The sequence below is a fragment of the Asanoa sp. NPDC049475 genome, from assembly GCF_040676915.1.
Taxonomy (GTDB): Bacteria; Actinomycetota; Actinomycetes; order Mycobacteriales; family Micromonosporaceae; genus Asanoa.
Map to the genome: position 1 here is coordinate 168314 of NZ_JBFAPY010000002.1, position 53629 is coordinate 221942.

A 53629-nucleotide genomic window follows, 5' to 3' on the forward strand; every position below is an offset into this window, starting at 1 on the left:
GGCACCTGCGTCACCGAGCACCCCGGGATGGTCGTCGCGCGGACGGCGCTCGGGGGCACGCGGGTGATCAGCCTGCCGATCGGCGAGCAGCTGCCGCGGATCTGCTGAGGTGTCGGCCGAGGGCGCCTTGATGTTCGCGCGGTACGCGTACCCACCGAACGCGCTGGGCTACTGCGGTCCGGCAGGCGCCGAGGCGATGCTGCGCGGCGACGCGACGGCCGACATCGAACGGCGGGCGCGGCGGTTCGAGGGCGCGTGGTCCTATCTGGAGTTCCTCGCGTCCTCGGCCGGCATCGCCGACCCGCTCGACGAACGCGTGGTGGAGGCCTACTGGGTCGGCGGCGACCTGCTGGCCGGCGTCTCGTCCGCCGCGCTGGTGTCGTTCCTGACGACGCGGTTCGCCGGCCAGTCGGGCGGGAGCTGGCGGGACGCGGCCGACCGGGCGCTGCCGCACCACACGTTCCAGGTGTTCGAGGTCTACCCGTGGGCCGAGCTGCTGGCCCGGACCGGTCACCCGCAGGCGCTGTCGGTGCTCGACCAGTGCCGGATCCGCACGGGCACGGTGACGGCGGTGTCGGGCGAGACGGCGACCGTCGAGTCCCGGCCGCTGGTGGTGGCGTCCGGCGGTGGGCTGGTGCCGGGAGAGCCGCGGCGGGAGACGGTGCGCTGGTCGGTCGACGGCTGGTCGCTGCTGCCGGGACTGGCGGCCGGTGACCGGGTGGCGCTGCACTGGAACTGGGTCTGCGACACGCTCACCGCCGACCAGGCCGGGCGGATCGAGGTCATGGAGTCGCGCTACCGCGGCTAGCGGCGAGGGCGCTGCGGGCGACAGCGGCGTCCCGGGTCGCACCGATGGCATCGGCCGCCGCCAGCGCCGCGCGGTGCTTCTGCTCGGCGTCGGCCAGGTCGCCCCGGCTGCTGGCGACGTGACCCAGCTCCGTCAGCACGCTCGGCAGGTACAGCGGTCGACCGCCCTCGGCCTCGGCGCGGGCCGCCGCGTCGAGCAGCCATCGCAGGTGTGCCTCGGCGGCATCGAGGTCGCCCGCGCGCCGTTCGGCGAATGCCAGGCCCATGGTGGCGAACACGGCCAGCAGGGGTGCGCCCTGCTCCTCGGCCATCGTCAGTGCCTGCGCGCACCGGTCGCGGGCCGCCGGGTGGTCGCCGCGCTCCATCGCGATCCAGCCGAGCCAGGCGAGCCGGCCGGCCGCGTCGGCCCAGAGCCCGAGCTCCCGCGCGACCTCGAGTCCCTCGGTGTGCAGCCGCACGGCGGTGTCGTGGTCGCCGGTCATACCGGCGTGCGCGCCGAGCCACTCGGTCGCCTGGAGGAGGCCCCAGCGGTCGCCGAGCTCGCGGAACAGGGCCGCGCTGCGCTCGCCGTCGCGAGCGAGAACCGCGACGTCACCGCGGATGTGCGCGAGCTTGGCGGTCAGGCTGAGCGCGGCGGCCTCGACCCAGCGGTCGCCGGTCGCCATGACCTCCGCCAGCAGCTTCTCGGTGGTGCCGACGTCGCCGAGGTCGATTTCGGCGTACGCCAGGAACCAGCTCGCGATCGGGTCGTCGAGGCCGGCCAGCGCCTCGGCGTGCCGGGTCGGCCAGTCGGCCACGTCGCCGAGCAGGAGCTCGAAACCGGTGAGCCACGCGCGGGTACGGCCGCTGGTCGGCGCGACGGCTCGCAGGGCGCGGCGGGCCTCGCCGAGGCGGCCGCGCAGGAACCAGTACCAGGCCAGCGCGTCGACCAGCCGGCTCGCCAGCGCGGGATCGTGGGCAGGGTCGAGGGCGGCGCGCAGGTTGGCCGACTCGGCGTCCAGGACGCGCAGCCAGTGCGCCTGGTCAGGTCCCCGCAGTCTCGGGTCGGCCCGCTCGGCTAGCGCCGTGTAGTAGGCGCGGTGCCGCTGCCGGGTCGCGTCCAGGTCGCCGGCCTCGCGCATCCGCTCGACACAGAAGGCGGTGACGGACTCCAGCAGCCGGTAACGCCCTCTGGACCTGGTCACCAGCGACCGGTCGAGCAGCCGGGCCAGCAGGTCGGGGACGTCCTCGCCGGCGATGTCCTGGGCGGCGCACACCGCCTCGGCGGCCTCGGCCGTGCACCCGTCCGCGTGCACGGCGAGGCGGCGGAGCACGATCCGCTCGGGGACGGTGAGCAGCCGCCAGCTCCAGTCGATCGTGGCCAGCAGGGTCTGCTGGCGCGGTGGGACGCCGCGCTGCCCGGCGGCGAGCAGGCGGAACCGGTCGTCGAGGCCGGCGACGAGGCGGTCCAGGCCGAGCCCGCGCGCCCGCGTCGCCGCCAGCTCCAGCGCCAGCGGCAGGCCGTCGAGGCGCCGGCAGAGCAGGGCGACCTGGCCGGCGTTGTCCGCGCCCAGCGCGAAGGCCCGGTCGGCGGCCGCGGCCCGGCTCGCGAAGAGCGCGACGGCGCTGTCCGGGTCCAGCGGTGGCACCGGCCAGACGACCTCGCCGGCCAGCCCGAGCGGCTCCCGACTGGTGGCCAGCACCCGCAGGTCCGGAGCGGCCCGCAGCAACCCGGCGACCAGGTCGGCGACGGCGTCCACGAGGTGCTCGCAGTTGTCCAGCACGAGCAGCGTCCGCCTGGCCCGCAGCGCGGTGGCGAGCCGGTCCGGCGCGCCGGTGGTGTCCCGCAGTCCGAGTGCGGCCATCACCGCGTCGGCGACCGCGTCGCCGGGGACGGCGGCCAGCTCGACCAGCCGCACCCCGTCCGAAAAGGACGGTGCCGCCCTCCGGGCCGCCTCGACCGCGAGCCGGGTCTTGCCGACCCCACCCGAGCCGGTCAGACAGAGCAGCCTGTGGTGGCCGAGCAGGCTGGCCAGCTCGGCGACGGCGTCCGCCCGGCCGAACAGCTCGCCGATCGCCACGGGCAGGTCGTCGGCCGGCGCGTCGAGCCCGGGATCCTGCGCGAGGATCGCCCGGTGCAGGGCGGTCAGCTCGGGACCGGGGTCGAGACCGAGCTCGTCGGCGAGCCGCTGACGCAGGTCGGTGTAGCTGTCGAGGGCCTCCGCCTGCCGTCCCGACCGGTAGAGGGCCAGCATCCGCAGGCCGCGGGTGCGCTCCCGCAGCGGCTCACGGGCGACGAGGTCCGCGAGCGCGGTCGCCACCTCGGCGTGCCGGCCCAGAGCGAGGTGGGCCTCCGCACGGTCGTCGAGAGCGGTGAGCCGCAGCTCGTCGAGCCGGGCGACGGCCACGCGCGCGAACTCGGCGTCGCGGAAGTCGGCATAGGCCGGCCCGCGCCAGAGCGCGAGAGCCTCGTCGAGCCGGGCCGCCCGCTCGTACGGCGGGCCGTCCCGCCCGGCGAGCTCGTCGAACTCGAACGCGTCTACGGCCCGACTGCGCAGCCGATAGCCGGCGGGGCCGGACTCCACCAGCGCGCGGGCGCCGGGCTCGGCGTCGTCGAGCGCCCGGCGCAGCTGCGACACCTTCACCGCGAGCGCGGCGGCCGGGTTGCCGGGCGGGTCGTCGCCCCAGATCTCGTCGACGAGCCGGTCCGCGGGCACGGGCTGGCCCTCGCGGGCGAGCAGCGCGGCGAGCAGGGCCCGCACCTTGGTGCCGGGCACGGGCACGACGGCGCCGTCCGCCGCCCACACCGTGATCGGCCCCAGCACCCCGAACCGCATGCCCGCCACCCTAGGCCGTCAGGCGACCGTAAGGATTCCGTAATCGCCGTTCGCAGGATGGTTCGCATGAGTGAGCTGGAGAAGCGGGTGGCGGAGATCGTCGAGCGGTTGGTCGGCGACGGGGTCGAGCGCGGCGTGCAGGTCGCGGTCTATCGGCACGGCGAGCAGGTCGTCGACGTGGTCGCGGGGGAGGCGGACACCGGGCGGCCGGTCACGGCCGACACGCTGTTCCACGTGACCTCGACCGGAAAGGGAGTCACCTCGACCGTCGTGCACACGTTGGTCGAGGACGGTGTCCTGCGGTACGACATGCCGATCGTGGAGCTGTGGCCGGAGTTCGGCGCCAACGGCAAGGACCGGGCGACGCTGCGGGACGCGCTCACCCACTCCGTCGGTGTCCCGGCCGTGCCCGCCGGCACGACGCCGGCCGATCTGTGCGACTGGGCGCGGATGTGCGACCTGATCGCGGGAGCCACGCCGTGGTGGGAGCCCGGCACGCGAACCGGCTATCACCCGCAGACCTTCGGGTACGTCGTCGGCGAGGTCGTGCGGCGGGCCACCGGGAAGCCGATCTCCACGGTGCTCCGGGAGCGGGTGGCCGAGCCGCTGGGCGTCGGTGGCGAGCTCTTCTTCGGCGTACCCGATGAGCGGTTGGGTCGGGTCGCCCGGCACGAGGACGCCGCCGCCATGGCGATCACGCCCGAGCTCGTCAGCGGCGTGCCGTTCTTCCGGGTGCTCGACGGGTGGACCGCCGCGCCGCTGGGTGCGTTGCCGGACGCCGCGTACTGCAACCGGAAGGACGTGCTCTCCGCGGACATCCCGGCGGGCGGCGTCATGTCGGCGCGCGCGGTGGCCCGGATGTACGCCGCCCTGCTCGGACCCGTCGACGGTGTCCGGCTGGTGTCACCGGAGCGGCTCCGGGAGGTCACCGCCGTCGCGGCCGAGGGCACGGACGCCGTGCTCGGCTTCCCGGTGCGGCGTGGGCTCGGGTTCGACCTGGGGTTCCACGGCGCCCTGGACAGCCCGACGCTGTTCGGCATGGCGGGCAGCGGCGGCACCGCCGCCTACGCCGACCCCGCCACCGGGGTGGCACTGGCCGTCGCGAAGAACCGGGTCAGCGCGGGGGACTACAGCACCTTCGAGGCGGTCAGCGCCGTCGTGAGCGCGGGGGAGTGAGCATGAGGGACATCGACGAGTACGTGGCGACCCACCTGACCGGCACGCACGCCGACATCGTGCGGGAGGTGCGGGCGCTGATGGGCCGGCACGCCCCGACGGCCCGCGAGGTGATCAGTCGAGGGTCACCCGCGTGGCAGGGCAACAAGGTGATCGCCATCATCAGCCGCAGCAAGACGCACATCACGCTCGCGTTCGCGCGGGGCGCCGAGTTCGACGACCCGCACGGGCTGCTCGCCGGGGCCGGCACGACGACCCGGCACGTCAAGCTCAAGCGACCGTCCGATGTAGATGACGCCCGGCTGGCCGACTACGTGCGCCAGGCCGTGGCGCTCGACCAGTAGGGTGATCGGCATGGACCCGGACGCCTACGCACGCGAGCTGGCCAGCGAATCCATCGCGGAGGGCGACCCGACGGGCTGGTTCGAGCGGCTCTACACGGCGGCGGCCAGCGGTGCGGCCTCGGTGCCGTGGGACCGCGAGGCGCCGCACAGCCTGCTCGCCGAGTGGGCCGCCCGGTCCGGGGTGTCCGGGGCCGGCCGGCGCGCCCTGGTCGTCGGCGCCGGGCTGGGCCGCGACGCCGAGTTCGTCGCCGGGCTGGGCTTCGACGTGGTCGCGTTCGACATCTCCGCGACGGCGATCGCGTCGGCGAAGGAGCGGCACCCCGATACGTCCGTCGACTACGTCGTGGCCGACCTCTTCGACCTGCCGCGGGAGTGGCGCGGTGCGTTCGACCTGGTCGTGGAGAGCATGACCGTGCAGTCGCTGCCCGATCCACCCCGGCGGACGGCGATCGCGCAGGTCGGCCCGCTGGTCGCTCCGGGCGGGATGCTGCTCGTGATCGCGGCGGGCCGCGACCCGGAGACGGAGTTCGACGGCCCACCCTGGCCACTGACCCGCGACGAGATCGACGCGTTCGCGGTCGACGGGCTGACCATCGACGGCGTCGAGGAGATCCGCCGCCCGAACGACCCGATCTTCGGGTGGCGGGTGGAGCTGCGCCGCTGACGATCCGGACATCCGGGCACGATTCCCCGTGCGACCCGCGGAGTCTGCCACCATGGAAGGCATGGGGGATGTCCTGACGCCGCCCATGATGGACAGGTGGCGCGGCTGGTTGCACCGGCACAGCACCCCCTTCTACGGGCCGAGCAAGCGCAACTCCTGGCTCAGCTGGATCGGTGACGAGCGCATCGCGGTCGGCAGCGTGCCCACCGGCGCCACGCTGCCGCTGCTGCGGCAAGAGGGCATCACCCATGTGATCAACTGCCGGTCGACGACGCAGACCTGGCTCTCGCAGGACCTGGCTGCCGAGCGGGCGCTGTTCGGGCCGACCCGGGTCGTGCACGCGCCGATGTGGGACTTCGGGCAGCCGCAGCATCCCCGGTTGTGGTCGGCGGCGGCGCAGTACGTGTCGCTGGTGCTCACCGACGAGCCCGAGGCCCGCGTCCTCATCCACTGCCACCAGGGGCGCCGGCGGTCGATCCTGCTGACGTACGCCGTGCTGCGGCTGCGTGGGCACGACCCGGACGAGGCGGCGGCGCTGATCGCCACCCACCGGACCGAGGCGGTGCTGGTCCGGGCGTACGCCCGCAGTGTCGAGCGCTGGCTCGCCGACGGCGCCGTCCCGATCGGCCGCCTGCGCGTCCACTGAACCGCGGGAAAGAAAGGGGCCCTTGTGTCAACAAAGGCCCCTTTCTTCGGCTCAGCGGGTTGCCAGTCGGCCTCTGCCGCGGTTCAGCATGGACATCCGGTTACGTGTCGTCCTGCGGCGCATGAGCTGGCCGCTGGCGCCGAGCAGGCCGAACAGGATGATCGCGCCACCGACGATGATGTCGCTCCAGCCAGGCCGCCCTCCGGTCCCGAAGTGCGGGTACCCGAAAGCCCACGGCGACGCCATCATCCAGCCGCCGGCCACCACCGTGACCACGTTGATCAGCGGGTTCGAGCGGTACGCGGACATCCGGACCAGGGCCATGACCGCCACCGCGATGCCGATGACGACACCGTTGAGCACCCCGCCCGCGGTCGATCCGGCCAGCGGGTAGTCGAAGACGAAGCGCGAGATGATCAGCCAGACGCCGGCGATCAAGAGCAGCGCGTTCGGCAGCGAGATCGCTGTCCCCTGTACGCGGTCGGACATGCCCGGTGCGTTCGCCGCGGCGGGCGCGGCCGCGTAGCCGCTATCGGCCATGCGTGGAGTCGAGCCGCCGTCGTCATAGGCGCCGGCGCCGGACTCCATCCGGGCCTGGCCGCCCTGGGTCGCCATCGGCTCGGAGGCATGCCGGCCAGACATCCCGTTGCTGCCGGTCATTCCGTTACCCGACATGCCGTTGCCGGAGGTGCCGTTGCGGTCCGTGACCCCGTCACGAACCGGGTCGTCCGGCCGTGCTCTGCGTGGGTTGGACATTGTTCCTCCAGGTGCGCGTAGTAACTTCTCGCACCCGGCCGACTACCCCCAGCAACGGTCGCAAAACACTGCTAGGTCGGCAGAAAACGGACTTAGTGCTCTGTATCACGTGCTGGGCTGGTCGGCCCAGCGCATGACCGCCCCGATGCCGTGCTCCAAGGGCACTTCATCGGGCCCCACCAGGACCAACGCGGCGTCCGTGCCCGTGATCGCCCGCAGCAGCGCCTGGTCCGCGCGTACCCGGAGCGGGTCCTCGACCCCCACGGCCCGCAGGGTGTCCGCGTCGACCGCGACCAGCGACGGGTCGTCGAGCCCGATGAACAGCGTGTCGGTGGAGGACATGTCGTTGACCAGCAGCACGGTCTCGACCTGCCGGCGCTGGAGCGCCGAGACCACGTCGGCCAGCCCGCTCGCGGCCACGTGCTCGCCGTTCTGGGTGCCGAAGCGGTCGATCGCCTCCTGGGTGTGCCGGTCGGCCACGTCGGCGATCGCCTGGATGGTCACGTCGTCCAGGGCCGCCTCGTCGGCACCCGGTGCCCGCGACCCGGCGTCGGTGCGGACGACCCGCTCCTGCCAGCGCTTGGGCAGTTTCTCGACGAACATCGGCACGGTACGCACGTCGCCGCCGACCACCACGACCTCGGCGCCGACGGCTTCGGCGAGCTCCGCCGTCGCCGCGGCGACGTCACCGGCGTTGCGCTTCCAGATCTCGTCGACGGTGTCGCGGTCGCCGACCCGCGCCTCGCCGCCGGAGTGGGCCTTGTGCAGCGGATACTGCTCGCGGCCGCGCACCTCGCGATCGACCTCGCGCAGCCGGGGCGTGGTGGCCACCGCCATGCCCTCGAGGTCGGCGCCCGAGCGGTCCGCGACGACCCGGACATACGGGATGTCCTCCCCACGGAAGGCGACCAGGGGCATCGCGTGCGGAAGCTCCGTGTACGTGGCCTCCTCGACCGCCGGCGGCGCGTTCATCGGCTCGACCAGCGCGACCCGCCCGGCCCGGGCGAACGCGGCCAGCCCGTACCGGCCCTGCTGGGTGGGGTAGCTGGTCAGCGTGTCACCGATGACGTCGATCGTCGGCTGGTCGGCACCCTGTGCCGCGAGCTTGTCGGCGAGCGCTTGCCAACGCAGCGCGACCTCGTGCTCGGCGTTCTCGTCGCTGCGCGAGGCATCGAGATAGACCGACGCCCAGGGCCCCGGTTGTGCGTAGATCGGCCGCAGGTAGGAGAGATCCATGCCCGGCATCTACCCCCGATGCCCCGGTTCTCACCGCCGGACGAAGGAAGGGCCCCTTGTCAACGCCTGGGAGCGGTGTGAACAAGAGGCCCTTCGCCCGCCGGTCAGTCGGCGGCGGGGGCCGGTTCGGCGTCCACAGTGGTCGGCTTGGTGCCGCCAGAGCCGATCGCCGCGTACACGTCGGGCTGGCTCGTGCGAAGGCGCAGGCCGTAGGCGGCGCCGGCCAGGCCGATCACCACGAACGCCAGCGGGATCGCCCAGGCCAGGGCGCTGTCCGGGGCCACGCCGAGCAGCGCGTCGAAGTTGGCCACCGCTAGGACCACCACGACGGCCAGGGCCACCAGGGCCACGGCCGGTGCGATCAGGCGGGACCAGGTCGACTCGCCGTGGGCGTCGCGGCGGAAGAACAGCAGCACCGCGAGCGCGGTCAGGGTGATCAGGAACAGCACGCCGAGGCCGCCCGAGGTGCCGGCCCAGAAGAACAGGTGCACGGTCGGCTCCCAGCCGCCGATCGCGTACACGACGATGACGACCAGGCCGATCACCGACTGCACGATCGACGCGTTGCGCGGCGCCTGGGTGGCGGCGCTGGTGCGGCCGAGCGCGGCCGGCAGCACCCGCTCGCGGCCCAGGGCGAACATGTAGCGCGCGATCGTATTGTGGAACGAGATCATCGCCGCGGCGACCGAGGTGGCGAACAGCACCTCGCCGATCGTCACCCACGCGTCGCCGAGGTTGGCGCCGGCCAGGCCGAAGATGAGCCCGACACTTTCCTGCTGCGACCGCTCGACGATGGTGTCCGGCCCGGTCGCGACGGTCATCGCCCACGACGCGAACGTGTAGAGCACGGCGGTGGCCGCGACCGCGACGTACGTGGCCGTGCGTACCGTCCGCTTCGGGTCCTTGGCCTCCTCGGAGAACACCACCGACGCCTCGAAGCCGACGAAGCCCAGCAGCGCCAGCACCAGGATCGCGCCGACCCCGTCACCGAACAGGTTGCCCGGGTCGAGCGTCGCGGTGCTGATCGCGCCGCCGGCCGGGCTGCCCAGGTCGGCGAACGAGTACACCAGGATGATCAGCACCTCGGCGCACAGCAGCACGGCGAGCACGATGCCGTTGACGTCGATGCGCAGCACGCCGAGCACCGCGACCACCGCCCAGCAGACCAGCGCGACGACCCACCAGTCGGGGTTGATGCCGAACCACTCGTCGAGCAGCGGGCCGGCGGCCGACCCGATCGCGCCGTAGAGGCCGACCTGGAGCGCGTTGTAGGCGACCAGGGCCACCCACGAGGCGCCGACGCCGGCCGGGCGGCCGACGCCGCGGGCCACGAACGTGTAGAAGGCGCCCGCGTTGGCCAGGTTCCGCGCCATCGCGACGTAGCCGACCGAGAACACCGCCAGCACGAGCCCGACGACCACGAACGCGACCGGGATGCCGGTCAGGCCGGTCGTGGCGAAGCCGGTGGTCACCACGCCGGCGACCACGGTCAGCGGGGTGGCCGCCGACATCACGAAGAAGAGCACGGCGGGTACGCCGAGCCGGCCGGCGGCCAGCGTCCCGGTGGTCTGAGGGGGAGCGGACATGGCAAGGGCCTTCCAGAGTGGACAGCGATCGAGTGGATATTGATCGCCTTCTCGGGCGGCGTCAAGGACAATGATCGGCGTGATGTCCACCGAGGTCGCGGCCATGGTCACCGCCCGTTACGGCCTCGGCGAGGTGCTCGGTCCACCGGTGTACGCGGCGCGGGGCGAGCTCGGTCACATCTGGCGGCTCGAGACGGCGCGTGGCTCGTGGGCGGTCAAGGAGGCGCTGGTCCCGGTGGCCGAGGCCGACGCGGCAGCCGACGTGGCCTACCAGCTCGCCGCCGCCGAGGCCGGGGTGCCGTTGCCGCTGCCCGTGCGCACCACCGACGGCCAGGTGACGGTGAGTGGTCCCGGCGCGGTGTTGCGGGTCTACGAATGGGTCGACCTCGACCTGGCCGCGGGCGAGCCGACGCCGGCCGAGCTCGGCGCGATGCTGGCCCGGCTGCACCAGGTCGCGCACCCGGCCCGCGGCCCGGTCGTGCCGTGGTTCGCCGACCCGTTGGGCGCACCGGCGTGGCACGAGCTGGCGGCGACCGCCGACCACACGCCCTGGGGGGCCGCGCTGGCCGCGCACCTAGGTGACCTGATCGCCCTCGACGCGCTGGTCCGCCCGCCCGACCCCGCCCGCGTGACCACCTGCCACCGCGACTTCCACGGCGAGAACGTGCGGCGCACCGTCCACGGCAAGCCGGTCGTGCTCGACTGGGAGAACAGCGGCCCGGCGCAGCCCGAGCGGGAGCTGGCGGGGCTGCTCTGGGACCTGGGAGACGGTGCGGCGGAGGCGGCGAAGGCCTATGGCGGCGCCGCACTGGAGCCCGCGGACTTCTCGATGGCGATCGTCGTGCAGGCGCACCTGCTCCAGTTCTACGGCCGGCGCGCGCTCGACCCCGCCGAGTCGGCGGACAACCGGTCGCGGGCGGAGGCGCGTCTGGCGACCATGCTCGCGCGGCCGCTGACCCCGGCCGCCGTCGACGCCCTCGTGAACTGAGCCGCGGCCGCCCGGGACCCCGATGTCCCGAGCGGCCGCGACTGGCACTGGAGAGATCAGCCGATCGAGAGCCGCAGGTCGACGTCGGCCTTGTCGACGAACGCCACCCGCTGGCCGAACTGGATCTCGACGTACGTCTTGTCGCCCTGGATCACCGTCCAGTCGCCCGGTGAGGTGCCCGCGAACGTCGTCGCCCGGTAGTACTGGCCCGGCAGCACCGCGCCGACCGCGTAGCGCTGTCCGGCCGAGAACGTGTACTGCAGCGGCGAGATCGCCTGGACCGGCACGCCGGCCGGGTACGCCTCCGCCTCCGGGTAGGCCCGCCCGTACACCGGGATCGTGGCCTTGCCCTTCTTCGGCACCGCGACGAGGCCGAGCTGCCAGTTGGCGGTCGGCGCCGAGCGCGGGTTGAGGAACCAGCCCTTCTGGCCGAGGTACCAGACCGCCGTCCAGTCACCCTGCCGGTCGGCCAGCGCGAACGTCTGGCCCGCCGAGGCGCGCGCACCGTGGTCGGAGATGTGCATCGTGGACGGTGAGCCGTCCGGGTGCAGCCCGAGGTCGGTGAGCAGCGGCGCGTCGACCGACGGCTCGGTGCGCAGGACCACCGCGGACGAGCCGTGCGGGGTGCACGGCACGCCGGCCGTGACGCAGCCGGTGAACGCGGGCTGGTTGGCGGCGTAGTCCGGGTCGATCTGCACCAGCCCGGTCAGCGAGGTGCCGGTGGACCACAACGGCGCGCCGAGCAGGTCGAAGTAGTGCGACCAGTCCCAGTACGGACCCGGGTCCCAGTGCATGCCGCGGACCGTCGCGGCGGTCGTGCCTGGCACGGTGTCGTGGCCGAGGATGTGCTGGCGGTTGAGCGGCACGTCGAAGCGCTTGGCCAGGTAGCGGACCAGCTTGGCCGAGGAGCGGTAGAGCGCCTCGGTGTACCAGCTTCCGTCGGCGGCGAAGCCCTCGTGCTCGAGGCCGACCGAACGCGCGTTGACGTCCCAGTTGCCGGCGTGCCAGGCGACGTCCTTGGTCTTGACGTGCTGGGCGATCTGGCCGTCGACCGAGCGCAGCGTGTAGTGCCAGCTCACGTACGTCGGGTCCTGCACCAGGTTGAGCGTCGTGGCGTAGGAGCCCTCGGTGTCGTGGATGACGATGTACTCGATCTTCTGCCGCTTCGGCCGCTCGGACAGGTCGTGGTTGCCGTAGGCGCCGGGTGTCGACCCGTACTGCTCGTACGGTGCCGGGATCCACTCGCAGGCCACGGTCACCGGGCACTCCAGCCCGTCGGGCCGTGCCGTCTCGCGCAGGCCGAGCCGGTCGGCCTGGGCTCGCTGGGGCGCCACCGACCGCCCCTCGAGCTTCACCGCCTGGCCGTCGTCGGTGGTGCGCGCGGCACCGTCGCGGATGGTCGCGTAGACCTCGTCGGCGAATGCCGTCGCCGCCTCCGTGGTCTCGGCGCCGGAGTAGCGGGCCACGGCGCCGTACCAGGCGGCCGGGTCGCTGCCCGCACCGGCCGGCGCGCCGAGCGCCCGCTGGTAGTCGGCGAGCAGGGCGGCCCCGCCGCGGATGTTGGCGGCCGGGTCGGTGCGCAGCGTGTCCTTCGCGGCGCCGGTCAGCGCGGCCGCCTGGTCGAGGGTCTGCAACGCTTCGGCCGCCGGTGCCGGGTCGGCGGCCTGCGCGGTGGCGGGTGGGAGCGGCCGGCTCTCGTCGCCGCGCGGGTCGTCGGACGCGCCGTCGTGGGAGTGCGGCAGCGCCTTGACTGCCGCCGCGTCCGTGAGGTGCATCGGGCCGAAGCCGCCGCTGGTGCTCGGCCGGCCGGCGTTGTCGTTCCAGAGGGACTCCAGATAGGACACGCCGAGCAGGACGCTCTCGGGCACGCCGAACTCGGCCGCCGCGGCCGCGTACACCTGCTGGCGGTCGACCGGTGCGGCGCTGGCCGGCGGCGGACCGATTAGGGTGAGTCCCGCGGCCGTGAGGGTCGCCGCGGTCAGATAGCTGAGGGTTCGTCGCATCCTGCGCCTCCCGGGATTGCCTCGGGTCACCTTCCTCCATCGATGAAGACCGCGTCAATAGGCGCCACGTCGTACGCGCGTTTCGTAAGTAAGTTTCATCGCTAGGCTGCGTACGTGCACCCACTGCCCCCGGAACCGCTGACCGTCGCCGCCGGCCAGGCCACCTGTGTCTCCCTCGACGTGACCGCCAACGTGGCCACCGCCGCCGCGCTCGTCCGGCAGGCCGCCGGCGCAGCCGTGCTCGTGCTTCCGGAGCTCTTCCTGACCGGGTACGAACTGGCGGCGCTGCGCTCGCACGCGCTGGAGCCCGACGACGACCGCCTCGATCCCCTGGCCAAGGCGTGCGCCGAGACCGGCACGGCGGTCGTGGTCGGCGCGCCGGTTGTCGACGCGGGCCGCGCGCACATCTCGGCCCTGGTGTTCGACCGGTCCGGCGGTCTCGTGGGCCGCTATGACAAGCAGCGCCCGACCGCCACGGAACGAGTCGCGGGCGCCACGGCCGGCGCGCACGGCTGCACTGTGGAGGTCGACGGCTGGCGGCTCGGCCTCGGCATCTGCGCCGACACGGGATTCCCCGAGCATGCCCGCGCCGCCGCCCTCGACGGCTGCCACGCGTACGTCGTCGGCGCGCTGTTCAGCCCGGGCCGCAGCGCGCACCGGCGAGCCACCCAACTGCCGGCGCGGGCACAGGACAACACCGTCTACACCGTGCTGGCCAACCACAGCGGCCGCAGCGGGCCGCTGGTCGGCTGTGGTGGCAGCGCGATCTGGAACCCGGACGGCACCCTGCTCACGGACGCCGGCGCCACCGAGCCGGCGCTGGCGATCGGTCGCCTCGACCCGGAGGTGCTGGCCCTGGCGCGCGCCGACCACCCGGTCCTCAACGAGGACGGCATCGGCACGCCGGAACGCGAACGGCGCACTTTGGTCGTCTAGGCACCGGCCGTCGCGGCACCGTCCGCCGTTCGGTCCTGCTCAGGCTGGGAGCCGGTTGACCAGGGTGAGCATGGCTTCGACGACGCGTTCGGGGTTGTAGCAGGTGCCGGCATACAGCGTGTCGCCGGACCGGCGGGCGAAGGCCGCGCTGCCGTAGCGGCTGCCGACGAACAGGACGGCGCGCTCCGAGATCAGCGGGTCGTCGTCGGTCAGGGGGATGCCGCGGATCCGGTTGCCGAGGTTGCGCGCGGCGCCGGTGCCGAGGACGAAGACGTCGATGCCCCTGCTGGTGAGGTACGTGTGGCGGATGCGGGACTCGTCGTCGTAGTCGCCGTCGCCGAGGTTGACCGCGAGGATCGCCGGGCTCGTCGTCTGGGTGGCCTGGTTCTCGATGTGGCTGACCATCGACGCGAACAGGTCCTCGGTGGTCGCGTGCACGTCGACGGTCGGGGCGAGCAGGTCGAACGGGGTGCTGTGGGCGACCGTACGCGGCGTGACCCGGGCAAGCGCCAGGTCCGAGCGGTGGACGTGGTCGGGCAGCGGCCCGGGACGCCCGAACAGGTAGCCCTGGCCCAGGGTGGCGCCCATCGAGCGCGCGACCGCGACGTGCTCGGGGCGTTCGATCCCTTCGGCGAGGATCTGCGCGTCGCGGCGGTGCGCCTCGTCCAACACCGCGGTGACGACCTGGGAGACGGCCCACGAGCTCGAACGCGACTGGATGATCGACCGGTCGAGCTTGATGATGTCCGGATTGATCAGTGGCATCGCGGCCAGGCTCCCGGGCTCGACCCCGATGTCGTCGAGCGCGATCCGCGCTCTCCGGCGCCGGGCGTCCAGGACCGCCTCCATGAGCGCGGCAGGCTCACGCATCACGGACTGCTCGGTGATCTCGAGGACGACATCGTGCTCGTCGGTGAGGCTGTGGTAGCCCGCGACGAGCTCTTCGGGCGGGTCCGTGGCGAGGGTGTCGGGATTCAGGTTGACGAACAGGGCCAGGTCCGGCAGGTTGCCTTCCCGGTAGGCGCGCCCGGCCTGCGCGGCGCACAGCCAGTCCAGCTCCGCGGAGAGGCCGGCCCGGGCGGCGGCCGCGAACAGCGCCGGCGCCGCGTGGAACGGGCCGGCCGGGCCTCGGGCGAGTGCCTCGAACCCGACGGGCAGCTCGTCCGCCAGCGCGACCACCGGCTGGAAGACCGGTTCGACCAGCCGCCGCGCGAGGATCATGTCGATCCCGGCGTCGGCGGCAAACCGCAGGTCATAGCCCACGCGCACCCCCGTCAAGCCCATGATCAGGTCGTATTTCCAATCCGTAACCGGGCAAACCGGCTGGATCGGAATGGGGAATCGAGGTGGCTGTGACGTGAGCCGGCTTACAAACCGCGAAACGACCGAACCTCCGCGGCACGGCTCGCATCCTGTGGTCATGATTGCTGACCAGACGCTCGACGCGGCCGCGAACGCCTTTCGCGAAGGCGCCGACCTGCTCGCCGACGCGGCCCCGAACGGCCGTTTCGAGACCGCCCCGCACGGAACCGCCCTGCTGTTCACCGGAACGCCGATTCCGCTGCTGAACGCCGTTCTCAGCCTCGGTCGCGAACCCGATGCCGCCGAGATCGCCGCCCTCGCGGACCGGACGGCCTCGTACACCGCCCAGCGGTTGCCCTGGACCATCCGGCTGCGCGGCTCGGCGACCGCCGAGGTCACCGCCGTCGCCGCCGGCCACGGGCTGACCGGGCGGACCGAGTCCCGCATGATGGTGCTGCCCTTGACCACGGATCCGGGGCCGGGGACCGCGCGGGTGCTGTCGGGTGCGGAGTACGAGACGTTCGCCAACGTGCTGGGTGCGGCGTTCGGTGCGCCACCGCAGATCGTCTCGGGCCTCTACAACGCCGCGACCCTGGACCGTCCGGAGTTCGACGCGTACGTCCTGGAGTCGAACGGCACGCCGCGAACGGTTGGGTTGGCGGTGCGCACCGGCGACTTCCTCTACCTGGCCAACATCGCGACCGATCCCGAGCACCGGCGGCGGGGTCACGCCCTGGCCTTGACCAACGCGATGCTCCGCGACGGACGGGCGGCCGGCGCGCGCACGGCGTTCCTGCACTCGGCCGACGACACGGTGCCGCTGTTCTCGCGGGCGGGCTTCCGAGCGGTCGAAACCTGGACCACCTTCGCCGCGGCCTGATGTTCGTTTTCGGCCGCGGTGGGTAGTTCCGTCTGCACACCCGAGACGAACGGAGGACGCTGTGGCGACACGTACGCAGTTCCATGTCGTGCCTGACGGCGGTGGCTGGAAGGTCGAGCACGGGTCGGCTGTGGACAGCACGCACGCCAACAAGGAACAGGCGGTCGACGCCGGGCGCAAGGCGGCCAAGAGCCGGCAGCCGAGCCAGCTCGTCGTCCACACGACGGACGGCAAGATCGAGACCGAGTACACGTACCAGGACGACCCGTTCCCACCCGCGGGCTGACGCGGAACGAGGCGCCGGTCGGGGGACCGGCGCCTCGTGGTGTCAGGACCGTGTAGGACCGCACCGCCTCGTCCACCGGCAGCTCGTGGGACACGATCTTCGACGGCGTCTCCTCGCCCCGGATGGTCAGGTCGCGCAGGTCGCCGCTCAGCCCAGACCGGGCGTTTGGTTACCGCCAGGTCGGGCAAGTCGTGAGCAGGAGCTTCCGTGCGGAAGGGGACCAGGAACCGTGACCGACCAAGAGCACGAGCCACAGCAGCAGCCGCCGGGTCTGCTCACCGAGATGCGCAGCAAGCCCGACCACGGTGAGGACAGCTACCGGGGCAGCGGTCGCCTGGAGGGCAAGAGGGCGGTCATCACCGGCGGCGACAGTGGCATCGGCCGGGCGGCCGCGATCGCGTTCGCCCGGGAGGGTGCCGACGTCCTGATCGCCTATCTGGACGAGGACGACGACGCCCGGGGGACCGCGAAGCTGGTCGAGGAGGCGGGACGCAAGGCGGTCCTCGTCCCCGGCAACCTCGCCGACCGGGAACACTGCCGCGAGGTCGTCGACCGCGCCGTCGCCGAGCTCGGTGGGATCGACGTGCTGGTCAACAACGCCGCGTACCAGATGACTCACGAGACCGTCGAAGAGGTCTCCGACGAGGAGTGGCTGCACACCTTCGACGTCAACATCACCGCGATGTTCCGGCTCGTCCAGGCCGCGCTGCCGCACATGGGCGCCGGCGGGTCGATCATCAACACCAGTTCGATCAACTACGACAGCCCCAAACCCACGCTGCTGCCGTACGCGACGACGAAGGGTGCGATCGCGAACTTCACCGCGGGTCTGGCGCAGATGCTGGGGGAGCGGGGCATCCGCGTGAACGCCGTCGCACCCGGCCCGATCTGGACGCCGCTGATCCCGTCGACGATGCCGCCGGAGCAGGTGGCCGAGTTCGGGAAGAACACGCCGCTGGGCCGGGCGGGTCAGCCCCGCGAGCTCGCGCCGGTCTACGTGCTGCTCGCCTCCGACGAGGCCAGCTACATCTCCGGAGCCGTCGTGCCGGTCACCGGCGGCAAACCCATCCTCTAACGGTCAGGAGCGCATCATGCCAGCGGGTTCGAGCCCGAAACGGGAACGGCAGTACGAGCACATCAAGGAGAGCGTGCAGAAGCGCGGCGGGTCGTCCGGCCGGGCCGAGGAGATCGCCGCCCGTACGGTCAACAAGGAACGCGCCCGCGCCGGAGAGTCCCGCACGGCCAGCCGCAGCTCGGTCAAGGACGTCTCGTCGGCCCACCGCGGCGGCAAGCGGTCACACAGCGGAGCACAGGGCCGCACGAAGGAGCAGCTCTACAACGAGGCCAGGAAGCGCAACATCCAGGGCCGCTCGTCGATGACCAAGGCCGAGCTGGAGCGCGCCCTGTCCCGCTGAGCCACGCCACCTTTGCGCCGGTCCTTCACGATGGGCGTGTGAAGGTGGGCGAGGTGCTGGGCGTCGCGGCGCTGGTCGTATTCGTGCTGCTCGGGATCGTCGAGCGTCGGCACGTGCTCGCCGTGCTCCACACCAGGATCATCAGCGTCTGGGACGCGATCGAGCCGTTCGTCGTCGCCGAGCGCGCGCTGGGCTTGCCGGCGGGCAACAGGCTCCTGTGCCACCTCGAAGCGATGGCCCGGTTGGCGAAGGTGACCCCGGAAGCGGTGGTCGACGACCTGCTCACGGGGAAGCAGACCGAGGTTCCCGCCTGGCGGGAGCTGGACCGCTCCGCCGAGCGGAAGGGCTGGCTCGGCCTTACGGTCCACGTCGGTCATCGTGAGTGGCGCGTCGGCTGACTCAGAGCTTGGTCAGCTTCTGCATCGCGTCGTTGTAGCGCGCGCCGGCCACGCCGAGGCGGGTCGCGGCGTCGTCGAGGGCCGCTGTGTCGGCTGCTGGCAGCTCGAGCCGGGTCGCGCCGATGTTCTCGTCGAGGCGTTCCAGCCGTCGCGTGCCCGGGATCGGCACCAGTGACGGGCGGCGGGCGAGCAGCCAGGCCAGGGCGACCTGGGCCGGCGTCGCGTCCAGGGCGCCCGCCACCCGCCTGACCAGGTCGACGAGAGCCTCGTTGGCGGCCCGGTTCTCCGCGCTGAAGCGCGGGATCGTCGTGCGGATGTCGTCCGAGGCGAACTCGGTCGTGCTGCCGACCGCGCCGGTGAGGAAGCCTCGGCCCAGCGGGCTGAACGGCACCAGGCCGATGCCGAGCTCGTCGAGCGTCGGCAGGATCTCGGACTCGATGCCGCGGGTCCACAGCGAGTACTCGCTCTGCAACGCGGCGACCGGATGCACGGCGTGGGCGCGCCGGATCGTGCCGGCGGCCGCTTCGGACAGTCCGAAGTGGGCGACCTTGCCCGCCGCCACCAGCTCGGCGACGGTGCCGGCGACGTCTTCGATGGGCACGGCGGGATCGACCCGGTGCTGATAGAACAGGTCGATCCGCTCGGTGCGCAGCCGCCGAAGCGAGGCCTCGGCGACCCGGCGGATCTGCTCGGGCCGGCTGTCGACGCCGACGGCCTGGCCGTCCTGGATGTCCCACCCGAACTTGGTGGCGATGACGACCTGGTCGCGCACCGGTTCGAGGGCCTCGCCCAGCAGCTCCTCGTTGACGTAAGGCCCATAGACTTCGGCGGTCTCGAAGAAGGTGACACCGTGCTCGACCGCACCGCGCAGGACGCCGATCATGTCCTTCCGATCGCCGGGATTCGGGCCGTAGCCCTCGCTCATGCCCATGCAACCGAGACCGAGTGCGGAAACCTCCAAGCCCCGCCCGAGCGTACGAGTGTGCATGTGGCCTCCTTCGGTGTGGAACCAACCGCACCCGTCGCGCGCCAGAGGGGTGTGACGGTGTCGTGACTACAGGCAGTGTTTCCGCCGCGGAGGATGTCGTCCAGGAGGTTTTCGTCGCATCGCTGCCGGAGGCGGCGGCGGCGATCGGTCGGGAAGCGGTCGCCGTCCGCGACGGGCTGGCGAGGCTGCGGCCGCGACACCGGGCGGCGGTCTTCCTGCGCTACTACCTCGATCTGTCCGAGGCGGACATCGCCGACACGCTCGGCTGTCGACCGGGCACGGTCAAGTCGCTGCTGCACCGCGCGTACGCCGCACAGAGGGAGCACCTCGATGACTGCTGACAGCCGGGTACGCCGGGGGGTACGGGAGCTGGCCGACGCGGTGCCCGTACCGGAGATCGGCGCGGCGGGTCTGCGGGCCGCGGCGAAAGCTCGTAGGCCGTCGTCGGGCCGGTGGCTGCCCGTGCTTGCCGCGGTCGCGACCGCGCCGGCGGTGCTCGCGAGGGGCGTCAGGTGGCGTGCTCAGCGGTCGAGAAGAGACTTGATGCCGTGACGTCGCAGCAGGTCGGGCAGGGGGTCCGGGGTGAGGTGCCGGCGTCTCGGGCGCCAGATGCGTCCGACGCCGATCGACGAGTTGGGTCCTGGCACGTCGTAGGGGCCGCCTCGGGGAAAGACCAGCAACGTGCTTCCGAACGGGCCGGAGTCCTCCCAGCCCATGCGGTCGATCTCGCTCCACGCGTAGGACCGCCGCAGCCCGCCGCGGGCCTGGATCAGCAGCCCTTCGTCGTCGCCGAGCACGGCGTTGCGCCGCCGGGTGACCGCGACGACGAGGGCCGCACCAACCAGGCCCACCACGGACGAGGCGACGAAACGGAACCCGACCGCGACGACGACCGGGACGATCGCCGCCGCACCGGGGATCGCGATGGGCGCCGGGCAGCGCGGCTCTACCCGGCGCTACTCCCGTACCACCGGTCGAGTTCAGCGGCATAGCGCACCGCGTCGTAGTCGTCCTCCAGCAGCGCCACATAGTCCAGGATCTGCCGAGCCTCTTCGGTGCCCAATGCCGCGAGGTAGTCCTTCGTCCGCGCCACCCCTGCGCCGAGCAGCATCTGGCCGTCCAGGGACGCGGTGGCGTCCATGCTGGTCGCGCGGGCGCGATCGATCAGCAGCACGTCCTCGACGACGCCCGCGTGCCAGAGCTGGGCCGCGCAGATGCGCATCAGGTCCGTGTTGCCGCCCGCACCGCCTCGTCCGGCGTACGCGTCGGCCTCGCGCCGGGTCTCGCGGACGAGGAGGTCGCGAACCGCGGGGAGCTGAGCGGCGGCGACGCGCAAACCATAGGCGGCGAAGTACTCGTCGGCGACGCGCTCGTCGTTGTCCGGCTGCACGCGACCTTTCTAGCAGTGCGGACCGCCGTTTGCGCCGTGTGACCCGGGGTATGACATCCGGCCCGGGTCGAGGACGACGACGAGCGCGGACACGAATGGTCGGACAGCACCGGCCGCACCATGGCCGCGAATCTGGTGACCGTCGCGACCGCGCTCCAGCAACACCCGTTCGGCACGCCAGCAAGCTGACCAGAGAGAGGAACCGATGTCGACCGACGCGATCGTGCTGCTCAAGGAAGACCACAAGGAGATCAAGAAGCTGTTCAAGGCGTTCCAGGACGCCGACACACCGAAGCAACGCGGTGCCGTGGTCGAGAAGATCATCGAAGAGCTGACCGTCCACACGTACCTCGAGAACGAGTGCATGTATCCCGAGACCCGCCAGCTCCTGCCGGACCTCGAGGACGACGTGCTGGAGTCCTACGAGGAGCATCACGTCGCCGACGTGCTCTGCATCGAGCTGTCCTCGATGTCGCCGGACGACGAGCGCTTCGAGGCCAAGACGACGGTGCTGATCGAGAACGTCACGCACCACATCGAGGAAGAGGAGCAGGAGTGGTTCCCGAAGGTCCGTGACGGCCTCGGGCGCGCGAAGCTACAGGAGATCGGCGCGCGGATGCTGGAGCTCAAGGAGAAGGCGCCGCGCAAGCCGAGCCAGCCGGGCGCGTTGAAGAAGGCGATCGACGCCCTGACCGCATGACCGACCCACGACCGCCCCAGGCGCTCAGGCCACCACGAGCGCCTGGGGCGCCGCCGACTTCATCCGGGTACGCAACCACGACAGCTGCACCGACGTCTGCCCCTCACAGGCACCGACCACCGCGGCGAGGTCGTCGTCACGCAGTCCCGCGGCCGCCTGGCCGAGCACGGTCCAGGTGATGTCGGCGTAGGACGCCATGAGATAGAGGTCGTGCAGGTCGCGCAGCAGGCCGAGCCCACCGGTGCGCGTCCCGGCGAACAGGTCGGCGTGCAACCGCGCCGGCTCGGCCGGCGCCTCCTCCGAGTAGCGCGAGACGAACGGCGCCAACCGCTCCACGTGGCCGTCGCACTGCGCGGCGAGCCGCCCGGCGATGTGGAACACGTCGGCCTCGTCCGCGTGGGCCTCGGCCATCTGCCGGTACGCGTCGGCGAGGTTCCCCTCGGCCCGGTGCAGCAGCCCGAGATAGTGCGCCACGTGCATCTCAGTCCTCCGTCCGGGTGACGCGTACGGCCGCCGTCTTGAACAGCGGCTGTTTCGACACCGGATCCCAGGCGGTCATCGTCAGCTCGTTGGCCGCGCGCCCGTCCGGCTCACCACCGGTGTCCCACCATCCATAGTGGAACGGGATGAACACCACGCCGGGGCGTACGCCGGTGAGCCGCGCCGGTGCCGTGACCGCGCCGCGCGGCGACTCGATCCGCACCCGATCACCGTCGGCGATGCCGTCGGCGTCCGAGGGGTGCAGCTCGACCCAGACGTCCGGCGCCGCCTCGTTGAGCTCCGGCGCCCGCCCCGTCTTGGTCCGGGTGTGGAAGTGGTAGACGCTCCGACCGGTCGTGAGTCGCAGCGGATAGTCGTCGCTCGGCACCTCGGGCGACGGCTGGTACTCCGCCGGATGCAGGAACGCCCGCCCGCCCGGCTGCTTGGCCCGGTACTCGTCGCCCGTGTGCTCGGCCCCGGTCACCAGGTCCTGGCCGTACGTCTCGCAGTACTCGGGGTCGGTGTTGAACGTCCCGTCGGTGTAGAGCCGCTCCGTGCCGTCCGGTGCCGCGTCGGTGCACGGCCACTGGACTCCGCTGCCACCGCGCAGCTTCGCGTAGGAGAGGCCGGAGTAGTCACACGGCCGGCCCCGGGAGCACTCCCGCCACGCGTCGAAGACCTCTTCGGGGGTACGCCACGGCAGCAGCGGCCGGCCGTCGCGATCGCGGAAGTCCATCCGGCGGGCGTAGTCGAGGAAGATGTCCAGGTCCGCGCGGGCCTCGCCGGGCGGGTCGACGGCCTGGTCCGAGAGGTGCACGGTGCGGTCGGCGTTGGTGAACGTCCCGGTCTTCTCACCCCAGGTAGCCGCGGGCAGCACCACGTCGGCGAACTCGGCGGTCTCGGTCAGGAACAGGTCCTGCACGACGAGGAACAGCGCTTCCTGGGAGAGGATCCGGCGGATCCGGGCCAGGTCGGGCAGGCTGACCGCCGGGTTGGTGGCGCTGACCCAGAGGAACTGGAGCGAGCCCTGCTCGGCGTACCGGAAGATCTGCATGGCGTGGGTCGGCGGTGACCAGGTCGGGATGATCCGCTGGTCGACGTTCCAGAGCCGGGCGAGCTGGCCGACGTGCTCCGGGTTGGCCCAGTTGCGGAAGCCGGGCAGGTCCCCGTCGGCGCCGCACTCCCGGTTGTTCTGGGCGGTCGGCTGCCCGTTCATCTGCAGCACGCCGGCGCCGGGATGGCCGATCATCGCGCGGACCAGGTGCAGGTTGTTGACCTGGATCGCCGCGGCGCTGGCCTGGTTGGACTGGTAGAAGCCCTGCAGGACGGTGGAGAGCAGCCGGTCGGCGCCGCCGAGGAGCTCCGCGGCGCGGTGCAGGTCCCGGGTCTCGACGGCGCAGATCTCCGCCACCTTCTCCAGTGGGTACGCGTCGACGGTCCGGGTCAGGGCCTCGAAGCCCTGGGTGTGGGCGGCCACGTACGACTGGTCGTACCATCCTTTGTGGATGATCTCCCGCAGCAGGCCGTTGAGCAGTGCGACGTTGGTGCCCGGGCGCATGGCGAGGTGCACGTCGGCCTCGCGGGCCACCGGCGTCTCGCGCGGGTCGACGGCCAGCATCGCCGGCGGGCTGGTGCCGCGGCGGCGGTCGAGCATCCGGCTCCAGAGCATGGTCTGCGTGGCGGCGACGTTGTGGCCCCACAGGGCGATCGCGTCGCAGTGGTCGACGTCGGTGTACGAGCCGGGCTGCCCGTCGGTGCCGAACGTGGCCTTCAACGAGGAGGCGGCGGTCGCCGTGCACAGCCGGGTGTTGCCGTCCATGTGCGGCGTGCCGATGCCCGCCTTGCCGATGACGGCGAGCGCGTAGTACTCCTCGAGGAAGAGCTGACCGGAGGAGTAGAAGCCGAACCGGCCCCAGCCGCCCGGCCCGCCGAGCAGTTCCTTGGAGCGGTCGACGACCCGGCCCATCGCGGTGTCCCAGTCGGTCTCGACCAGCCGGCCACGCTCGCGGACCAGCGGCCGGGTCAGCCGGTCCGCGCTGTTGTTCGCCTGCCAGCCGTAGAGGTCCTTCGGACCGAGCCGCCCGCGGTTGACCCGGTCGACGGCGCGGCCCCGTACGCCGGCGATCCGGCCGTCCTTCACCGCGATGTCCATGGCGTCGCCGTTGGAGTGCAGCAGCGACGCCGACTGGGCCCAGCGGTCGACGTCCGCCTCGGACAGGCCGTCGGCGAGGTGGACGTCGACCCGCTCGGGCCACTCCGCACCGGGTCCGTAGGGCGTGCGCTCGCCCCACGGATCGGCGATCCGGTCGGTGGTCACTTCTCGCCGAGCTTCCGGGCCAGCTCGTCGCGGCCCATCTTGGAGCGTCCGGGCAGGTCACGGCGCTTGGCCAGCTCGTAGAGCTCGGCGCGCGTCTTGGGGGTGCTGCCGCCGGTGCGCTTGCGCGCCGCGACGGCGGCGCCCTGCTTGCCCAGCGCGGTGCGGGTCTCGGCCGGCATCTTCGAAATCGACTTCTTGGCTCGCGCCCCGGCCTGGGCCTTGCGCACGTTGGACCGGGCGGCCTTGGTCTGCTTCGTAGTAGCCATAGGTGCGCTTTACCCGCTCGACCGGCTTGAACACATGCGGGGTCAAGGGGCTGGTGGGAGCCGTGGGCCGACGGTGGCCCTGGCGTCGTTGGCATGAAACGACGTGCGGGTGGGCAATGCCGGTTCGGCGTGCGTGGCGTCGCATGCGTGCGGAGCCGATTGGGAAGACTAGGACTTATGAAGCGGACCGGGTGGTTGGCCAGCATGGTGGTCTCGGCGGTCGTGCTCACCGGGTGTGGCGGTCCCGGCGGTCGTGAGGACGCCGCGACGGCTGTGGCGGTCCGGTTCCTGGAGGCGGTCGACGGGAAGGACGGCGAAGGCGCCTGCGCGACGCTGGCTCCGGAGACGCTCGCCGACGTCGAGAAGTCGGCGGACGCGCCCTGCGCCCAGGCGATCCTCGACGAGGACCTGCCAGGACCGGGGAAGGTCATGACAACGAACGTGTACGGGCAATGGGCGCAGGTCCGGATGGACAACGACACGGTCTTCCTCGCCGTCTTCCCGGGCCAGTGGCGGGTCGTCGCGGCCGGCTGCCAGCCGCGCGGTGACCGCCCGTACGACTGCGCCGTCCAGGGAGACTGAGATGCGAGTGCTGTTCACGACGCTGCTCGTGTTCGTGACGCTCGGGCTGGCGTACATCATCGTCCTGGGGGTGCTGCACCGGTGAAGCGCTTCCTGAAGGAGAACTCGCTCGGACTGACCTTCGGCATCCTCTTCCTGATCGTGCTGGTCGGCCAGGCGTTCGCGGGTCACGCGCAGTTCAACCAGGAGCAGGTCACCGAGGGGTTGCCGCCCATCTCGGTCGGCCGCTACGTCACGTCGGCCAGCTTCGGGGTCGACGTCGCGGAGAACTGGCAGTCGGAGTACCTCCAGTTCTTCCTCTACATCTTCCTGACGGTCTGGCTGGTGCAGAAGGGATCGCCGGAGTCCAAACCCGTGCACCAGGCCGGCCAGGAGTCCGACGAGGACCAGAAGGTGGGAGAGCACGCCGGCCCCGACGCCCCGAAGTGGGCGCGAGCCCCTGGTTTGCGGCAGGCCATCTTCTCCAGCTCGCTCGGCCTGGTGATGGGTACGATTTTCCTCGGCTCGTGGGTGGCGCAGTCCATCGCCGGCGTGGCCGCGTTCAACGAGGAGCAGCTGAGCAAGCTCCAGGACACCGTCTCGTGGGGCGGCTACCTGATCCAGCCGGACTTCTGGAACCGCACGCTCCAGAACTGGCAGTCCGAACTGCTGGCCGTCGCCTCGATGGCGGTGCTGAGCATCTACCTGCGTCAGCGTGGATCCCCGGAGTCCAAGCCGGTCGGCTCGGCGCACACGACGACGGGCGTCGAGGGCTGAGTCGCTGGTCGGCGGTCAGCCGGCCCGGAAGTGAGGACGGCCGGGGCGGCGACGGTGCCGCCCCGGCCGTGACCAGGGGTGGTGCGGGTCAGGCGACTGCCGCAGGGAATCGTTCCCAGACCCGGTGGTTCGCGAGCAACGTGGACACCGCCGTGCGGGTCTCGGCCCCGGACTCGGTGGTGACGACGCCGGCGGTGCCGGTGACGCCGGCCAGGTCGAGGACCTCGCGGCCCCGGTCCCATGCGCCGATCGCCTTGGCGTGTCGCCAGCTTTCGTCGACCAGGAGCCGGACCCGCGGATCGACGAGGGTCGGCCCCGGAGCGCCGGCCTTGTCGTCGCGGGCCGGCACGGCGTCCGGTGCGGGTGGCGGCGCCGTGGCCAGCAGCAGGGCGTCGAACTCGACCGAGCGGGCGGTCGCGAACGTGCGCTGGACCGGCAGGTCACCCACCATGCCGCCGTGCGGCGCGATCACCAGCGGCACCATGCCGGCGGCGAACACCTCCCGGCGTACGAGGGCGACGGCCCCGAGGTCCGCCTCGGAGTCGACCATGATGCCGATGATCCGCCCGTCCGGCGGCCACTGCTTGCCCACCTGGGACAGCGCCGGGCTGGGCTCCACCGTCGCCAGCGGCACGGTCGGGTCCGGCACCGGCAGGCCCAGCGCGGTGGCGACCTCGGCGCACAGCACGGGGTCGACGTTGGCCAGGCACCGCAGCTGCCGTTCCTTGATCGCCTGCTCGTAGCACTTGCCGAGCTCGAACGCGTACGCGCGGATGATGTGTTCCTTCTCCACCGGCGACATGCTCTGCCAGAACAGCCGGACCTGGCTGTAGTGGTCGTCGAACGACACCGGGTTGGCGCGCACCTTGGGTGCCTCGGCGACGGTCACCGGCACGTCGACGAAGGCGTTGTCGTCCTCGCCGGCCGGGAACGGGTTGCCTCCGTCGAGCGAGTTCGGCCGGTAGGGCGCCACGCCGGAGTGCACGGCCTGCTGGTGGAAGCCGTCGCGGAGCATGTCGTTGACCGGCGCGTGCGGCCGGTTGATCGGGATCTGCGAGAAGTTCGGCCCGGCCAGCCGGGTGAGCTGCGTGTCCAGGTAGGAGAAGAGCCGACCCTGCAGCAGCGGGTCGTTGGTCACGTCGATGCCGGGCGGCAGGTGGCCCAGGTGGAACGCCACCTGCTCGGTCTCCGCGAAGAAGTCGCTCGGCACCCGGTTGAGCACCAGCCGGCCCACCGGCTGCACCTCCGCGAGCTCTTCCGGCACCAGCTTGGTCGGGTCGAGCAGGTCGATCCCGGCGAAGGTCTCGTCCGGGGTGTCCGGGAACAGCTGCAGCCCGAGCTCCCATTCCGGGAAGGCGCCGGCCTCGATCGCGTCGTAGAGGTCGCGGCGGTGGAAGTCCGGGTCGACGCCACCGGCGATCTGCGCCTCTTCCCAGGTCAGCGAGTGCACACCGAGCTTGGGCTTCCAGTGGAACTTGGCCAGCGTCGTCTCGCCGGCCTCGTTGACCAGCCGGAACGTGTGGACACCGAAGCCCTCCATCGTCCGGTACGAGCGGGGGATGCCCCGGTCCGACATGTTCCAGATCGTGTGGTGCTGCGCCTCGGTGTGCAGGGAGACGAAGTCCCAGAAGGTGTCGTGCGCGCTCTGCGCCTGCGGGATCTCCCGGTCCGGATGCGGTTTGCCGGCATGGATGATGTCGGGGAACTTGATCGCGTCCTGGATGAAGAAGACCGGGATGTTGTTGCCGACCAGGTCGAACGTGCCCTCGTCGGTGTAGAACTTCGTGGCGAAGCCCCGGGTGTCGCGGACGGTGTCGGCCGAGCCCCGCGAGCCGAGCACGGTGGAGAACCGCACGAACACCGGCGTCTGGATGCCCTCGGCCAGGAAACCGGCCCGGGTCACGTTGGCGGCGCCTCCGTAGCCGGTGAAGACGCCGTGCGCGCCGGCGCCCCGGGCGTGCACGACCCGCTCGGGGATCCGCTCGTGGTCGAAGTGCGTGATCTTCTCGCGGAAGTGGTGGTCCTGCATCAGGATCGGCCCGCGCGGCCCGGCCTTCAGGGAATGGTCGGTGTCGCGCAGGCGCGCGCCCTGCGAGGTGGTCAGGAACGCGCCGTGCTGCGCGTTCCTCGTGGGCGGGCCACCGTTGTCGACCCCGGTCGGGGTGCGGTTCTCGGGCGTGCCGTGCTCGTGCTTGGGTGGCAACGGATCGTGCGGCTCGGTGGGCTCGTCGACCGGCGGCGGTGCGCTGCTCGGCGCGCCCGGCACCTTGTCGGTGAGCGCTTCGGCGACCTTGGCCGCCGCAGCCTCCACGACAGACTTGACGGCCTCGGCGGGTTTGCGCGCTTCCATCAGATTGAGCCCCTTTGTTTGCGCTTTGCTCGACCGGAGCGGGCTACCCCCGTTCTGGGCGGGTAAACGGGCGCCAGGGGGCACGCGGGGTGTCTGGTGGACGGCGTCGATGTCCGGCTCGCGGCGGTCACCGTGAGCGAGGTGGGCGCCGCCGCGCGGGCCGCGGAGGCGGCACGCCCTCTTCGCGCAGGACCACCCGGTTCAACCCGGCGATCGCCAGCGACGAGGCCACCGTGCGGCCCGGGTTGACCAGTCGCAGCGGGATGCCGCGGTGCCAGGCGACGCGGTAGGCCTCGGCGAACACGCTGATCGCGCCCGCGTCGACGAAGGGCACGTCTCGCAGGTCGACGGTCACGCCCCCTTGGGCGTTGCGGCAGCACGACAGCAGCGTGGGCCGCAGCTCGTCGACGTTGTCATGGTCCACCTCGCCACGCACCGCGAGCCGCGTCACACCGTCCTGGTGGCTCAGGGCGAGCGCGAGGGTGCGCTGGTGTGGTGTCTCGTCGGTCCCGCTCGGGTACGGCCGCACGGCGTCGGTCAGCAGACCGGACCGCAACCACTCCAGCGTGCGTGCCAGCAGCCGGGACACGTGCATCTGGGAGATGCCCATCTTCCGTGCGATCTGCGCCTGGCTCTGGTTGCCGAAGAACCGCAGCGCGAGGATCTGCCGCTCCCGGGCGGGCAGCTGGGTGATCAGCTCACGGACGGTCTGCAGGTCGTCGACCTGTTCGAGATCGTGGTCGGGTGCGCCGATCAGGTCGCCGACTTCTTCGGTCCGCTCCTCGCCGCCGAGTCCCGCCGGGCGGTTCAGCGACCGTGCCCGGTAGGCCTGCCGGGCCCGCAACGCGAGCTCGAGCTCGTCCGGCGGCACCTCGAGCCGATCCGCCAGCTCGCCGCGCGTCGGCGACCGCGCCAGTTCGCCGGTCAGGTCGTCGATCGCCTTGAACAGCTCCAGGGCCAGCTCCTGGACGCCGCGCGGCACGTGGATGTCCCAGGACACGTCGCGGAAGTAACGGCGTAGCTCGCCGCGCACGGTGCTGGCGGCGTATCCGGTGAAGGATCCCCGTTCGGCCACCAGCCCATTGACGGCCTTGACCATTCCCAGCCTGGCGACCTGTCGCAGGTCCTCGATCGGTTCACCGCGGTGGTCGAACCATCGTGCCATCCGGTCGGCCATCGGCAGTGCCTGCCGCCAGAGTTGGGAACGCCGCGCTTCGACGTCCTGGCCGGAGATCTTCGCCTGCGCATAGCGGCGCGCCAGCTCGTCGAGCGGCGGGTCGGTCGCGTTCGCTCGGCGCACCGTCATGCGATGCCTCCCGTCGTTACCTACCCGCGCCGAAGGTCCGGTGCGTCCGGGTCCTGCGAACCCTGGGGCAGAACGGAGGTGTCGGTGTGCTCGTCGGATGTGCCCGCGGGCCGGCCCGACTTGTCGCCGGACGGCTTGCCGGTCCCGGCGTCACGGGAGCCCTTGGCCCCACGCTTTTCCTGCGGCTCCTCTTCGAGGTGCTTCCCTGGCTTGTCGGTCATGACCGATAACCCCCTGGTTGTCGAGTAATATGTCCGACTCCTCCGTTATGTTCCCGATCCGGGTGTCATGAAACGCGGGGCTGGGTTAGTGCGGTCGATCCAGGGCATGACGCCCTGAACTCACCGACTCTGGAGGCTTCATCATGACTGTGCCTACCGAACGACCTTTCGCCGTCGTCACCGGCGCGTCGAGCGGCATCGGCTACGAGTTGGCTCGCCAGTTCGCCACCCACGGCTTCGACCTGTTGGTGACCGCGGAGGACGCCGGAATCGAACAAGCCGGAGCGGCGCTGCGTCGCGGAACGGTCCCGGTCACGACGGTCGGACGGACCTGGCCACCGCCGACGGCGTCGAGCGGCTCTACGCTGCCATAGACCGCCCCGTCGATGCGGTGGGGCCGGCGGCGGCTTCGCCACCGACACGGCCCTGGACGACGAGCTGAACATCGTCGACGTCAACGTGCGCTCCACCGTGCACCTGGCCAAGCGGGTGCTCCCCGACATGCGCGAGCGCGGTGCCGGCCCCCGGGCCGAGATGAACGACACGAAGGTCGGCGCGGGCAAGAAGGACGACCCGGCCAAGGTCGCCGCGCAGGGCTTCGAAGCGCTGATGAAGGGTGACGAGCATGTGGTCGCCGGCTCGTTCGTGAACAAGGTGCAGGCGGTGGCCGGCAAGGTCGTCCCGGACAAGGTGAAGGCCGAGATGCACCGGAAGATGGCCGAGCCAGGTTCAGCCGACTGACCTGTGTGGATAGTCGACCGCCGGGTATTTACCACCCGTGCGGTTGCGACGAAGCGACACCAGCGCCCCCGGATACCGGCGACGTCGCCGCGGCCGCGGCTTCAGCTACCAGTGCCCGGACGGCCGACCCGTCACGGATCCCACCGAGCTCGACCGGATCCGGGCGCTGGTGATCCCGCCGGCCTGGCAGGACGTGTGGATCTGCACCGACGCGCGCGGCCATGTCCAGGCGACGGGGACCGACGCGGCCGGGCGACGGCAGTACCGCTATCACGACGCCTGGCGCGTGCAGCGGGACGCGGCGAAGTTCGACCACATGCTCGAGGTCGGAGCGCAGCTGCCCGACATCCGGGCGACGGTCGACAAGCACCTCGCCGGCCGCGGCGCCACCCGGGACCGGGTGCTCGCCGCCGCGGTGCGCCTGCTCGACGTGGGCTGTTTCCGGATCGGCGGCGAGGAGTACGCCAACGGCGACGACGCCAGCTTCGGCCTGGCGACGGTCCGCCGGGAGCACGTGCGGCTGACCGACGGTGTGGTCCGCTTCCGCTATCCGGCCAAGGGCGGTCAGGAACGTTCCCTCGACGTGCGTGACGACGACGTGCGCGCGGTCGTGCGTTCCCTGCTCGCCCGCCCCGACGACCAGCCGGAACTGCTCGCCTACCGGCGCGGGCGCACCTGGGTCGACGTGCGCGGCGCCGACATCAACGCCTACCTGCGGGACGTCGCGGGCATCGAGATCACGGCCAAGGACTTCCGCACCTGGAACGGCACCGTGCTGGCGGCGGTCAGCCTGGCCGTCGACGAGTTGCGAGCTCCCGCCGACCGCTCCCGTAGAGCCCGCCGGCGGGCTGTGCCGGCGGCGATCCGCGAGGTGGCCGACTACCTGGGCAACACCCCGACGGTCGCCCGCACCTCCTACGTCGACCCCCGGGTCGTCGACCTGTTCGTCGACGGCACCACGATCGCGCCGGCCCTGGACGGTGCCGAACCGGACCTGGACGACCGACGGGTCCGCGACCGCGTCGACGCGGCCGTGCTCGACCTGCTGAGCTGAGCTCAGCCGAGGCGCAGCAGGCGGCCCAGACCCGCGGCGCGGAGGCTGCGGGAGACGGTGGCGGAGGCGGCGCACAGCTCGAAGGTCACGCCGCGGCGCTGGGCGATGGCGTAGGAGCCGGCGAGCGCGGCGGCGGCCGCGGCGTCCACGAACGGCACGCGCCCGAGATGCACCTGGACGCCGGCGGGTGCGTGGCGGCAGTAGAAACCCAGCTTCTCGCGCAGCTGTCCCGCGTTGTCGGCATCGATCTCGCCGCGCAAGGCGACCACGGCGACGCCGGCTCGGCTGGTCACGCCGTGAATCAGGGTCTCAGGCTCGGCATCGTTGTCGGCACCGGGCCAGACCGGTGGGACCTCGCTCAGCATGGCCTCGCGCAACCAGGTCAGGGACCGCGACAGCAGGCGCGAGACGTGCATCTGCGACATGCCGGTGGCCTGCGCGATCTCGGTCTGGCTGCGGTTGCCGTAGAAGCGCAGTGCGAGGATCTGCTGCTCGCGGGCCGGGAGCTGGGCCAGCAGCCGGCGCACGGTGAGGCGGTCGTCGACGCTTTCCAGGTCGGCGTCCGGCGCGCCCAGCAGTCCGCCGAGTGCGGGACCGTCGCCGTCGCGACCGCTCTGGTCGTGGGCCGGAGCGTCGAGGGACGCCGCCGTGTACGCGTTGCTCGCCTGCAGGGCCCGGTCGACGTCGCGTTCGCCGACACCCAGCTGGGCGGCCAGCTCCGCACGGGTGGGGGCGCGCGACAGGTCGCCGGTGAGGTCGTCGACCGCCTTCCACGCGTCCACCGTCAGCTCCTGCAGCGGCCGGGGCACCCGCAGGTCCCAGGCGGTGTTCCGGAAGTGCCGGCGCAGCTCGCCGCGCACGGTCGTGACGGCGTAGGCGGTGAAGGAGCCGCGTTCGGGGTCGAGCTGGTTGACGGCCTTGATCAGGGCCAGCCGGGCGACCTGACGCAGGTCGTCGAGCGGGACGCCGCGACCGCGGTAGCGGCTGGCCAGCCGGTCGGCGAACGGCATCGCCGCCAGGACGAACGCGTCACGGGCGCCGGGCTCCGTGCGGGTGGTGGCGTAACGCGAGGCGGCCTCGTCGAGTGACAGGTCCGAGTCGGGCCGAGTACGTGAAGCCGGCATGTGACATCCCCTCGCAATACTTACCCCGCGACAACTACTTCGCACAGTAGAGGCCGGGGCGGGGAACCGCACGGCGGGCCCCGATCGACCGCGGTCGGGATCAGTAGGGATCGCCGTGGCCGGGCAGGCGGCCTGACAGAAGAGCGGCCAGCCTCGCCGGAGCAGGCAGGCGTTCGCGCAGCGGCGCGGTGGGCGCTCCGGCCCGGTCGGCCATCCCGACGAACAGCTCGTCGAGCGCGTCGAGGGCGTCCACGGTGGGCGTCCAGCCGAGCTCCGCGGTCGCGCGGGCCGAGGACAGCAGCGGTACGCCGGCGGCGAGGTCGATCCAGCCCGGCTCGACCGGCTGGAGGCGCGCCGTCCAGGTCACGCCCGCGGCGGCGCGCAGCAGCGGCACGGGCACCGGAACGACCCGGCCGTGATAGCGGGCGGCCACGGCGGGACCGTCGAGGACCGGGTCGGCGGCGACGTTGAACGCACCCGGCGCGCCGGCCAGCACGGCCCGGACGTACGCGTCGGCGACGTCGGTGGCGTGCACGCCCTGCACCCGCAGGCGGGGACCGCCGGGCACCACCGGCAGCCGGCCCTTGCCCAGCAGGCTCAGCGGCGCGAGCGGTCCGATGAACAGGCGGGCGATCTCCGAGGCGGCGGCCCGTTGGAAGGTCAGCGCCGGTCGCATGCGGATCACCCGCAGGCCGGGCTCGCGCCGTTCCACCTCGTCGAGCAGCCGCTCCACATGCACCTTGTCGCGGCTGTAGGTCGACCACCGGACGCCCGTCGTCGGCCAGGACTCGTCGACGTGCCGGTCCTTCGGGCCGGGTGCGTAGGCGCCGACGGACGAGGCCACCACCAGGGTCCCGACGCCCGCGCGGACCACGGCCTCGGCGGTGTTCGCCGCGCCCTGCACGTTGGTGCGCCGCAGCCGGGCCTGGTCGTGGCTCGGCTGGATCTGCCACGCCAGATGGATCACCGCCGTGGCACCGCGGACCGCGTTGGTCAGGGCGCCGACCACGCCGGGTCCGTCCACGTCGATCGACCGCCAGTCGACGCCGTCGTAGGGCGCGCCCGCGCCGGGGGACGGCACCCGCCGGGCCACACCGACGATCTCGCTGACCGACGACTCCCGCGCGAGCCTCGACAGGACCGCCGAGCCGACGTTTCCGGACGCGCCTACCACCACGACCTTCATGCCGGACTGTTACCCGCGACCCCTGGAAAGATGCCGCCGGGTGTTTGGTCGGTCGCAACCCGGGCACACGCACACCACGGGACGCATGCGGCGGCCCGGGTGATCGGAGGCAGGACTCGTGAAGGCGTTGACCTGGCAGGGCACGACCAAGGTGTCGGTCGAGGACGTCCCGGACCCGCGGATCGAGGAGCCGAGCGACGCCATCGTCAAACTGACGTCGACCGCGATCTGCGGATCGGACCTGCACCTGTACGACGTACTCGGGATGTATCTGGATCCTGGTGACGTGCTCGGGCACGAGCCGATGGGCATCGTCGAAGAGGTCGGGCCCGAGGTCACCCACATCCGCCCGGGCGACCGCGTGGTGGTGCCGTTCAACATCTCCTGCGGACACTGCTGGATGTGCACCAACGGCCTGTATGCCCAGTGCGAGACGACCCAGGTCCGGGACCAGGGCAAGGGCGCTGCGCTGTTCGGCTACACGAAGCTCTACGGTCACGTGCCGGGTGCGCAGGCGGAGTATCTGCGGGTGCCCCAGGCGACCTTCGGCCCGATCAAGGTGCCCGAGGGCCTACCCGACGAGCGGTTCCTGTTCCTGTCCGACGTGCTGCCGACCTCGTGGCAGGCCGTCAAGTACGCCGACATCCCACCGGGCGGCACCTGCGCCGTCATCGGGCTCGGCCCGATCGGCCAGATGTGCGCCCGGGTGGCGCGCTTCCTCGGCGCCGAGCGGGTGATCGCGGTCGACAACGTTCCCGAACGGATCGAGATGGCCCGCCGGCACGGCATCGAGGTGATCGACACCCGCGAGGTCGACGACGTACCCGAAGCGATCATGACGCTGACCAACGGCCGCGGCGCCGACGGCGTCATCGACGCGGTGGGGATGGAGGCGCACGGCTCGCCGTTGCAGCACGCCGCCCAGCGGGCCGCCGGTCTGCTGCCGGACAAGATTGCCCGGGCCGCGGTCGAGAAAGCCGGCGTCGACCGGCTGGCCGCGTTGCACACGGCGTTCGACAGCGTCCGCCGCGGCGGCACCGTATCGATCATCGGCGTCTACGGTGGACAGGCGAACCCCATGCCGATGATGGACCTCTTCGACAAGGGCGTCACCCTGCGGATGGGGCAGGCGCACGTGAAGCGCTGGGTCGACGAGATCATGCCGGCCCTCACGGGCGACGGCGACCCGCTGGGCACCGGCGACCTGGTCACCCACCGGCTGCCGCTCGCGGAGGCGCCGCACGGCTACGACATCTTCAAGGAGAAGCAGGACGGCTGCATCAAGGTCGTGCTCACGCCTTAGTCCGTCGGTGCGAAGACGCTTCCCGTGTTGGCCTTCACCGGCTCGCGGGTCAGGCCGAGCCGGCGCATCAGCGGACCGACCAGCCCGTCGTACAGGGCCGGTGTCACGACGAAACCGAACCGCATGAAGCGGTTGGTCAGCCCGACCGACCGCACCGACCGCGGCCGCCGAGCCAGCTTCAGGATCGCGGCCGCGACCTTCTCCGGCCGATCGACCGGCGGTGGGGGCCGGCCGATCCAGCCGGTGTAGTTCGCGGCCGTCCGGAAGATCGGAGTGTCGACGCTGCCGGGGTCGACCATGCAGACGTGGATGTCCGGCGCGTCGCGGGTCTCCTGCCGCAGCACCCGCACCAGGCCACGCAACCCCCACTTGCTGGCGACGTACGCGCTCATGTAGGGCGCGGCTACGAACCCGAGCACCGACCCGCCGAGGATCAGCACCCCCGATCCCTGCGCGCGGAAACGGGACAGCGCCTCCCGGGCGACCGTGGCCGCACCGAGCAGGTCGGTCCGCACCACCTGCTCGAAGACGTTCGCAGGCACCTCCTCGAACCGTCCGTAGGCCATCACGGCCGCGGTGTGCACCCAGACGTCGATCCGATCGCCGGTGTCGGCCAGTGCGGTCAGGGCGGCGGCGTCGTTGACGTCGACCGGCACCTCCCGCACCCGGGCGCCAAGAGCCCGGCACTCGGTGGCGATCGTCTCCAGCGCCGCCGGTGACCGGGCGGCCAGGACCAGGTGGTCACCGCGCCGGGCGAAGGCGAGGGCGGTGGCCCGGCCGATCCCGCTGGACGCTCCCGTCACTACCACCCTGCGGGACTCAGGGGCCGTCGCTGCCATGGTGTCCGCCTACCCGCCCGCGCCGAAGTTACGCGAAGCGACGCAGTCTGCTGTGATCATCGGCGCAGGGTGGCCCACACGATCTTGCCGTCGGGTGTCGGCACCCAACCCGACCGGGCCGCGGTGCGTGCGACGAGGACCAGGCCGCGGCCGGGCGCCGGGTCGGTGGGCGCCGGCAGCGGCCTGAGCATCGGCGGACGGACACACCCGTCCTCGACCTCGACCAGCAGATGGTCGCCGACCAGCGACAGGCGCATGGTCATGGTGGTCTCGGCGTGCTGGACGGCATTGGTGACGAGCTCGGAGGCGACGAGGCAGGCCGGCCCGACCAGGTGCTCGACATGCCAGCGCAGGCAGGCGTCGGTGGCGACGGCGCGGGCCTCGTGTGCGGTGCCGGCCAGCGGCGGAAGGAACACGCTCACGGCATGCTCTGGTGGTTTCGCACTCATCGGGGTCATCCGGAGCCGGGCCACGGGACGACGGTCAACCCGAACAGGGTGGCCCGGACGAAATCGGGCACCGCACCCGCGAGGCGGAGGTGCCGTTCGTCGTAGCCCGTGTCGTCCCTCATGCGCATGCCACGTCGGTGCCCGCCCTGAGCGGCGGCAAACCACGACCGTGAGCTGAAGCATCGGGCGCAACAGGGTGTCGCCGGTGACGTAGAGCCGCAGCCGGTTCTCACCGTCGACGTCCAGCTCGATCACCGAGCCCATCACGTCCGGCAGGAGGCGGTCCATGACCCCGGGTCCGTGCCGACCGGGCACGGCCGTGACGCGCAGCCGCTGGCCACCGCGCTCGCGGGTATGCGTGCGCCAGGTCGGCAGTCCCTGTACCTCGGTGAACCGCCATCTGCGCAGCTTCCTGGTCGCCTGCGGGGTGGTGACGATCGAGACGTCCTTGGGCAGTCGCCGAGGCGCAGGACCGTGGTCGCGTTGCCGACGAAGGTGAGGGTCGCGTCCATTCCGCAGGACTACCCGCTGAACGCATCGTCAAGCGGGCGGTTTCGTCAGCCGAAGGATAATTGTCAACGCGCATGTATTGGCGCTGTCCGGGTACCGACCCGTCATCGGCACTCTGCACGAGGGTGCTCCATATGAGAAGGGTTCCCCCCGATGACGGACACCGCCACCTCCTGGTCGCCGTCCGACGGCCAGGAGTCGACTACGGACAAGGCCAAGACAGAAGCCAAAGAGGTCAGTCGTACGGCCGTCGCTGCCGGCGGCGACGTAGCGCAGACCGCCAAGGACCAGGGCCGGCAGGTCGCCCACGAGACGGCCCGACAGGCCCGCGACCTGTACGGCACCACCCGCACCCAGCTGCGCGACCAGGCCAGCGCGCAGCAGAAGCGTGCGGCGGGCGGCATCCGCTCGATCAGCGACGAGATCCGTTCCATGGCGGAGCAGGGAGGCCAGTCCGGCCCGGCCAGTGACCTGGCACGCCAGGCTTCCGGCCGGATCGCGGACGTCGCCGACTGGATCGAGGCGCGCGAGCCCGGGCAGGTCGTCGACGAGGTCAAGCGGTTCGCCCGTCGGCGGCCCGGCGCCTTCCTGGCCGGGGCGGCGATCCTCGGCGTGCTGGCCGGCCGGCTGACCCGCGGCGTCGTCGCCGACGCCCGCGACTCCGACCAGGGCGCGGGCGCCGCCGGCAACGGCCGGCTCACTCCCTCCCAGCCGCCTTTCGAGCCGTCCAGCACGGTCTACGCGGGTTCGACCGTCGACCCGGCTGTCGCCCCGACGATGCCGGTCGAGCAGGGCGGCCCGTGGGACACGGGAACGCGGCCATGACCACGACCGAACCCGGCACCCCCGCCGACCGTTCGTTCGGTGACCTCATGAGCGAGGTCACCCACGACCTGTCCACATTGGTACGTCAAGAGGTCGAGCTCGCCAAGGCCGAGCTTCGCGAGGAAGGCAAGAAGGCAGGCAAGGCCGCCGGCATGTTCGGCGGTGCCGGCCTCGCCGGCTACATGGTGCTGCTGTTCCTGTCCATCGCGCTGTGGTGGGGCCTGTCCAATGTCATGGACCAGGGCTGGGCCGCGTTGATCGTCGCGGTGCTCTGGGCCGTGGCCGCGGCCGCCCTGTACGTCGTGGCACGCAACCAGATGCGTGCCGTCCGCGGCATGCCCCGCACCACCGAAACCGTCAAGGACATCCCTCCCGCCCTCAAGCCCGACACAGGAGGCATCCGATGAGCACCGACCCGGACCAGATCCGGCGCGAGATCGAAATGACCCGCTCCAACCTGAGCGAGGACGTCGACGCGCTGGCCTACAAGGCGAGCCCACGGCGCATGGTCAACGACCGCAAACGCCGCGTCGGGAACGTCTTCCGCAACGCCCGCGACACCGTCATGGGCACGGCACACGACGTCGCCGACCGGGGCGGCAACGCCGCGTCCACCGTCGGCGACAAGGCCTCCTCGGCGGCATCGACCGTCGCGGACGGCGCCTCTTCGGCGGCCTCCTCCGTGGCCGACGCCGTGCAGGAGGCACCGGACGCGATTCGTCGCCGCACCGAAGGCAACCCGCTGGCCGCCGGCGTGATTGCGTTCGGCCTCGGTTGGCTCGTGTCTTCGCTGCTGCCGGCGTCGGAGAAGGAGCAGCGGGCCGCCGCCGCCGTGAAGGAGAAGGTGGCCGACCACGCCGACACGCTCAAGGCGGAGGCCAAGGACCTCGCGCGGGAGGCCAAGGACAACCTCCAGGACCCGGCCCGCGAGGCCGTCGACTCCGTGCGCTCCACGGCGCAGGAGGCGACCGCCACGGTCAAGCAGGAGAGCCGCTCGGCCGCCGACGACGTGAAGACGCGGGCGGGCGAGGCACGCGACGAGATCCGCAGCTAGAGCACGGCGGCCGCCGCGACCCCTCCCGGGCGCGGCGGCCGCCACCGACCGACGGGGGGACGATGATCTTTCGCGCGCTGGCGCGCGTCCGGGGCGGTCGCGCGGTCCACAAGGTAGGTCGTACCTTCCAGGCGACCCTGACCTGTTTCGGCGACAGCCGATCGGGGATCCCGCTCCTCGACCGGCCGGGCGTCCATCCGGCGGTGGTCCGCCTGTCCCGCGGAGCCGGTCTGCCCCGCGGCTGGCCCGACGTCCTCGGCGTCGCCGTGCGCGTGCCGGACGGCGGCGGGGCCGGCGTCGACCTGGACCTGCTGGTGTCCACCACCGTGGGGGCGGCGCCGATCGCCCGGAGCATCCCGCTCCCGAGGCGGAGCCTGGCTTCGACGTACACCTCGATCGCCGGCTACCCCACGCGGCGCGGACGTCGCCTCCTGGCGGTGCTCCCGGACGGTCCGGGCGGGTTTCGGGTGTGCACGGCCACCAGGCTGGGCCGTTGGCGCGTCGCCGGGCGGATCGTTCTCGGCGCACCGCTGCCGGCGGAGCACGACCGGCGGCTCGCGTTCGACCCCCTCATGACCGCGGTCCCGGGCGTCGTCGCCGACGGTCTGTTATGGCGGGTGCGCGCCGTCGCGTACCGGGAGAGCCGCCGGGGCCGTTTGTTCGCCGCCGAGCCGGGTACCTCGACCCGATGACGACGACACCGGAGCAGGGGCGCCAGGACGAGGCCGCACTCGAGCGTGGAGCGGTCTTCCAGGACGCCGAAGGACGCCAGACCACGGACCCGAGCACCGCGGTCGAGCACGCGGACAGCGAGGCCGACCGGAACCGGGAACACCTCGAGCGGGGCGAGGTGGGTCCGAAGATTCCGTCGACGGATACGAGGGACGAATGAGACTGGGAAACACGGAGATCCGGCCGCTCGGCGGCGGAATCGGCTGCCTGGTGATGATCGCGATCTCCGTCGTGGGGTCGATCGTGCTGACCGTGCTGCTGAACCTGCTCCTCTGACGTGATGTCGAAGCGCACATCGTTCCAGGACGCGGTGGTGGTGATCACCGGGCCGTCCAGCGGAGTCGGCCGCGCGACGGCTCTGGCGTTCGCCGCCGAGGGCGCCTCCGTGGTGCTCGCGTCGCGCAGCGAGGAAGCGCTGTCGGAGGTGGCGTCGGATTGCCGCCGACGCGGTGGCCGGGCGCTGGTCGTGCCGACCGATATCGCCGATCCCGACGCGGTCGATCGCTTGGCCGGCCAGGCGGTGCAGCGGTTCGGGCGGATCGACGTGTGGGTGGAGGCGGCCGCGGTCGGCATCGCGGGACCACTGGGCTCAGAGTCGGTGGAGGAGATCCGCCGACTGGTGGACACCAACGTCTTCGGCACCGTCCTGTGCGCCCGTGCCGCCATCGCCACGTTCCAGCGCCAGGGCAGCGGCGTCCTGGTGATCGTCGGTTCGCTGCTGTCGCTGTTCCCGAGCCCGCTGATCCCGCTCTACTCCATGTCGAAGTACGCCGTCAGAGGGTTGGCGCTCAACCTGCGGCAGGCTGTCATGGGCCAGCCGGGCGTACGGGTGTGCCTGGTGCTGCCTGGGACGGTCGACACTCCGTTCTTCGGCCGGGCCGCCAACCACCTGGGCCGCGAGCTCCGGGCGATTCCGCCGGCGTACGCCCCTGAGCGGGTCGCTGCCACGATCGTCGCGCGCGCCCGGCGGCCGCGCCGGCAAGCGACCACCGGGGTGCTCTCACACCTGGGGTTGGCCGCCCACCGAATCGCGCCGCGGGCGGCGGAGTTCGTGGTCGCCCAATGGACCGCGAGGACGCTGACGAAGTCCGCGCCGGCCCGGCCCACCGCGGGGGCGCTGTTCGATCCACCGCGGACCGGAGCGATCCACGGTGGACACCGCCGAGGCCGCGTACGCAGCCGGCTGGGGGAGTGGCTGGGAACGGCGCAAGCGGCACGGCCGCGGCTCCGGCCGTCGAGGCGTCCGCTCGGTTAGGACGGCGTGAACCGGGCGGCGGCGCCCGGGCACGGACGTGCCTGCGCCTGGTGCTCCAGTGGCACCGGGCGGCGATTGTCCGCGGCGGCGTCGCGACATAGTCTCCGGCTGTCCTGGTGTCGCCCGGTGGGAGCAACCGCATGACAGCGAACGACGTGGAGGCGTCCGCGCTCGCCGCGGTCGACGACGCCGCCATCGGGCGGACCTTGTTGGACCTGCTCGCGGTGCCGAGCGTGACCGGGACCGACGCCGAGTCGGAGCTCCAGCACACCCTGGCGCGCCAGCTCGACGCGCTGGAGCTCGACGTCGATCTCTGGTCGATGGATCTGCCCGAGGTGCGGGCGCACCCCGACTTTCCAGGCCTCGAGGCGCCACGCACCGAGGCGTGGGGTCTGGTGGGCGGCACGAGAGACGGGGGCGACGGGCCGACGCTGATCCTGCAGGGGCATGTCGACGTCGTCCCGCCCGGGGACCTGGCCCAGTGGGCGGGTGACCCGTTCCGGCCCCGCGTCGAAGGGGACGCCGTGCACGGCCGCGGAGCGTGCGACATGAAGGCCGGCGTGGTGGCGATCCTCGCCGCGCTCGCCGCCATCCGGAAGGCAGGCACCCGACTGCGCGGTCAGGTGTCCGTGCACTTCGTCGTCGGTGAGGAGGACGGCGGGCTGGGTGCGTTCGGGACCCTTCAGCGCGGTCACACCGGTGATGCCTGCATCATCACGGAGCCGACCAGCGGTGCGATCATGACCGCCAACGCCGGTGCCCTGACGTTTCGCATCGAGGTGCCGGGCCAGGCCACCCACGGCAGCACGCGGTACGCCGGAGTCAGCGCGATCGACGCGTACCTGCCGATCCACCGGGCTCTGGCCCGGCTCGAAACCCGCCGGAACGCGGACGCCGACCCGATCATGTCCGGGTACGCCATCCCCTATCCGTTGTCCGTCGGCACCCTCCGGGCCGGCGACTGGGCCAGCAGCGTGCCTGACCTGCTGGTGGCGGAGGGACGGCTGGGTGTGCGGCTCGGCGAGGACCCGGCGGGCGCCCGCGGCGAGCTCGAGGCGTGTGTGGCGGAGGCCTGCGCCGGCGATCCCTGGCTGCGCGCGCACCCCGCCACGGTGACCTGGTCCGGCGGCCAGTTCGCGAGCGGACGGCTGCCGGCCGGGCACCCGCTCGCGGCCCTGGTCGGCGCCGCGCACGCCGATGTCACCGGCGGCCCGCGGCCCGCCGAGCGAGGTGCTCCGTACGGGAGCGACCTGCGCCTCTATTCGGCGGCGGGGATCCCCACGCTGCAGTACGGCCCGGGCGACGTACGCCTGGCGCACGGCCCGCGCGAGCAGGTCCTCGTGAGCGAGGTCAGCACCGTCGCCCGGGCCCTGGTGCTGGCCACCCTGCGTACGGTCGGCACCCTATGAGGCGCGTTTCGGCGCCAGCACGTATCGCTCCATCCCCTTTGTGTGGATAGTAGTTATTTGTAGGTGAGGCGGCCGTTTGAGGCGCGGTTTGGTGCGGCGGGCGCGGGGTACCGCGCCGTCATGACGACCAGTGACGCCCTGTTGCAAGGCGGACCCCGCGACGGCACCGAGTTCAACGCCGAAGGCGCCGGTCTGATCGAGTTGGAGATCGACGGGATGATGCACCGCTACATCCCCACGATGCGCCGCGAAGGTGACAAGACCGTCTTCACCTATGACGGCGTGGTCGACCCGACCGGCGCCCAGGACGGGGTGGAGAGCGCGAAGGACCGGCTCGCGTCCCCGACAGCCACTGAGCAGGAGCCGACGGACTGACCGGGTCGGAGGAGACCGTGATGCGCGGACGGCAATGGCTCGCGGTCACGGCGGTGGTGGGTGCGGTGGTTGCCTGCCCGTCGCCGCCCTGGTGCGGCGCCGCAGCCGGCGACGGTTCACGCCGACGCGGGTGGACGGCAGGAACGTCACCGCCCGGGCGGTGACGGTGGACTGCGCGCCGGACCGCGTGCGCGACCTGTTCGGGGACGAGGAGCGGCTCGGCATCGTCTCGACGGGTCGGTGCGGCTGGAGGCGTTCGACGACCGGCGCGGGCGGGTGTCCACCATGGACGATCCGGCCGCACGCGGGCCGGCCGCCGAACGGCTCACCCGCCGGATGCAGTGCGGCCCTGGCCGCCGGAGGCCGGCCATGAAGGCGCTGTGTTGGGAGGGCGTGGGCAAGCTGGCCGTCCGCGACGTGCCCGAGCCGCGGATCGTCGCGGCGACGACGCGATCGTGCGGGTCCGGGCGAGCAGCGTCTGCGGCTCGGACCTCCATCTGATCAACGGATACCTGCCCGCGATGCGCGAGGGCGACATCTTCGGACACGAGTTCATGGGTGAGGTCGTCGAGGTCGGCTCCGGTGTCTCGAAGGTGGGAGTCGGTGACCGGGTCGTGGTCGACCCGGGCTACCTCGCCACCCACCCGATGCCGCTGGCCGACGGCGTCACCGGCTACGACCTCTTCGAACACAAGAAGGACGGCTGCCTGCGATCGGTCCTGCTGCCCACCTGTGTCGTTTGACCGAGCCGAGCGGGGGTATCCGCGCGTCATCATCGTCGATGGCTGGCTCGGAGGCGGACCATGCAGGCGCGGATCCAGGTGCTGGCGATCACGCCAGCGGCGGCGGCGTCTTGGTGCTCGAGCTGGTCGCGGTGCTCGTCGCCGGCGGCGCCGCGTGGCTGGGTGCCGAGCTGGTCGACCGGCTGGGCATCGGCGTCGACCCGGACGCCCACCCGGACGCGCCGAGCTCGGTCGCTCCCCAACAGCGGCGGCGCGTGTCACAGCATTAGAAGGAGACCTCCATGGCCGACCGTACGGTTTCCGATGTCCTGGTCGAACGGCTCACCGAGTGGGGCGTCGACCGCGTCTTCGGCTACTCGGGCGACGGCATCAACGGGGTGATCGGCGCGTTGCGGCGGGCCGGAAAACCCCAGTTCGTGCAGGCCCGCCACGAGGAGACCGCGGCGTTCATGGCCGTCGGGCACGCCAAGTACACCGGCAGTGTCGGCGTCTGCCTGTCGACGCAGGGTCCCGGTGCGGTGCACCTGCTCAACGGGCTCTACGACGCCAAGCTGGACAGTCAACCGGTGGTGGCGATCGTCGGCCAGCAGCTGTCCACGGTGCTGGGCACGGCGTACCAGCAGGAGATCGACCTGGTCCGGCTCTTCGGTGACGTGTGCGCGCAGTTCGTCCAGGCGGCGCAGACCCCCGAGCAGGTGCCGGTGCTGGTCGACAAGGCGTTCCGCACCGCCCTGGCCACCCGCAGCCCCACCTGCGTCGTGCTGCCCCACGACGTGCAGACCGCCGACGCTCCGGACCCGACGGAGCACCGCCACGGCGTGCTGGTCACCAGTCCCGGCCTCCGCCCCGCCCGCGTCCTGCCCTACGACGACGACATCGCCGAGGCCGTGGCCGTGCTGGACGCCGGCGAGCGGGTGGCGATCCTCGTGGGCCAGGGCGCCTACGGTGCCGCCGACGAGATCGTCGAGCTCGCCGATCGGCTCGGCGCGGGCGTGGCGGCGTCCCTGCTCGGCAAGGCGGTGCTGGACGAGCGGCTGCCCTTCCACACCGGCGTGATGGGGCACCTGGGCACCACCGCGAGCGCGCTGCTGATGAAGCGCTGCGACACGCTGCTGCTCGTCGGCACCAACGACCCGTGGACCGAGTTCTACCCGGCGCCGGGCCAGGCCCGGGCGGTGCAGATCGACATCGACGGACGCCGGCTGGGTGCGCGCTATCCGGTCGAGGTGCCGCTGCTGGGCGACGCCAAGGAGACGGTACGCGCGCTGTCGGCCAGGGTTGACCGCAACCGCGACCGCTCGGCGTGGCGGTCCGAGGTGCGCGCCGGTGTGGCGAGGTGGCACGAGATCGCGACCGCTCGGGCCGCGGCGCCTGCCGACCCCCTCAATCCACAGTTGGTGGTCCGTTCGCTGAACGACCACCTGCCGTCGGACGCGCAGGTCGCCGTGGACGTCGGCTCGGTCACCTACTGGTACGCGCGCCATCTGCGGCTCCCGCGCGGGGTTCCGGCGCACCTGTCGAGCACCCTGGCGTCGATGGGGTCCGCGTTGCCGTACGGGCTGGCCGCCAAGCTGGCCCGTCCGGACCGTCCCGTCGTGGCCCTGGTCGGCGACGGGGCGATGCAGATGAACGGCCTGGCGGAGCTGGTCACGGTCGCGGCCCGCTGGCGGGACTGGCCGGACCCGCGCTTCGTCGTGTGCGTGCTCGACAACCGCGATCTGGCCGAGGTCAGCTGGGAGCAGCGCGAGACGGAGGGGGAGCCCCGGTTCCCGGCGTCGCAGGACCTGCCGGCGGTCCCGTACGACCGTTGGGCGGATGTGCTCGACCTGCGCGGCCTGCGGGTGGACTCGCCGCGCGACCTGGCGTCGGTCTGGTCCGCGGCGTTGACCGCCGACCGGCCGGCCGTGATCCACGCCGTGGTCGATCCGGCCGTGCCGCTGCTGCCACCCGACCAGCCGTCGGACAAGATCGCCCCGATGTTCGCGGGCCTGAGCGCCGAGGACGACGAGCAGGCCCGGCGCGCCGAGAGCCACCTGCGCCGGGAGCGCGCGGACGAGGGGTACGACGACTAGGCGTCTTCGGCGCGGCCGGTGCCCTTGGTGTGCGCGGGGCCGACGCCCGCGTCACTGCTGTCGGTTCGCTTCGCCTGGCTCGCGGGCTGTTCGTCGGCAGGCGAGCCGGTCGCGCCACCCGGAGTGTCGTCCGGGTCCGGCGCGCTCATCGCATGGTCCTCGACCGGACCGGTCGCGCCTCCGACCTTCGCTCCCGCGTTGCGCGCGGCGTCCGCATCGTCGACGTCGGCGGACTCGCGGCGTCCGTCGTAGGGCGGCACCGCCTTGCCCTCGGTGTCGACTCGTTCAGCGGCATTCGGATTGGTGGACATGGGTCTCCTCCTCACCCTGCCGATATGCACGAATTGCGGTACTTCCTCCATGTGCCCACAACCGGGCCGGTGAAACACTCCGTCGGCCGGGCCGCTCGGTGCCCCGGTCCGTGGACCGGGGCACCGGGGCACTACGCGCGGGCCTTACGGTCGGCGCGGGCGTTGGCCTTCTGGATCGCCTCGACCAGCTCCGATTTGGTCATCCGGGAGCGGCCCTTGACGTCGAGCCGCTTCGCCACGTCGAGCAGGTGCTGCTTGGACGCGTTGGCATCGACACTGAACGCCGTCTTCGCGGGGCGTGCCCGGTTGGTTCGCGCGGCCTGAGCGTCGCTGGGACCCTTTCGGGCTTTGGGCTCCCAGTGGTCGCCGACCTTCTCGAAGGAGTGTTTGAGCGACGACATCGCCGTACGCCGCGCGCGCTCGCCTGGTCCGTACTGCTCGGTAGCGGAGTCCAAGGTCTTGGCGTAGGTCTCCTGCGCCTGCCGCGGCGAGCGCCGCAGCGTGCTCGGCAGGTCGTCGCGAGCCGGCATGGTCTAGTTGTCGCTGATCGCGTCGAGCAGCGCACCGACCGGCCGGTCGGGCAGGGCGCGGGCGACGTCGGCGACCGCGACCATGCCCACCAGGGAGTGGCCGTCGATCACAGGCAGCCGGCGCACCTGATGGCTGCTCATCGTCTTGAGGATCTCCTCGGCGTCGTCGTCGGCGCCGATCGTCACGGGCTTGCCCTGGCCCAGCTCGCCGGCGGTGACCGTGTCGGGGTCGCGGCCCTCGGCAAGCACCTTGATGACGATGTCGCGGTCGGTGAGCATGCCCTTGAGCCGGTTGTCGCTGCCGCAGATCGGCAATGAGCCCACCCGCAGCTCGGCCATCTTGCGCGCGGCGGCGGTCACGGTCTCGTCAGCGCCCACGCAGGTGGCGTCGGACGTCATGATTTCCCGTGCGGTCGTCATGGGGGTCCTTTCGTCGTCCGTCGGGTTCCTTCCTGTGTGGATACCCGGGCAATGCCCGGTCAACCGTTTGGTTCGCGTCGTTTGGGCTCCGCGGCCGTCGGGAACTTAGCGACCGTCACGGACTGACCAACACCCCCCGAGGAGGAGAACGGCCATGACACCAGGTGGAATCATCACCGCGCTGATCGTCGGTCTGATCATTGGCGCGCTGGGCCGTCTCGTCGTGCCCGGCCGGCAGAACATCCCGCTGTGGCTGACGCTGGTCATCGGCGTCGTAGCCGCACTCATCGGCTCCGCGATCGCGCGGGCCGGCGGCTTCGCCGACACGGACGGCTGGATCGACTGGCGTGAGCTGCTCCTCCAGATCGCCCTCGCGGCGGTCGGCGTCGCCTTGGCCGTGGGCATTGGTGGCCGCGGTCGGCGCAGCGTCACCCGCTGAGCGTCCCGAAATGGTGCCCCGGCCACCTCGGCCGGGGCACCGCCGTGTCCGGGGCCGGATTGATCGGCAGGACGTGGGTTGAAACGCCGTCAATGGGGCATCCGCCGGCCATGACCATGATCGGTCGCACGCTGACCTCGACCTCCGCGCTGCGTGGCCCCGATGCGGCGCTGTGCGAGCTGGGCGCGGCGCTGCGGGACGCCGGGTACCACTTCACCACCGTCACGCCCGCCACGCACGAGCGGGTCAACCGCCGGCCGGACAACGCGTGGGCCACCGATCTTCGTGGCGTGTTCGGGTGGAGCCGGCCGTTCACCGACGACGTGCTGCCACGGCAGATCATCACGTTGGCGGACGCCGCCGGTGTGCGCGAGCGGCACGGTGCGGGCTGGCGCAGCCTGGTCAGGTTCTCGTCGTACGACGGTGAGCTGTTCGTCCATTCGGCGTTTCCGACCGACGCCGCCGACGCGGTCTTCCTCGGCCCGGACACCTACCGGATGGCCGACGCCGCGGTCGCGCACCTCGGCGCACGGAGCGGGCCGGTGCGGCGGGCCGTCGACGTCGGTTGCGGCACCGGCGCGGGCGCCGTCGCGATCGCCAAACGCCTGCCGGGCGCGGACGTCGTGGCCGTCGACATCAACCCCACGGCGCTGCGGTACGCGCGGGTCAACGCGGCGCTGGCCGGCACCGACGGCGTCCGGGTGTGCCACAGCGACCTGCTCGACGACGTCGAGGGTGAGATCGACCTGATCATCTCCAACCCACCGTTCATGATCGACCCGACGGGCCGGGGATACCGGCACGGTGGGCCGAGCGGGCACGAGCTGCCCATGGCGGTCCTCGACGCCGCGCTGGCACGCCTCGCGCCGGGTGGGTCCCTGGTGCTCTTCGCCGGCACCGGAGTGGTCGACGGCCGGGACCTGTTGCGCGAAGCAGCCGCCGCCCGCCTGGACGGCACCGACCTGGTCTGGAGCTACCGCGAGGTCGACCCGGACGTCTACAGCGAGGAGCTAGACGGCCCGGCGTACGCCCACGCCGAGCGGATCGCGGTCGCCGTGCTGACCGCCACCCGCGCGTGTTGACTCCGACGCTCGGGGTGGAAGAGGAGTACCTGCTCCTCGATCCCGTCACCGGGCACAACATGCCGGTCGCCGACGAGGTGCACGCGGCGCTCCCGGACGACCTGCGGCACCTGAACCGGCGCGAGTTCCGGCGCAGCATGGTGGAGATGGTCACCCCGGTCTGCGGGAGCCTGGCGGAGCTACGGCGCCACCTGCTCGGCGCACGCGTCGCCGCCGCGTAGGCCGCGGCCACGACCGGTGCCCACTTGGTGGCGGTCGGCGCCACCCCGGCCGCCACCGCGACCGACGTGGGCGCCGCCAGCGCCTTGCCACGGCCTGTTCGTGCAGCACGCGGCCCAATGGTCGGCGGTGGGATCGCTCAACCTCTACAGGCGCGCACCGGACGCGTTCAGCGAGACCGACGAGGATTTCGCCTCGATCATCGCGGCATACGTGGCCGTCGCTGTCGCGATGAGCCACCGGCGCGACGACGTCGACCGCCGGGAAGCGGCCCTCCACCGTGGACTGAGCACCCGCGACGTCATCGGCCAGGCCAAGGGCATCCTCATGGAGCGGCGGCGGCTCTCCGCCGGTGAGGCGTTCGACGTGCTGCGCCGGGCTTCCCAGGACCTCAACCGCCGGCTGGTCGACGTGGCCCAGCACCTTGCGGACACCGGGGAACTGCCGCGCTGACAACAGCGACTGACCCATCGCCCGGCGGCCGATGGGGAGGCGCGATGAACTGGGCCTGCGTCGACTCGACCGCCATCGCCGTGCTGGTGGCGGCCCAGCGAGCCGCGGCCCGAGGTGGCTCGTCGTTCACGCCGACTTCGTGCCTTTCGACGGGGCCGACAACTGGCTCCACCTCGGTCTGGCGGTCGGCATGGTCGCCCTCGGCCTGGCGCCGATCGCCAACGATCGGGCCGCTTCGGGATGTCATTCCTGCGGCGAGACGAGCGTCTCGTACAGGCCCGCGATGCGTAGCTGCTTCTCCACGAAGGGCGCCACGGCCTGCACGCTGAACCGCACCTGGTGCGTGCGCGCCTCGTTGAGCCCGGCGACGAGCGCACCCATGCCGGTGGAGTCGACGAAAGTCACATGCCGCATGTCGACGACCACGGACGGTGGCCGCTGGATCCGGATCGTCTGTTCCAGCACGTCCCGCAACGCGTTGTCCACGGCTACGTCGAGCTCGCCGCGCAGCTCCAACACGACCGTGCCGTTGTCGAGGAGACGCCGGCTGACCATCGCTCTCGCCACTGTGCCTCCCACCAGATTTTTGCCATACAGCAAGAACAGATCCTTGCTACCCGTGCCGTCGCTCCTCAAACGGCGTCGCGACCTTCGCCACCATTCCGGGGCCGGCGAGCGACGGTGGAACCCGCATTTCCGACAGAGGGGTTGCTTGCGTGATCGGCGATGGTCGATGCTGGACAGCGTCGTGAACCGGCACTCGATTCTGCCAACGGGGGATTCCATGGCACGTCGTGCTCGTTTCAGCAGGCTGCTCCGCGCCCTGGTCGTGGCCACGCTCGGCCTGACCGTCCTGACACCCGCCGTGAACGCGTCGGCCCAGCCGGCGGCCCGGCCCAACGCGGTCCTGACCTGGAACATCCATGCCCAGACCGCCATCTTCGAGGTCGCGCGGCAGTCGCCGACCGTGGGCGCCCGCAGCTTCGCCATGGTGCAGGGCGCCGTGTACGACGCGGCCAACGCGATCGCCGGCACCCCGTACGAGCCGTACCTGGTGGCTCCTCGCGCCCACCGCGGCGACTCGACGCCCGCGGCCGTGGCCACCGCCGCGTACCGCGTGCTCCTGTCGCTGTTCCCGGCCCAGGCGGACGTGCTGGCCGCGCAGTACGACGAAGCGCTCGCCGCCGTCCCCGGCGGACCCGCGAAGCGTGGCGGGATCCGGGTCGGCGACGCCGCGGCCGCGGCCATGATCGAGGCCCGCCGCGACGACGGCGCGTTCTCCGCCGGGACGTGGCCGGTCGGCACCGCGCCCGGCGCCTACCGCCTGACCCCACCCGGCTTCGTCCAGGCGGGCGGCTGGTTCCCCGACCTTCGGCCGTTCGCCGTCGACGACCCCGCCGCCTATCGCGTGCCCGGACCGCCGGCACTGACCAGCGCCGCGTACGCACGCCAGCTCAACGAGGTCAAGTCGCTCGGCTCGGCCACCAGCACCACCCGCACCCAGGACCAGACGGAAGCGGCGATCTGGTGGGACGACCCCCGCCAGGTGGAGTGGCAGATCAAACGCGACCTGGCGGCCGACCACCGGCTGAGCCCGTTGCAGACGGCCCGCATGCTGGCGATGGTCGACGTCTCCACCGCTGACGCACTGATCTCGTGCTATCAGCAGAAGCGACAGTGGAGCCTCTGGCGGCCGGTGACCGCGATCCCGCTCGCGGACACCGACGGCAACCCGGCCACCGTCGCCGACCCGGCCTGGACGCCGCTGCGCGTCACCGCGCCGTCGCCGGAGTGGCCGTCCGGACACGCCTGCTACACCTCCGCGATCATGACGGCGCTACGGACGTTCTTCGGCCGCGACACCCTGTCGTTCAGCGCCTACAGCGCCGAATCCGGGACCACCAGACACTTCGACAGCCTGTCGTCGGCCCGCGCCGAACTGATCGAGGCAAGAATCTGGACGGGAGTCCACTACCGCGGCGCGACCGTCAACGGCGACCGGCTCGGCGAGGCGGTCACGCGGGAGGTCCTCGCGAAAGAGTTCGGCCACCGCCACTGACGTAGCGTTTCAGGCTAGCCGGCCCCCGACAGCTTCCGATCGGCGTCTACCGCAACCTGGTCTATCGCGGCCCGTACCGGATCCGGGTGGAGGAAAAGGACCGCCCACCGATCGAACACCCCAACGACGCCATCGTACGGGTGACCCGGGCGGCGATCTGTGGCTCGGACCTGCATCTCTACCACGGCATGATGCCCGACACCCGCGTCGGCACGACGTTCGGCCACGAGTTCATCGGCGTGGTGGACGAGGTCGGCTCGTCGGTGGAGAGCCTCAAGCCCGGCGACCGGGTGATGGTGCCGTTCAACATCTTCTGCGGGTCCTGCTACTTCTGCGCGCGCGGCATGTTCGCCAACTGCCACAACGTTAACCCGAACGCGACGGCGGTCGGCGGCATCTACGGCTACTCACACACCACCGGCGGCTACGACGGAGGCCAGTCGGAGTTCGTGCGGGTCCCGTTCGCCGACGTCGGTCCCAGCGTCATCCCTGACTGGCTCGACGAGGACGACGCCGTGATGCTCACCGACGCCCTCGCGACCGGCTACTTCGGCGCTCAACTCGGCGACATCGTCGAAGGCGACGTGGTGGTCGTGTTCGGCGCCGGGCCGGTGGGGCTGTTCGCCGCGAAGTCCGCCTGGCTCATGGGCGCCGGGCGGGTCATCGTGATCGACCACCTCGACTACCGGCTGGCCAAGGCCGTGGAGTTCGCCCACGCCGAGACCTACAACTTCGTCGAGTACGACGACATCGTCGTACACCTGAAAAGGCTCACCGATCATCTCGGCGCCGATGTCGTGATCGACGCCGTGGGCGCGGAGGCGGACGGCAACTTCCTGCAACACGTGACAGCCACCAAGCTCAAGCTGCAGGGCGGTTCGCCGATCGCGCTCAACTGGGCCATCGACACGGTACGCAAGGGCGGCACCGTCTCGGTCATGGGCGCGTACGGTCCGATGTTCAGCGCGGTCAAGTTCGGCGACGCGATGAACAAGGGCCTCACACTGCGGATGAACCAGTGCCCGGTGAAGCGGCAGTGGCCGCGGTTGTTCGAGCACATCCGCAACGGCTACCTCAAGCCCAGCGACATCGTGACCCACCGTGGGTGCTCGCGGGAGGTGCCGCCATCGCGATCGTCAGGCGCCTCGCGAAGCGCGGTTGACCCGAGGCCGGACCGTCACCGTCGGCGTCCACCGTGGCCGGTCGCGGCGGACTGTCGATCGCGCGGGAGTCGGATCCGGAGGTTGGCCCAGACCGTCTTTCGGTCACTGTGGACAGACGCGCCGGCGCTCTGCTCGGCGGCTCGGCGCGCGGACGGGCCGTCCGGATACAGCGGGACGAAACGACCGATGCGGACCTCGAACCGATGGGCCACCGGACTGTCGGGTCGAGCGTGGAACAACAGCGGCACCGGTTGGTCGCGGTCGGCCTCCGCGTGCGCGAGAGTGGCGAAGAGGGACAGCCCGGCGTCGGCGGCGACGGTCAGACCGTTGAGGTCCACCACCACGGCCGCCGGGGCTTCGACCAGAAACTTCCGGACGGACGTCATGACGGGGTGTACGCACGCCAACTCCAGGCGGCCGGTGAGGCGGATCTCCGCGCAGCCGTCGTCGTGCCAGGTGGTCACCGTGCCGATGGTCGCCATTGTCTTCTCGTCCGCTAGCGAATGGCCTTGAGGCGCTTCCCTAGTGGCCGCGAGCTGGGTCGTAACCGTCGACGGCCGTTCGGTTGAGCCTTGGCGCCTTCGGGCGCGCCACCTGCCGGCGCTCGGCGATGTCGCTCAAGCGGTGAAGCATCTCGGCGCTGCGTGGTCGGAGCAGGACGGACTGCAGAACTCGGGGAATCATGCTGCCGACGCCGGCGGTCAGGTCGTAGGAGAGGGTCACCCGGGTCGACTCACCGACCGGTGCGAGCTCCAGCACGACCGTCGCCTCTCCGAGCGGCCACGCGCGGGCATGAAGCTCGAGCAGACGATCGGGTACGACCGCGGACACCACCGACTCGTCCTTGATGTGCAGTGGCCACGGCCCGACCTGGTGGTGCAGCCGGGCGCCGACGGCGGGCCAGCCCTCCTAGACGGCGCGGATGTGCGATGCGCCGACCACCCAGCTCGCGTAGCTCCAACCGTCCGCCAACACAGCGAAGACCCGCTCGGGCGATGCGCCGATCACCATTGACGCCGTAGCCATCGCGTCCCCCTCGCGCGCCCTCGACATCGGTGGCACTCCCAATGCGAACGGCGGTAAACGCCCCCTCTTCTGCGCACGCTCTGGTCTCAGCGCGGGTTTGCTGAGCCGGGGACCTGCGAAGGCCGCGATGAGACAACGTGGTCCGTTCACCATTCGCGCCGTTTGCGCCTGGGCAAACCTCTGTTGCGGCGCGGCCGCTGTTCCTCGTGGTCCGCGCGGTTGTCGATGTTGGCCCCGGCGGCTTGTTCGGTCACTTGCTCGCCCGCGCCTTCGGTGGCCCTGCCCGCGCTTTCACCTGTCTCCTTGGCTGCCTGGCCTGCGTCTCCGCCGGCTTCCTTGGCGGCCTGACCTGCGTCTCCTGCCGTTTCCTTTGCGACGTCGCCCGCTTCACCGGCTGCTTGGCCCGCGCCACCACCAGCGTTCTTCGCAGCCTCGCCTGCGGCGCCGCCGGCTTCTCGGGTGGCTTCGCCTGCGCCGCTGCCGGCTTCTCGGGTGGCTTCGCCTGCGCCGCTGCCGGCTTCCTTGGTTGCTTCGCCTACGCCGCTGCCGGCTTCCCGGGCCGCGTCGCCTGCGCCGCTGCCGGCCTCTCGGGCCGCGTCGCCTGCGCCGCTGCCCGCTTCCTTGGTTGCTTCGCCTGCGCCGGCTCCTACTTCGCCCGTGG

At 71.9% G+C, this 53629-nt stretch carries 61 protein-coding genes and 2 pseudogenes (2 of these 63 cut by a window edge); 38 read left to right on the forward strand and 25 right to left on the reverse strand.

The window, feature by feature from the left end; translation table 11 throughout:
* Both hypE and AB0J88_RS06795 read left to right on the forward strand, forming a co-directional pair.
* Positions 1–108: the 3' end of a hydrogenase expression/formation protein HypE gene (gene hypE, locus AB0J88_RS06790; protein ID WP_364356240.1), read on the forward strand. It extends 945 nt beyond the left edge of the window; the window shows 108 of its 1053 coding nt (coding positions 946–1053); its start codon lies off the left edge, out of view; it ends in the stop codon at positions 106–108.
* Positions 109–130: 22 nt separating this feature from the next.
* Positions 131–808, forward strand: a complete 678-nt coding sequence (locus AB0J88_RS06795; protein ID WP_364356237.1) for a DUF6390 family protein — start codon at positions 131–133, stop codon at positions 806–808.
* Here the strand turns inward: AB0J88_RS06795 and AB0J88_RS06800 are convergent.
* A complete protein-coding gene (locus tag AB0J88_RS06800) occupies positions 783–3623 on the reverse strand; it encodes a BTAD domain-containing putative transcriptional regulator (protein WP_364356234.1) in 2841 nt (946 codons plus the stop codon). The genes AB0J88_RS06795 and AB0J88_RS06800 overlap by 26 nt on opposite strands.
* Before the next feature lie 66 nt (positions 3624–3689).
* Between AB0J88_RS06800 and AB0J88_RS06805 the strand changes: the two genes are divergently transcribed.
* From AB0J88_RS06805 to AB0J88_RS06820, 4 genes are all read left to right on the forward strand, one after another.
* Positions 3690–4799 carry a serine hydrolase domain-containing protein gene (locus AB0J88_RS06805; RefSeq protein WP_364356231.1) on the forward strand — a complete coding sequence of 370 codons (1110 nt, stop codon included), beginning with the start codon at positions 3690–3692 and terminating at the stop codon, positions 4797–4799.
* Between the two features lie 2 nt (positions 4800–4801).
* Complete coding sequence (locus tag AB0J88_RS06810; protein ID WP_364356228.1) at positions 4802–5143, forward strand: DUF1801 domain-containing protein; 342 nt, start codon at positions 4802–4804, stop codon at positions 5141–5143.
* A gap of 10 nt (positions 5144–5153) precedes the next feature.
* A complete protein-coding gene (locus AB0J88_RS06815) occupies positions 5154–5807 on the forward strand; it encodes a class I SAM-dependent methyltransferase (protein WP_364356225.1) in 654 nt (217 codons plus the stop codon).
* A gap of 61 nt (positions 5808–5868) precedes the next feature.
* A complete protein-coding gene (locus tag AB0J88_RS06820) occupies positions 5869–6453 on the forward strand; it encodes a hypothetical protein (protein ID WP_364356222.1) in 585 nt (194 codons plus the stop codon).
* A 51-nt stretch (positions 6454–6504) separates the two neighbouring features.
* On the opposite strand, the gene AB0J88_RS06825 is transcribed toward AB0J88_RS06820, so the two are convergent.
* The 3 genes from AB0J88_RS06825 to AB0J88_RS06835 all read right to left on the reverse strand — a co-directional run bounded on the left by AB0J88_RS06825 (position 6505) and on the right by AB0J88_RS06835 (position 10031).
* Positions 6505–7209 (reverse strand): SPW repeat protein, encoded by a 705-nt coding sequence (locus AB0J88_RS06825; protein ID WP_364356219.1) that lies wholly within the window; start codon positions 7207–7209, stop codon positions 6505–6507.
* A 105-nt stretch (positions 7210–7314) separates the two neighbouring features.
* On the reverse strand, positions 7315–8445 hold the full coding sequence (locus tag AB0J88_RS06830; RefSeq protein WP_364356216.1) for a peptide chain release factor 1: 1131 nt from the start codon (positions 8443–8445) through the stop codon (positions 7315–7317).
* 104 nt (positions 8446–8549) lie between these two features.
* Complete coding sequence (locus AB0J88_RS06835; RefSeq protein WP_364356213.1) at positions 8550–10031, reverse strand: APC family permease; 1482 nt, start codon at positions 10029–10031, stop codon at positions 8550–8552.
* A gap of 82 nt (positions 10032–10113) precedes the next feature.
* On the opposite strand from AB0J88_RS06835, the gene AB0J88_RS06840 reads away from it, so the two are divergent.
* Positions 10114–11019, forward strand: a complete 906-nt coding sequence (locus AB0J88_RS06840) for a phosphotransferase (RefSeq protein WP_364356210.1) — start codon at positions 10114–10116, stop codon at positions 11017–11019.
* A gap of 56 nt (positions 11020–11075) precedes the next feature.
* Here the strand turns inward: AB0J88_RS06840 and AB0J88_RS06845 are convergent, their stop codons facing one another.
* The gene (locus AB0J88_RS06845) at positions 11076–13022 is read right to left on the reverse strand and encodes an N-acetylmuramoyl-L-alanine amidase (RefSeq protein ID WP_364356207.1); all 1947 of its coding nucleotides are present in this window, start codon (positions 13020–13022) and stop codon (positions 11076–11078) included.
* Between the two features lie 114 nt (positions 13023–13136).
* On the opposite strand from AB0J88_RS06845, the gene AB0J88_RS06850 reads away from it, so the two are divergent.
* Positions 13137–13958 (forward strand): carbon-nitrogen hydrolase family protein, encoded by an 822-nt coding sequence (locus AB0J88_RS06850; RefSeq protein WP_364356204.1) that lies wholly within the window; start codon positions 13137–13139, stop codon positions 13956–13958.
* Positions 13959–13997: 39 nt separating this feature from the next.
* On the opposite strand, the gene AB0J88_RS06855 is transcribed toward AB0J88_RS06850, so the two are convergent.
* Positions 13998–15242 (reverse strand): EAL domain-containing protein, encoded by a 1245-nt coding sequence (locus AB0J88_RS06855; RefSeq protein WP_364356201.1) that lies wholly within the window; start codon positions 15240–15242, stop codon positions 13998–14000.
* A 136-nt stretch (positions 15243–15378) separates the two neighbouring features.
* On the opposite strand from AB0J88_RS06855, the gene AB0J88_RS06860 reads away from it, so the two are divergent.
* From AB0J88_RS06860 to AB0J88_RS06880, 5 genes are all read left to right on the forward strand, one after another.
* Positions 15379–16140, forward strand: coding sequence for a GNAT family N-acetyltransferase (locus AB0J88_RS06860; protein ID WP_364356198.1), 762 nt, complete (start codon positions 15379–15381; stop codon positions 16138–16140).
* A 61-nt stretch (positions 16141–16201) separates the two neighbouring features.
* Entirely contained in the window at positions 16202–16426 is a 225-nt protein-coding gene (locus AB0J88_RS06865) for a DUF2188 domain-containing protein (RefSeq protein WP_364356195.1), read from the forward strand.
* A gap of 283 nt (positions 16427–16709) precedes the next feature.
* Entirely contained in the window at positions 16710–17501 is a 792-nt protein-coding gene (locus AB0J88_RS06870) for a glucose 1-dehydrogenase (protein ID WP_364356702.1), read from the forward strand.
* A 16-nt stretch (positions 17502–17517) separates the two neighbouring features.
* On the forward strand, positions 17518–17841 hold the full coding sequence (locus AB0J88_RS06875; protein WP_364356192.1) for a plasmid stabilization protein: 324 nt from the start codon (positions 17518–17520) through the stop codon (positions 17839–17841).
* A 38-nt stretch (positions 17842–17879) separates the two neighbouring features.
* The gene (locus AB0J88_RS06880; protein WP_364356189.1) at positions 17880–18239 is read left to right on the forward strand and encodes a hypothetical protein; all 360 of its coding nucleotides are present in this window, start codon (positions 17880–17882) and stop codon (positions 18237–18239) included.
* A 1-nt stretch (position 18240) separates the two neighbouring features.
* Here AB0J88_RS06880 and AB0J88_RS06885 read toward each other — a convergent pair whose 3' ends face one another.
* Positions 18241–19227 carry an aldo/keto reductase gene (locus AB0J88_RS06885; protein ID WP_364356186.1) on the reverse strand — a complete coding sequence of 329 codons (987 nt, stop codon included), beginning with the start codon at positions 19225–19227 and terminating at the stop codon, positions 18241–18243.
* A 62-nt stretch (positions 19228–19289) separates the two neighbouring features.
* Between AB0J88_RS06885 and AB0J88_RS06890 the strand changes: the two genes are divergently transcribed.
* Entirely contained in the window at positions 19290–19568 is a 279-nt protein-coding gene (locus AB0J88_RS06890; protein WP_364356183.1) for a sigma factor-like helix-turn-helix DNA-binding protein, read from the forward strand.
* A 180-nt stretch (positions 19569–19748) separates the two neighbouring features.
* Here AB0J88_RS06890 and AB0J88_RS06895 read toward each other — a convergent pair whose 3' ends face one another.
* Positions 19749–20078, reverse strand: coding sequence for a hypothetical protein (locus tag AB0J88_RS06895; protein WP_364356180.1), 330 nt, complete (start codon positions 20076–20078; stop codon positions 19749–19751).
* 95 nt (positions 20079–20173) lie between these two features.
* Positions 20174–20617: a hypothetical protein gene (locus tag AB0J88_RS06900; protein WP_364356177.1), complete on the reverse strand. Its 444-nt coding sequence runs from the start codon at positions 20615–20617 to the stop codon at positions 20174–20176.
* Positions 20618–20822: 205 nt separating this feature from the next.
* On the opposite strand from AB0J88_RS06900, the gene AB0J88_RS06905 reads away from it, so the two are divergent.
* A complete protein-coding gene (locus AB0J88_RS06905; protein ID WP_364356174.1) occupies positions 20823–21317 on the forward strand; it encodes a hemerythrin domain-containing protein in 495 nt (164 codons plus the stop codon).
* Positions 21318–21341: 24 nt separating this feature from the next.
* Here the strand turns inward: AB0J88_RS06905 and AB0J88_RS06910 are convergent, their stop codons facing one another.
* From AB0J88_RS06910 to AB0J88_RS06920, 3 genes are read right to left on the reverse strand one after another with little or no spacing between them, the layout of a single operon-like run.
* Positions 21342–21797, reverse strand: coding sequence for a hypothetical protein (locus AB0J88_RS06910; RefSeq protein ID WP_364356171.1), 456 nt, complete (start codon positions 21795–21797; stop codon positions 21342–21344).
* A gap of 1 nt (position 21798) precedes the next feature.
* Positions 21799–24114: a molybdopterin oxidoreductase family protein gene (locus tag AB0J88_RS06915; RefSeq protein WP_364356168.1), complete on the reverse strand. Its 2316-nt coding sequence runs from the start codon at positions 24112–24114 to the stop codon at positions 21799–21801.
* Positions 24111–24380 (reverse strand): hypothetical protein, encoded by a 270-nt coding sequence (locus AB0J88_RS06920; protein WP_364356165.1) that lies wholly within the window; start codon positions 24378–24380, stop codon positions 24111–24113. The genes AB0J88_RS06915 and AB0J88_RS06920 overlap by 4 nt, the downstream gene beginning before the upstream one ends.
* A 177-nt stretch (positions 24381–24557) precedes the next feature.
* On the opposite strand from AB0J88_RS06920, the gene AB0J88_RS06925 reads away from it, so the two are divergent.
* Both AB0J88_RS06925 and AB0J88_RS06930 read left to right on the forward strand, forming a co-directional pair.
* Positions 24558–24962 (forward strand): hypothetical protein, encoded by a 405-nt coding sequence (locus AB0J88_RS06925; protein ID WP_364356162.1) that lies wholly within the window; start codon positions 24558–24560, stop codon positions 24960–24962.
* A gap of 81 nt (positions 24963–25043) precedes the next feature.
* The gene (locus AB0J88_RS06930) at positions 25044–25718 is read left to right on the forward strand and encodes a DUF6766 family protein (RefSeq protein WP_364356160.1); all 675 of its coding nucleotides are present in this window, start codon (positions 25044–25046) and stop codon (positions 25716–25718) included.
* 88 nt (positions 25719–25806) lie between these two features.
* On the opposite strand, the gene AB0J88_RS06935 is transcribed toward AB0J88_RS06930, so the two are convergent.
* The 3 genes from AB0J88_RS06935 to AB0J88_RS06945 all read right to left on the reverse strand — a co-directional run bounded on the left by AB0J88_RS06935 (position 25807) and on the right by AB0J88_RS06945 (position 29595).
* On the reverse strand, positions 25807–28068 hold the full coding sequence (locus AB0J88_RS06935) for a catalase (protein ID WP_364356157.1): 2262 nt from the start codon (positions 28066–28068) through the stop codon (positions 25807–25809).
* 127 nt (positions 28069–28195) lie between these two features.
* Positions 28196–29374 (reverse strand): sigma-70 family RNA polymerase sigma factor, encoded by a 1179-nt coding sequence (locus AB0J88_RS06940; RefSeq protein WP_364356154.1) that lies wholly within the window; start codon positions 29372–29374, stop codon positions 28196–28198.
* Between the two features lie 20 nt (positions 29375–29394).
* The gene (locus AB0J88_RS06945; RefSeq protein WP_364356151.1) at positions 29395–29595 is read right to left on the reverse strand and encodes a hypothetical protein; all 201 of its coding nucleotides are present in this window, start codon (positions 29593–29595) and stop codon (positions 29395–29397) included.
* A 143-nt stretch (positions 29596–29738) separates the two neighbouring features.
* Between AB0J88_RS06945 and AB0J88_RS06950 the strand changes: the two genes are divergently transcribed.
* From AB0J88_RS06950 to AB0J88_RS06960, 3 genes are all read left to right on the forward strand, one after another.
* A complete protein-coding gene (locus tag AB0J88_RS06950; RefSeq protein ID WP_364356148.1) occupies positions 29739–29969 on the forward strand; it encodes an SDR family NAD(P)-dependent oxidoreductase in 231 nt (76 codons plus the stop codon).
* Positions 29970–30054: 85 nt separating this feature from the next.
* Positions 30055–30336 carry a hypothetical protein gene (locus tag AB0J88_RS06955; RefSeq protein ID WP_364356145.1) on the forward strand — a complete coding sequence of 94 codons (282 nt, stop codon included), beginning with the start codon at positions 30055–30057 and terminating at the stop codon, positions 30334–30336.
* A 37-nt stretch (positions 30337–30373) separates the two neighbouring features.
* Complete coding sequence (locus AB0J88_RS06960) at positions 30374–31390, forward strand: DNA topoisomerase IB (protein ID WP_364356142.1); 1017 nt, start codon at positions 30374–30376, stop codon at positions 31388–31390.
* Positions 31391–31392: 2 nt separating this feature from the next.
* Here AB0J88_RS06960 and AB0J88_RS06965 read toward each other — a convergent pair whose 3' ends face one another.
* Both AB0J88_RS06965 and AB0J88_RS06970 read right to left on the reverse strand, forming a co-directional pair.
* Positions 31393–32514 carry a sigma-70 family RNA polymerase sigma factor gene (locus AB0J88_RS06965; protein WP_364356139.1) on the reverse strand — a complete coding sequence of 374 codons (1122 nt, stop codon included), beginning with the start codon at positions 32512–32514 and terminating at the stop codon, positions 31393–31395.
* Positions 32515–32614: 100 nt separating this feature from the next.
* Positions 32615–33700 (reverse strand): NAD-dependent epimerase/dehydratase family protein, encoded by a 1086-nt coding sequence (locus AB0J88_RS06970; RefSeq protein ID WP_364356136.1) that lies wholly within the window; start codon positions 33698–33700, stop codon positions 32615–32617.
* Between the two features lie 118 nt (positions 33701–33818).
* Between AB0J88_RS06970 and AB0J88_RS06975 the strand changes: the two genes are divergently transcribed.
* Positions 33819–35003, forward strand: coding sequence for a zinc-dependent alcohol dehydrogenase (locus AB0J88_RS06975; RefSeq protein WP_364356133.1), 1185 nt, complete (start codon positions 33819–33821; stop codon positions 35001–35003).
* Here AB0J88_RS06975 and AB0J88_RS06980 read toward each other — a convergent pair.
* Both AB0J88_RS06980 and AB0J88_RS06985 read right to left on the reverse strand, forming a co-directional pair.
* The gene (locus AB0J88_RS06980) at positions 35000–35842 is read right to left on the reverse strand and encodes an SDR family NAD(P)-dependent oxidoreductase (protein ID WP_364356130.1); all 843 of its coding nucleotides are present in this window, start codon (positions 35840–35842) and stop codon (positions 35000–35002) included. The two genes, AB0J88_RS06975 and AB0J88_RS06980, sit on opposite strands and share 4 nt — an antisense overlap.
* 56 nt (positions 35843–35898) lie before the next feature.
* Positions 35899–36264: an ATP-binding protein gene (locus AB0J88_RS06985; RefSeq protein ID WP_364356127.1), complete on the reverse strand. Its 366-nt coding sequence runs from the start codon at positions 36262–36264 to the stop codon at positions 35899–35901.
* Between the two features lie 690 nt (positions 36265–36954).
* Between AB0J88_RS06985 and AB0J88_RS06990 the strand changes: the two genes are divergently transcribed.
* From AB0J88_RS06990 to AB0J88_RS07040, 11 genes and pseudogenes are all read left to right on the forward strand, one after another.
* On the forward strand, positions 36955–37626 hold the full coding sequence (locus tag AB0J88_RS06990; protein ID WP_364356125.1) for a hypothetical protein: 672 nt from the start codon (positions 36955–36957) through the stop codon (positions 37624–37626).
* A complete protein-coding gene (locus AB0J88_RS06995) occupies positions 37623–38033 on the forward strand; it encodes a phage holin family protein (protein WP_364356123.1) in 411 nt (136 codons plus the stop codon). The genes AB0J88_RS06990 and AB0J88_RS06995 overlap by 4 nt, the downstream gene beginning before the upstream one ends.
* Positions 38030–38680 carry a DUF3618 domain-containing protein gene (locus tag AB0J88_RS07000; protein WP_364356120.1) on the forward strand — a complete coding sequence of 217 codons (651 nt, stop codon included), beginning with the start codon at positions 38030–38032 and terminating at the stop codon, positions 38678–38680. Before AB0J88_RS06995 ends, AB0J88_RS07000 begins: the two co-directional genes overlap by 4 nt.
* A gap of 62 nt (positions 38681–38742) precedes the next feature.
* Complete coding sequence (locus AB0J88_RS07005) at positions 38743–39372, forward strand: phosphodiesterase (RefSeq protein WP_364356117.1); 630 nt, start codon at positions 38743–38745, stop codon at positions 39370–39372.
* Positions 39369–39572, forward strand: a complete 204-nt coding sequence (locus AB0J88_RS07010; RefSeq protein WP_364356114.1) for a ribonuclease — start codon at positions 39369–39371, stop codon at positions 39570–39572. Before AB0J88_RS07005 ends, AB0J88_RS07010 begins: the two co-directional genes overlap by 4 nt.
* A gap of 120 nt (positions 39573–39692) precedes the next feature.
* On the forward strand, positions 39693–40667 hold the full coding sequence (locus tag AB0J88_RS07015) for an SDR family NAD(P)-dependent oxidoreductase (protein ID WP_364356111.1): 975 nt from the start codon (positions 39693–39695) through the stop codon (positions 40665–40667).
* A gap of 140 nt (positions 40668–40807) precedes the next feature.
* Entirely contained in the window at positions 40808–42076 is a 1269-nt protein-coding gene (locus AB0J88_RS07020; protein ID WP_364356108.1) for an ArgE/DapE family deacylase, read from the forward strand.
* Between the two features lie 120 nt (positions 42077–42196).
* Positions 42197–42451, forward strand: a complete 255-nt coding sequence (locus AB0J88_RS07025; protein ID WP_364356105.1) for a hypothetical protein — start codon at positions 42197–42199, stop codon at positions 42449–42451.
* A gap of 369 nt (positions 42452–42820) precedes the next feature.
* Positions 42821–43071: pseudogene (locus tag AB0J88_RS07030) on the forward strand (alcohol dehydrogenase catalytic domain-containing protein); the annotation flags it as partial.
* A gap of 236 nt (positions 43072–43307) precedes the next feature.
* The gene (locus AB0J88_RS07035) at positions 43308–43463 is read left to right on the forward strand and encodes a hypothetical protein (protein ID WP_364356102.1); all 156 of its coding nucleotides are present in this window, start codon (positions 43308–43310) and stop codon (positions 43461–43463) included.
* Between the two features lie 12 nt (positions 43464–43475).
* The gene (locus tag AB0J88_RS07040; protein ID WP_364356099.1) at positions 43476–45266 is read left to right on the forward strand and encodes a thiamine pyrophosphate-requiring protein; all 1791 of its coding nucleotides are present in this window, start codon (positions 43476–43478) and stop codon (positions 45264–45266) included.
* On the opposite strand, the gene AB0J88_RS07045 is transcribed toward AB0J88_RS07040, so the two are convergent.
* The 3 genes from AB0J88_RS07045 to AB0J88_RS07055 form a co-directional block, all read right to left on the reverse strand.
* The gene (locus AB0J88_RS07045; protein WP_364356096.1) at positions 45263–45577 is read right to left on the reverse strand and encodes a hypothetical protein; all 315 of its coding nucleotides are present in this window, start codon (positions 45575–45577) and stop codon (positions 45263–45265) included. The two genes, AB0J88_RS07040 and AB0J88_RS07045, sit on opposite strands and share 4 nt — an antisense overlap.
* A 131-nt stretch (positions 45578–45708) precedes the next feature.
* On the reverse strand, positions 45709–46107 hold the full coding sequence (locus AB0J88_RS07050) for a ChaB family protein (RefSeq protein WP_364356093.1): 399 nt from the start codon (positions 46105–46107) through the stop codon (positions 45709–45711).
* Positions 46108–46110: 3 nt separating this feature from the next.
* On the reverse strand, positions 46111–46527 hold the full coding sequence (locus tag AB0J88_RS07055) for a CBS domain-containing protein (protein WP_364356090.1): 417 nt from the start codon (positions 46525–46527) through the stop codon (positions 46111–46113).
* Positions 46528–46681: 154 nt separating this feature from the next.
* Here AB0J88_RS07055 and AB0J88_RS07060 point away from each other — a divergent pair, with 154 nt between their 5' ends.
* The 4 genes and pseudogenes from AB0J88_RS07060 (at position 46682) to AB0J88_RS07075 (ending at position 48720) form a co-directional block, all read left to right on the forward strand.
* Positions 46682–46966 carry a GlsB/YeaQ/YmgE family stress response membrane protein gene (locus tag AB0J88_RS07060; RefSeq protein ID WP_364356087.1) on the forward strand — a complete coding sequence of 95 codons (285 nt, stop codon included), beginning with the start codon at positions 46682–46684 and terminating at the stop codon, positions 46964–46966.
* 110 nt (positions 46967–47076) lie between these two features.
* Positions 47077–48048, forward strand: coding sequence for a class I SAM-dependent methyltransferase (locus tag AB0J88_RS07065; RefSeq protein WP_364356084.1), 972 nt, complete (start codon positions 47077–47079; stop codon positions 48046–48048).
* A pseudogene (locus tag AB0J88_RS07070) lies at positions 48045–48266 on the forward strand (carboxylate--amine ligase); the annotation flags it as partial. The gene AB0J88_RS07065 and the pseudogene AB0J88_RS07070, both read left to right, overlap by 4 nt.
* Positions 48267–48396: 130 nt before the next feature.
* Positions 48397–48720: an ANTAR domain-containing protein gene (locus AB0J88_RS07075; protein ID WP_364356081.1), complete on the forward strand. Its 324-nt coding sequence runs from the start codon at positions 48397–48399 to the stop codon at positions 48718–48720.
* A 243-nt stretch (positions 48721–48963) separates the two neighbouring features.
* Here the strand turns inward: AB0J88_RS07075 and AB0J88_RS07080 are convergent, their stop codons facing one another.
* Positions 48964–49287 (reverse strand): STAS domain-containing protein, encoded by a 324-nt coding sequence (locus AB0J88_RS07080; protein ID WP_364356078.1) that lies wholly within the window; start codon positions 49285–49287, stop codon positions 48964–48966.
* A gap of 217 nt (positions 49288–49504) precedes the next feature.
* Here AB0J88_RS07080 and AB0J88_RS07085 point away from each other — a divergent pair, with 217 nt between their 5' ends.
* Both AB0J88_RS07085 and AB0J88_RS07090 read left to right on the forward strand, forming a co-directional pair.
* Positions 49505–50779, forward strand: coding sequence for a vanadium-dependent haloperoxidase (locus AB0J88_RS07085; protein ID WP_364356075.1), 1275 nt, complete (start codon positions 49505–49507; stop codon positions 50777–50779).
* A gap of 86 nt (positions 50780–50865) precedes the next feature.
* The gene (locus tag AB0J88_RS07090; protein ID WP_364356072.1) at positions 50866–52455 is read left to right on the forward strand and encodes a zinc-dependent alcohol dehydrogenase; all 1590 of its coding nucleotides are present in this window, start codon (positions 50866–50868) and stop codon (positions 52453–52455) included.
* A 9-nt stretch (positions 52456–52464) separates the two neighbouring features.
* Here AB0J88_RS07090 and AB0J88_RS07095 read toward each other — a convergent pair whose 3' ends face one another.
* Positions 52465–52776 (reverse strand): hypothetical protein, encoded by a 312-nt coding sequence (locus tag AB0J88_RS07095; protein ID WP_364356069.1) that lies wholly within the window; start codon positions 52774–52776, stop codon positions 52465–52467.
* Positions 52777–53114: 338 nt separating this feature from the next.
* Positions 53115–53629, reverse strand: the 3' end of a protein-coding gene (locus AB0J88_RS07100) for a hypothetical protein (protein ID WP_364356066.1). The gene runs 778 nt beyond the window's last position; only the last 515 of its 1293 coding nucleotides appear in the window; its start codon lies off the right edge, out of view; its stop codon occupies positions 53115–53117.

Coding starts and splice junctions, on each gene's coding strand:
- AB0J88_RS06995 (WP_364356123.1), top strand. CDS start 37,623: ATGACCACGACCGAACCCGGCACCCCCGCCGACCGTTCGTTCGGTGAC.
- AB0J88_RS06945 (WP_364356151.1), bottom strand. CDS start 29,595: ATGACCGACAAGCCAGGGAAGCACCTCGAAGAGGAGCCGCAGGAAAAG.
- AB0J88_RS06830 (WP_364356216.1), bottom strand. CDS start 8,445: ATGGATCTCTCCTACCTGCGGCCGATCTACGCACAACCGGGGCCCTGG.
- AB0J88_RS06805 (WP_364356231.1), top strand. CDS start 3,690: ATGAGTGAGCTGGAGAAGCGGGTGGCGGAGATCGTCGAGCGGTTGGTC.
- AB0J88_RS06845 (WP_364356207.1), bottom strand. CDS start 13,022: ATGCGACGAACCCTCAGCTATCTGACCGCGGCGACCCTCACGGCCGCG.
- AB0J88_RS06870 (WP_364356702.1), top strand. CDS start 16,710: ATGCGCAGCAAGCCCGACCACGGTGAGGACAGCTACCGGGGCAGCGGT.
- AB0J88_RS06950 (WP_364356148.1), top strand. CDS start 29,739: ATGACTGTGCCTACCGAACGACCTTTCGCCGTCGTCACCGGCGCGTCG.
- AB0J88_RS07015 (WP_364356111.1), top strand. CDS start 39,693: ATGTCGAAGCGCACATCGTTCCAGGACGCGGTGGTGGTGATCACCGGG.
- AB0J88_RS06920 (WP_364356165.1), bottom strand. CDS start 24,380: ATGGCTACTACGAAGCAGACCAAGGCCGCCCGGTCCAACGTGCGCAAG.
- AB0J88_RS06835 (WP_364356213.1), bottom strand. CDS start 10,031: ATGTCCGCTCCCCCTCAGACCACCGGGACGCTGGCCGCCGGCCGGCTC.
- AB0J88_RS06970 (WP_364356136.1), bottom strand. CDS start 33,700: ATGAAGGTCGTGGTGGTAGGCGCGTCCGGAAACGTCGGCTCGGCGGTC.
- AB0J88_RS06800 (WP_364356234.1), bottom strand. CDS start 3,623: ATGCGGTTCGGGGTGCTGGGGCCGATCACGGTGTGGGCGGCGGACGGC.
- AB0J88_RS07085 (WP_364356075.1), top strand. CDS start 49,505: ATGGCACGTCGTGCTCGTTTCAGCAGGCTGCTCCGCGCCCTGGTCGTG.
- AB0J88_RS06990 (WP_364356125.1), top strand. CDS start 36,955: ATGACGGACACCGCCACCTCCTGGTCGCCGTCCGACGGCCAGGAGTCG.
- AB0J88_RS06965 (WP_364356139.1), bottom strand. CDS start 32,514: ATGCCGGCTTCACGTACTCGGCCCGACTCGGACCTGTCACTCGACGAG.
- AB0J88_RS06935 (WP_364356157.1), bottom strand. CDS start 28,068: ATGGAAGCGCGCAAACCCGCCGAGGCCGTCAAGTCTGTCGTGGAGGCT.
- AB0J88_RS06820 (WP_364356222.1), top strand. CDS start 5,869: ATGGGGGATGTCCTGACGCCGCCCATGATGGACAGGTGGCGCGGCTGG.
- AB0J88_RS07010 (WP_364356114.1), top strand. CDS start 39,369: ATGACGACGACACCGGAGCAGGGGCGCCAGGACGAGGCCGCACTCGAG.
- AB0J88_RS06910 (WP_364356171.1), bottom strand. CDS start 21,797: ATGCACGTGGCGCACTATCTCGGGCTGCTGCACCGGGCCGAGGGGAAC.
- AB0J88_RS06925 (WP_364356162.1), top strand. CDS start 24,558: ATGAAGCGGACCGGGTGGTTGGCCAGCATGGTGGTCTCGGCGGTCGTG.
- AB0J88_RS06905 (WP_364356174.1), top strand. CDS start 20,823: ATGTCGACCGACGCGATCGTGCTGCTCAAGGAAGACCACAAGGAGATC.
- AB0J88_RS07020 (WP_364356108.1), top strand. CDS start 40,808: ATGACAGCGAACGACGTGGAGGCGTCCGCGCTCGCCGCGGTCGACGAC.
- AB0J88_RS06840 (WP_364356210.1), top strand. CDS start 10,114: ATGTCCACCGAGGTCGCGGCCATGGTCACCGCCCGTTACGGCCTCGGC.
- AB0J88_RS06885 (WP_364356186.1), bottom strand. CDS start 19,227: ATGCACACTCGTACGCTCGGGCGGGGCTTGGAGGTTTCCGCACTCGGT.
- AB0J88_RS07000 (WP_364356120.1), top strand. CDS start 38,030: ATGAGCACCGACCCGGACCAGATCCGGCGCGAGATCGAAATGACCCGC.
- AB0J88_RS07065 (WP_364356084.1), top strand. CDS start 47,077: ATGACCATGATCGGTCGCACGCTGACCTCGACCTCCGCGCTGCGTGGC.
- AB0J88_RS06795 (WP_364356237.1), top strand. CDS start 131: ATGTTCGCGCGGTACGCGTACCCACCGAACGCGCTGGGCTACTGCGGT.
- AB0J88_RS07005 (WP_364356117.1), top strand. CDS start 38,743: ATGATCTTTCGCGCGCTGGCGCGCGTCCGGGGCGGTCGCGCGGTCCAC.
- AB0J88_RS07050 (WP_364356093.1), bottom strand. CDS start 46,107: ATGCCGGCTCGCGACGACCTGCCGAGCACGCTGCGGCGCTCGCCGCGG.
- AB0J88_RS06875 (WP_364356192.1), top strand. CDS start 17,518: ATGCCAGCGGGTTCGAGCCCGAAACGGGAACGGCAGTACGAGCACATC.
- AB0J88_RS07045 (WP_364356096.1), bottom strand. CDS start 45,577: ATGTCCACCAATCCGAATGCCGCTGAACGAGTCGACACCGAGGGCAAG.
- AB0J88_RS07025 (WP_364356105.1), top strand. CDS start 42,197: ATGACGACCAGTGACGCCCTGTTGCAAGGCGGACCCCGCGACGGCACC.
- AB0J88_RS06940 (WP_364356154.1), bottom strand. CDS start 29,374: ATGACGGTGCGCCGAGCGAACGCGACCGACCCGCCGCTCGACGAGCTG.
- AB0J88_RS06855 (WP_364356201.1), bottom strand. CDS start 15,242: ATGGGCTTGACGGGGGTGCGCGTGGGCTATGACCTGCGGTTTGCCGCC.
- AB0J88_RS06810 (WP_364356228.1), top strand. CDS start 4,802: ATGAGGGACATCGACGAGTACGTGGCGACCCACCTGACCGGCACGCAC.
- AB0J88_RS07040 (WP_364356099.1), top strand. CDS start 43,476: ATGGCCGACCGTACGGTTTCCGATGTCCTGGTCGAACGGCTCACCGAG.
- AB0J88_RS06815 (WP_364356225.1), top strand. CDS start 5,154: ATGGACCCGGACGCCTACGCACGCGAGCTGGCCAGCGAATCCATCGCG.
- AB0J88_RS06980 (WP_364356130.1), bottom strand. CDS start 35,842: ATGGCAGCGACGGCCCCTGAGTCCCGCAGGGTGGTAGTGACGGGAGCG.
- AB0J88_RS07060 (WP_364356087.1), top strand. CDS start 46,682: ATGACACCAGGTGGAATCATCACCGCGCTGATCGTCGGTCTGATCATT.
- AB0J88_RS07055 (WP_364356090.1), bottom strand. CDS start 46,527: ATGACGACCGCACGGGAAATCATGACGTCCGACGCCACCTGCGTGGGC.
- AB0J88_RS06860 (WP_364356198.1), top strand. CDS start 15,379: ATGATTGCTGACCAGACGCTCGACGCGGCCGCGAACGCCTTTCGCGAA.
- AB0J88_RS06825 (WP_364356219.1), bottom strand. CDS start 7,209: ATGTCCAACCCACGCAGAGCACGGCCGGACGACCCGGTTCGTGACGGG.